The sequence below is a fragment of the Kocuria sp. NBRC 114282 genome (assembly GCF_030268385.1).
Lineage (GTDB): Bacteria > Actinomycetota > Actinomycetes > Actinomycetales > Micrococcaceae > Kocuria > Kocuria palustris.
In genome coordinates this window covers 109378-167048 of record NZ_BSQO01000001.1, presented here as the reverse complement: position 1 = coordinate 167048, position 57671 = coordinate 109378, and the positions used below count along the sequence as shown (strand labels likewise).

48 protein-coding genes and 3 tRNA genes (2 of these 51 only partly in view) are annotated in these 57671 nt (G+C 71.5%); 12 read left to right on the top strand and 39 right to left on the bottom strand.

The window, feature by feature from the left end; all coding sequences use genetic code 11:
• The 8 genes from QSJ40_RS00820 to QSJ40_RS00785 all read right to left on the bottom strand — a co-directional run.
• A protein-coding gene (locus tag QSJ40_RS00820; RefSeq protein ID WP_285728350.1) for a hypothetical protein crosses the window boundary here: on the bottom strand, positions 1-707 show its 5' portion. 4 nt of this gene lie to the left of the window's left edge; 707 of the gene's 711 nt are visible here — the first part of the coding sequence; its start codon is at positions 705-707; the stop codon falls past the left edge of the window.
• 120 nt (positions 708-827) lie between these two features.
• Positions 828-2138: a YkvI family membrane protein gene (locus tag QSJ40_RS00815; RefSeq protein ID WP_053448004.1), complete on the bottom strand. Its 1311-nt coding sequence runs from the start codon at positions 2136-2138 to the stop codon at positions 828-830.
• 155 nt (positions 2139-2293) lie between these two features.
• Positions 2294-3577 (bottom strand): YkvI family membrane protein, encoded by a 1284-nt coding sequence (locus QSJ40_RS00810; RefSeq protein ID WP_285728349.1) that lies wholly within the window; start codon positions 3575-3577, stop codon positions 2294-2296.
• A 203-nt stretch (positions 3578-3780) separates the two neighbouring features.
• Entirely contained in the window at positions 3781-4245 is a 465-nt protein-coding gene (locus QSJ40_RS00805; RefSeq protein WP_157796622.1) for a hypothetical protein, read from the bottom strand.
• A 28-nt stretch (positions 4246-4273) separates the two neighbouring features.
• Positions 4274-4645 (bottom strand): ASCH domain-containing protein, encoded by a 372-nt coding sequence (locus tag QSJ40_RS00800; protein WP_081609461.1) that lies wholly within the window; start codon positions 4643-4645, stop codon positions 4274-4276.
• Positions 4646-4817: 172 nt separating this feature from the next.
• Positions 4818-4890, bottom strand: a tRNA-Phe gene (locus QSJ40_RS00795).
• Positions 4891-4946: 56 nt separating this feature from the next.
• Positions 4947-5020 (bottom strand) — tRNA-Asp (locus tag QSJ40_RS00790).
• Positions 5021-5212: 192 nt separating this feature from the next.
• Positions 5213-5288 (bottom strand) — tRNA-Glu (locus QSJ40_RS00785).
• Positions 5289-5430: 142 nt separating this feature from the next.
• On the opposite strand from QSJ40_RS00785, the gene QSJ40_RS00780 reads away from it, so the two are divergent.
• Together QSJ40_RS00780 and QSJ40_RS00775 are read left to right on the top strand one after the other, a co-directional pair.
• Positions 5431-5778 (top strand): metallopeptidase family protein, encoded by a 348-nt coding sequence (locus tag QSJ40_RS00780; protein ID WP_006214124.1) that lies wholly within the window; start codon positions 5431-5433, stop codon positions 5776-5778.
• A gap of 86 nt (positions 5779-5864) precedes the next feature.
• On the top strand, positions 5865-7217 hold the full coding sequence (locus QSJ40_RS00775) for a D-arabinono-1,4-lactone oxidase (protein WP_271404184.1): 1353 nt from the start codon (positions 5865-5867) through the stop codon (positions 7215-7217).
• Between the two features lie 51 nt (positions 7218-7268).
• Here QSJ40_RS00775 and QSJ40_RS00770 read toward each other — a convergent pair whose 3' ends face one another.
• The 11 genes from QSJ40_RS00770 to QSJ40_RS00720 form a co-directional block, all read right to left on the bottom strand.
• Positions 7269-8681, bottom strand: coding sequence for an FAD-dependent oxidoreductase (locus tag QSJ40_RS00770; protein ID WP_285728348.1), 1413 nt, complete (start codon positions 8679-8681; stop codon positions 7269-7271).
• Between the two features lie 90 nt (positions 8682-8771).
• Positions 8772-9728 (bottom strand): ABC transporter permease, encoded by a 957-nt coding sequence (locus tag QSJ40_RS00765; protein WP_006214121.1) that lies wholly within the window; start codon positions 9726-9728, stop codon positions 8772-8774.
• A complete protein-coding gene (locus QSJ40_RS00760; protein ID WP_285728858.1) occupies positions 9718-10461 on the bottom strand; it encodes an ABC transporter ATP-binding protein in 744 nt (247 codons plus the stop codon). The genes QSJ40_RS00765 and QSJ40_RS00760 overlap by 11 nt, the downstream gene beginning before the upstream one ends.
• A gap of 20 nt (positions 10462-10481) precedes the next feature.
• The gene (locus QSJ40_RS00755; RefSeq protein ID WP_024289655.1) at positions 10482-11654 is read right to left on the bottom strand and encodes an ABC transporter substrate-binding protein; all 1173 of its coding nucleotides are present in this window, start codon (positions 11652-11654) and stop codon (positions 10482-10484) included.
• Positions 11655-13082, bottom strand: a complete 1428-nt coding sequence (locus QSJ40_RS00750; protein WP_081609460.1) for a sulfate adenylyltransferase subunit 1 — start codon at positions 13080-13082, stop codon at positions 11655-11657.
• A gap of 52 nt (positions 13083-13134) precedes the next feature.
• Positions 13135-14067 (bottom strand): sulfate adenylyltransferase subunit CysD, encoded by a 933-nt coding sequence (gene cysD / locus QSJ40_RS00745; protein WP_285728347.1) that lies wholly within the window; start codon positions 14065-14067, stop codon positions 13135-13137.
• Between the two features lie 59 nt (positions 14068-14126).
• On the bottom strand, positions 14127-14888 hold the full coding sequence (locus QSJ40_RS00740) for a phosphoadenylyl-sulfate reductase (RefSeq protein WP_006214116.1): 762 nt from the start codon (positions 14886-14888) through the stop codon (positions 14127-14129).
• Positions 14885-16591, bottom strand: coding sequence for a nitrite/sulfite reductase (locus QSJ40_RS00735; protein ID WP_423125645.1), 1707 nt, complete (start codon positions 16589-16591; stop codon positions 14885-14887). Before QSJ40_RS00735 ends, QSJ40_RS00740 begins: the two co-directional genes overlap by 4 nt.
• An 88-nt stretch (positions 16592-16679) precedes the next feature.
• On the bottom strand, positions 16680-17990 hold the full coding sequence (locus QSJ40_RS00730; protein WP_251714379.1) for a glycosyltransferase family 2 protein: 1311 nt from the start codon (positions 17988-17990) through the stop codon (positions 16680-16682).
• Positions 17987-19012 carry a glycosyltransferase family protein gene (locus QSJ40_RS00725; RefSeq protein ID WP_058871979.1) on the bottom strand — a complete coding sequence of 342 codons (1026 nt, stop codon included), beginning with the start codon at positions 19010-19012 and terminating at the stop codon, positions 17987-17989. The genes QSJ40_RS00730 and QSJ40_RS00725 overlap by 4 nt, the downstream gene beginning before the upstream one ends.
• The gene (locus QSJ40_RS00720) at positions 19009-20007 is read right to left on the bottom strand and encodes a WcbI family polysaccharide biosynthesis putative acetyltransferase (protein WP_251714378.1); all 999 of its coding nucleotides are present in this window, start codon (positions 20005-20007) and stop codon (positions 19009-19011) included. Before QSJ40_RS00720 ends, QSJ40_RS00725 begins: the two co-directional genes overlap by 4 nt.
• A 145-nt stretch (positions 20008-20152) precedes the next feature.
• Between QSJ40_RS00720 and QSJ40_RS00715 the strand changes: the two genes are divergently transcribed.
• The 4 genes from QSJ40_RS00715 to QSJ40_RS00700 are packed head-to-tail and all read left to right on the top strand — an operon-like array spanning position 20153 to position 24127.
• Complete coding sequence (locus QSJ40_RS00715; protein WP_278857884.1) at positions 20153-21151, top strand: glycosyltransferase; 999 nt, start codon at positions 20153-20155, stop codon at positions 21149-21151.
• Positions 21148-22197, top strand: coding sequence for a glycosyltransferase (locus QSJ40_RS00710; RefSeq protein WP_251714377.1), 1050 nt, complete (start codon positions 21148-21150; stop codon positions 22195-22197). Before QSJ40_RS00715 ends, QSJ40_RS00710 begins: the two co-directional genes overlap by 4 nt.
• Positions 22194-23186, top strand: coding sequence for a glycosyltransferase (locus tag QSJ40_RS00705; RefSeq protein ID WP_006214109.1), 993 nt, complete (start codon positions 22194-22196; stop codon positions 23184-23186). The genes QSJ40_RS00710 and QSJ40_RS00705 overlap by 4 nt, the downstream gene beginning before the upstream one ends.
• The gene (locus QSJ40_RS00700; protein ID WP_200860725.1) at positions 23183-24127 is read left to right on the top strand and encodes a glycosyltransferase family 2 protein; all 945 of its coding nucleotides are present in this window, start codon (positions 23183-23185) and stop codon (positions 24125-24127) included. The genes QSJ40_RS00705 and QSJ40_RS00700 overlap by 4 nt, the downstream gene beginning before the upstream one ends.
• Here QSJ40_RS00700 and QSJ40_RS00695 read toward each other — a convergent pair.
• Complete coding sequence (locus QSJ40_RS00695; RefSeq protein ID WP_006214108.1) at positions 24048-25211, bottom strand: glucose-1-phosphate adenylyltransferase family protein; 1164 nt, start codon at positions 25209-25211, stop codon at positions 24048-24050. The two genes, QSJ40_RS00700 and QSJ40_RS00695, sit on opposite strands and share 80 nt — an antisense overlap.
• Before the next feature lie 182 nt (positions 25212-25393).
• On the opposite strand from QSJ40_RS00695, the gene QSJ40_RS00690 reads away from it, so the two are divergent.
• Together QSJ40_RS00690 and QSJ40_RS00685 are read left to right on the top strand one after the other, a co-directional pair.
• Positions 25394-25828: a YchJ family protein gene (locus QSJ40_RS00690; protein ID WP_006214107.1), complete on the top strand. Its 435-nt coding sequence runs from the start codon at positions 25394-25396 to the stop codon at positions 25826-25828.
• Positions 25829-25975: 147 nt separating this feature from the next.
• A complete protein-coding gene (locus QSJ40_RS00685; protein ID WP_387761834.1) occupies positions 25976-27532 on the top strand; it encodes an NCS2 family permease in 1557 nt (518 codons plus the stop codon).
• An 80-nt stretch (positions 27533-27612) separates the two neighbouring features.
• Here the strand turns inward: QSJ40_RS00685 and QSJ40_RS00680 are convergent, their stop codons facing one another.
• The 3 genes from QSJ40_RS00680 to QSJ40_RS00670 form a co-directional block, all read right to left on the bottom strand.
• Entirely contained in the window at positions 27613-28494 is an 882-nt protein-coding gene (locus QSJ40_RS00680; protein WP_251714376.1) for a spermidine synthase, read from the bottom strand.
• 10 nt (positions 28495-28504) lie between these two features.
• Positions 28505-28894 (bottom strand): GNAT family N-acetyltransferase, encoded by a 390-nt coding sequence (locus QSJ40_RS00675; RefSeq protein WP_251714375.1) that lies wholly within the window; start codon positions 28892-28894, stop codon positions 28505-28507.
• A gap of 140 nt (positions 28895-29034) precedes the next feature.
• Positions 29035-29376: a thiamine-binding protein gene (locus QSJ40_RS00670; RefSeq protein WP_006214103.1), complete on the bottom strand. Its 342-nt coding sequence runs from the start codon at positions 29374-29376 to the stop codon at positions 29035-29037.
• Between the two features lie 217 nt (positions 29377-29593).
• Between QSJ40_RS00670 and pta the strand changes: the two genes are divergently transcribed.
• Together pta and QSJ40_RS00660 are read left to right on the top strand one after the other, a co-directional pair.
• The gene (pta, locus tag QSJ40_RS00665; RefSeq protein WP_251714374.1) at positions 29594-31687 is read left to right on the top strand and encodes a phosphate acetyltransferase; all 2094 of its coding nucleotides are present in this window, start codon (positions 29594-29596) and stop codon (positions 31685-31687) included.
• Between the two features lie 55 nt (positions 31688-31742).
• A complete protein-coding gene (locus tag QSJ40_RS00660) occupies positions 31743-32975 on the top strand; it encodes an acetate/propionate family kinase (protein ID WP_251714373.1) in 1233 nt (410 codons plus the stop codon).
• 76 nt (positions 32976-33051) lie between these two features.
• Here the strand turns inward: QSJ40_RS00660 and QSJ40_RS00655 are convergent, their stop codons facing one another.
• The 4 genes from QSJ40_RS00655 to QSJ40_RS00640 form a co-directional block, all read right to left on the bottom strand.
• Complete coding sequence (locus tag QSJ40_RS00655; RefSeq protein ID WP_058872047.1) at positions 33052-33555, bottom strand: phosphoribosyltransferase; 504 nt, start codon at positions 33553-33555, stop codon at positions 33052-33054.
• Between the two features lie 61 nt (positions 33556-33616).
• Complete coding sequence (locus QSJ40_RS00650) at positions 33617-34642, bottom strand: LLM class flavin-dependent oxidoreductase (RefSeq protein ID WP_024289636.1); 1026 nt, start codon at positions 34640-34642, stop codon at positions 33617-33619.
• A gap of 62 nt (positions 34643-34704) precedes the next feature.
• A complete protein-coding gene (locus tag QSJ40_RS00645) occupies positions 34705-35961 on the bottom strand; it encodes a lipopolysaccharide biosynthesis protein (RefSeq protein WP_053448027.1) in 1257 nt (418 codons plus the stop codon).
• Between the two features lie 176 nt (positions 35962-36137).
• On the bottom strand, positions 36138-37727 hold the full coding sequence (locus tag QSJ40_RS00640) for an O-antigen ligase family protein (RefSeq protein ID WP_285728346.1): 1590 nt from the start codon (positions 37725-37727) through the stop codon (positions 36138-36140).
• Positions 37728-38056: 329 nt separating this feature from the next.
• Here QSJ40_RS00640 and QSJ40_RS00635 point away from each other — a divergent pair, with 329 nt between their 5' ends.
• Complete coding sequence (locus tag QSJ40_RS00635) at positions 38057-38713, top strand: YveK family protein (protein ID WP_285728345.1); 657 nt, start codon at positions 38057-38059, stop codon at positions 38711-38713.
• A 35-nt stretch (positions 38714-38748) separates the two neighbouring features.
• On the opposite strand, the gene QSJ40_RS00630 is transcribed toward QSJ40_RS00635, so the two are convergent.
• Genes QSJ40_RS00630 through QSJ40_RS00615 form a run of 4 tightly spaced genes read right to left on the bottom strand, consistent with a single transcriptional unit; the run spans position 38749 to position 43151 of the window.
• Positions 38749-39513 carry a WecB/TagA/CpsF family glycosyltransferase gene (locus QSJ40_RS00630; protein ID WP_082677018.1) on the bottom strand — a complete coding sequence of 255 codons (765 nt, stop codon included), beginning with the start codon at positions 39511-39513 and terminating at the stop codon, positions 38749-38751.
• A complete protein-coding gene (locus QSJ40_RS00625) occupies positions 39479-40612 on the bottom strand; it encodes a prenyltransferase/squalene oxidase repeat-containing protein (RefSeq protein WP_251714371.1) in 1134 nt (377 codons plus the stop codon). The genes QSJ40_RS00630 and QSJ40_RS00625 overlap by 35 nt, the downstream gene beginning before the upstream one ends.
• Positions 40609-41685, bottom strand: a complete 1077-nt coding sequence (locus tag QSJ40_RS00620; RefSeq protein ID WP_285728344.1) for a glycosyltransferase family 4 protein — start codon at positions 41683-41685, stop codon at positions 40609-40611. The genes QSJ40_RS00625 and QSJ40_RS00620 overlap by 4 nt, the downstream gene beginning before the upstream one ends.
• Positions 41682-43151, bottom strand: coding sequence for a hypothetical protein (locus QSJ40_RS00615; RefSeq protein WP_251714369.1), 1470 nt, complete (start codon positions 43149-43151; stop codon positions 41682-41684). The genes QSJ40_RS00620 and QSJ40_RS00615 overlap by 4 nt, the downstream gene beginning before the upstream one ends.
• A gap of 341 nt (positions 43152-43492) precedes the next feature.
• Here QSJ40_RS00615 and QSJ40_RS00610 point away from each other — a divergent pair, with 341 nt between their 5' ends.
• Positions 43493-44158 carry a YveK family protein gene (locus QSJ40_RS00610; RefSeq protein WP_285728343.1) on the top strand — a complete coding sequence of 222 codons (666 nt, stop codon included), beginning with the start codon at positions 43493-43495 and terminating at the stop codon, positions 44156-44158.
• A 29-nt stretch (positions 44159-44187) separates the two neighbouring features.
• Here the strand turns inward: QSJ40_RS00610 and QSJ40_RS00605 are convergent, their stop codons facing one another.
• From QSJ40_RS00605 to QSJ40_RS00570, 8 genes are all read right to left on the bottom strand, one after another.
• Positions 44188-45579 (bottom strand): phenylacetate--CoA ligase family protein, encoded by a 1392-nt coding sequence (locus tag QSJ40_RS00605; protein ID WP_053448033.1) that lies wholly within the window; start codon positions 45577-45579, stop codon positions 44188-44190.
• A 114-nt stretch (positions 45580-45693) separates the two neighbouring features.
• Positions 45694-46980 carry an AMP-binding protein gene (locus QSJ40_RS00600; protein ID WP_235444533.1) on the bottom strand — a complete coding sequence of 429 codons (1287 nt, stop codon included), beginning with the start codon at positions 46978-46980 and terminating at the stop codon, positions 45694-45696.
• Between the two features lie 223 nt (positions 46981-47203).
• Positions 47204-50902 (bottom strand): proline dehydrogenase family protein, encoded by a 3699-nt coding sequence (locus tag QSJ40_RS00595; protein ID WP_006214084.1) that lies wholly within the window; start codon positions 50900-50902, stop codon positions 47204-47206.
• Between the two features lie 180 nt (positions 50903-51082).
• Entirely contained in the window at positions 51083-53572 is a 2490-nt protein-coding gene (locus QSJ40_RS00590) for a polysaccharide pyruvyl transferase family protein (protein ID WP_278857105.1), read from the bottom strand.
• A 64-nt stretch (positions 53573-53636) separates the two neighbouring features.
• Positions 53637-55733: a glycoside hydrolase family 15 protein gene (locus QSJ40_RS00585; RefSeq protein WP_278857106.1), complete on the bottom strand. Its 2097-nt coding sequence runs from the start codon at positions 55731-55733 to the stop codon at positions 53637-53639.
• Positions 55734-56099: 366 nt separating this feature from the next.
• Positions 56100-56774: a hypothetical protein gene (locus QSJ40_RS00580; RefSeq protein ID WP_058871958.1), complete on the bottom strand. Its 675-nt coding sequence runs from the start codon at positions 56772-56774 to the stop codon at positions 56100-56102.
• Positions 56775-56944: 170 nt separating this feature from the next.
• On the bottom strand, positions 56945-57355 hold the full coding sequence (locus tag QSJ40_RS00575) for a hypothetical protein (protein WP_024289621.1): 411 nt from the start codon (positions 57353-57355) through the stop codon (positions 56945-56947).
• 143 nt (positions 57356-57498) lie between these two features.
• Positions 57499-57671 carry the final stretch of a DUF308 domain-containing protein gene (locus QSJ40_RS00570; RefSeq protein WP_278857107.1) on the bottom strand. The gene runs 427 nt beyond the window's last position, so 173 of the gene's 600 nt are visible here — the last part of the coding sequence; its start codon lies beyond the right edge, outside the window; the stop codon is at positions 57499-57501.

Sequence of the window (57671 nt, the reverse complement as noted above, 5' to 3'; positions counted from 1 at the left end):
GAGGAGGGGGTGCTCGACGACGACGCGTCCTCGCCGCGCTGCTCGTCGCGCTCGCGCTGGTGCCGCTTGAGGACCTCGACGTCGATGACGCCGGTGATGGCCTCGTCATCGGCCACCGACTCCTCGGCGCAGCGCTCGAGGTGCTTCTCTTGGTTCTGGGTGTAGATGCGGCGCGGGTCCTCGCGCAGCGTCAGCAGGGCGCGGATGCGATCGCGGCAACCGGTCTCGCGCACGATCTGCACACGGCGGCGCAGCGACCACACCACGAACAGCGCGATCATGAACATGCCGATCGCGGTGTTGAAGATCATCAGGAAGATGATCACGACCATGACCGAGGCCGCCGCCGGGTGGATCGGCTCGAAGGTCTTGAGCATGGGGACGTCGGAGCCGGTGACCTCCGGGATGCGCAGGCTGAGCAGGATGGCGGCCGTCACCACGATCAGCGCGCACATCAGTCCGCCGAAGGAGCCGCCCCAGCGGGCTTCGCGGGTGTTCGGGAGGTTTCCGCCGATCACCAGGCTCATGGAGACGGCAAGCATCATGTTCATGCAGGCGTAGTTGATGCCGGAGAGCACGGCGCCCACGATGCCGATCGCGCCGAAAGAGATGAAGTACTGGAGCACCTCCTGGCCCGTGGCGAAGCCGGCTCCGACCACCAGCCCCACGAAGGCCAGAGCTGTCATCAGGACGGTGCGCATGCGCATGGAGGATCCCGGGCAAGCGTGGATCGGGCACCCGGGTCCCCAGCGGATCCCCCAGGGCGGGCGCCGCTGGGCATGCCCTACAGTGCAGGCCCGCTCACATGCTCGGGGCCCGCCGGGGCGTCAGCCCCGCTGCTGCGAGGAGCCGCCCCGGCCGCGGCCGTCGTCGCGCGTGCCGCCGCCGTCGGCGCGCTCGCACCGGGCCCGGGCCTCCTCGATGACCTCCAGGTCCAGCGCCTCGGTGAGGGTCTCGCCCTGCGCCGAAGAGTCCTGCAGGTACCCGGCCAGCTTGCGCTCGTGGCGCGCCGTGAAGCGCCGCTTGGGATCATCGCGCAGACGCAGCAGCGCGCGGATGCGATCGCGGCGCCCGGTCTCCTGGCCCACCTGGACGCGGCGGCGCACCCACCAGACGATGAAGACGACGATCATCAGCATCCCGATGTAGCCGACCAGCGGGTAGATGTAGGACATCAGCGTGGAGAAGCCCAGGAAGCTCAGGGCGTAGCCCACCAGGCACACCAGCAGGAACACGGGGCGGTAGCGGTGCGGGGCCCGCACCGTCAGGCGCCGCCCGAGGGCGTAGAACAGCCCGATCACGGTGTTGAAGATCATCAGGTAGACGATGACCACCATGACCGCTGCCGCCGCCGGGTGGATGGACTCGAAGAGGCTGAGCATGGGGACCTCGGCCTGCCCCACGTCCTGGATGTTCAAGTACAGCAGCACCACGACCATCAGCACGAGGATCATGTAGAGCAGGCCGCCGCTGAAGCCGCCCCAGACCGCCTCGCGCGTGTTGGGGGTGCTGCCGCCGATCACCAGGCACATGGACACCGCGACCATGAGGTTCATGCCCGTGTAGTTCATGGCCGAGACCCACCAGGGGCGCACCGGCGACTCGGCCTGCTGGGCCACGGCGCTGAGCTGGGAGAGGTCCTGCGGCAGATCGAACATGGTCCAGACGAAGGCCGCCAGGATCGCGATGACCACCAGCGGGGTGATCCCGGAGATGATGCTGGAGACGCGGTCGACGTCGAGCTGACCCGCCGCCAGCACGAGCAGGGTCATCAGCCCGGCCCCGATCCAGGTGGGCAGGCCGAACTGCTGCTCCAGCGTGGAGCCCGCGCCGGCGATCATCACGAAGCCGACCGAGAACAGCGTGAAGGTCACCGACCAGTCCAGGAACCGCGACAGCCACGGGTGCGCGACGTTGCCGAAGACCTTGGAGTGGCTCTCGGCCATGAAGTAGCTGCCCAGAAGCAGGGTCACCGACCCCGCCGCCGTCACCAGCAGCCCGGAGATCACCGCGCCCCAGATCCCGACGGCGCCGAAGGACGTGAAGTACTGGATCATCTCCTGGCCGGTCGCGAACCCCGCCCCCACGATCAGCCCCACGAATGCCAGGGCGACCTTCACGGCCGTCATCTTCCTCATGCGGGGCAGTCCCTCCTCGGAGATGGAGCAGGGCGGGCCGAGTCCCGCCCCGCTCCGGATCGGCTCGGTGAGCTTCCGATCCTATGCGCCCTGCGTGGTGCGCCTCACATCGCACGACGCCCGACGGACGCGCAGCGAGGCGGCTGCACAGAGGCTCAGGCCGGCGCGCGGCCGCCGTCGTGCTCCGCGGAGCCCTCGTCGTCCGAGAGCTCGAGGTCCTGCTCCGTGCGCGATTCGAGCACCTGGGTCAGGCGGTCGTCATCGGCCGGCGACTGCCGCACGGCCTCCTCGTAGCGCTTCTCGTGACCGGGGGCGTAGTCCTTGCCCGGGTCGCGGCGCAGGCGCAGCAGGGCGCGCAGACGGCCGCGGCGCGTGGTCTCCTCTGCGATCTGCGTGCGGTAGCGCGCCCAGCCGAAGACCATGACCACGATCATGACCATGCCCGTGTAGCCGATCACCGGGTAGACGTACTCCATGAGGGTGTCGAAGCCGGCGAAGCTCACGCCGTAGCCGAGCAGGCAGGCGAGCAGGAAGACCGGGCGGTACTTGTCCCGGTGCGAGGCCGTCAGCCGGCGCCCCAGTGCGTAGAACATGCCGATCGCGGTGTTGAAGATCATCGCGAAGATGATGAACACCATGATCGTGGCCAGCGCCGGGTGCATGGCCTCGAACAGCTGCAGCATGGGCACCGCGGAGTCGCCGACCTCTGCCATGTTGAAGTACAGGGCGACCGCTGCCATCAGCAGCAGCACCGTGTAGAGGATGCCCCCTATCAGGCCGCCGAGACCGGCCTCGCGCGGCTCGGCATTGTTGCCGCCGATCACCAGGCACATGGACACGCCCAGCAGCAGTGCCAGGCCGTTGTAGTTCAGGGCCGAGAGCAGCCACGGCTGGACAGGGGAGGCCTGCTCCTGGGCGACCGAGCTGAGCTGCGAGAAGTCCTGCGGCAGGTTCGCCATCGTGTAGATGAACGCGACGATCACGGCCAGGATGATCAGCGGGGTGAGCGTGGAGATGACGCTGGAGACCCTGTCCACGTCGAGCATCCCGACCAGCATCACCAGCACGGTCATCACCGCGGCACCGGCCCAGGCGGGGAAGCCCCACTGCTGCTCGAGCGTGGAGCCGGCCCCGGCCAGCATGACGAACCCGACCGCGAAGAGGGTCAGGGTCACGGCGATGTCCAGGAACCGCGAGATCACGGGGTTGGCCACGCTGCGGAAGACGCGGTTGTGCTCCTCAGCCAGGTAGAAGCTGCCCAGCTGGATGATCACGGCGCCGGCCAGCGCGAACACCACGCCTGCGACCACGGCGCCGACGAGGCCGATGGCCCCGAAGGAGAGGAAGTACTGGATGACCTCCTGGCCCGTGGCGAATCCCGCTCCCACGAGCAGCCCCACGAAGGCCAGGGCGATCTTGAAGGATCTCTTCAGAGACACTGTGGACAGGCTCCTGTTCATCGTTCGTCCGTCCCGGGGGCTCCGCCGCGGAAGGCCAGAGCGCGAAACGGCCCCCAGCCACGTGTCGTCCTGGGGGCCGCGGATCGTCCCGGTGGGCGCCGGTGCGCCGACGCTTCACTGTAAGTGAGCCTGCTGATGAACCCCAGCGCCGGGATCACATCCCGATCACGGACTTCAGCGGCTCAGCTCGCGCAGCGCCGGTCGATCCAGAGGTCGACGGGCTCCAGGCGCGTGCGCAGCGCGTCGAGCTCCTGAGGCTCCAGGCCCATGCCGTAGTCCTCGAGCAGTCCGGCGGCCTCGTCGAAGTCGTCGCGCACGGCGGCCGGTGCGTCATCTGCGGCCTCGCGCACGTCGCCGGCTGTGGCCGCAGGATCCAGCGACGGGGCGCCGTCCTCCTCGGCCAGCGGCAGCAGGGTGAGGGAGAGGTACAGCTCGGAGACGACGGCACACTGCTCGGGTGCGGCCGGATGCGGCTCAGCCTGCTCGCGCGATACGGTGCCGGCTTCCGCGCTGGCCTGGGGCCCCGACACGGCTTCCGGGCTCTCCAGGGGAGCTTCGCCGCCGGAGGCGCAGCCCGGCAGCACCGCGACGGCCGCCAGCAGGGCGGACGCGGCCATCAGACGACGCGGGGCGGGTGCTCGGCTCACGCCCACACAGTAGCGGCCGCGCGAGCCGTCACGGGCGAACGAGCTCGAAGGCCACGATGTCAACGGCGCTGCCACCGGGCATGTCCGGGTAGTGCCGGTCGAGAGCGGCCTGCAGCTGGGCGAGGGACTCGAAGCCGTCGCGCACGGCGTCCTGCTCGCTGAGCTCGTCGCGGCGCACGGTGCGCACGCCAGTCACCTCGGCGCTGATCACGACGTCCTCGCCGGAATCCTTCTCCAACACGATCTCGGCCGGACCCGGGACGAAGGGGTCCTGGTACCGCACGGTCTGGCGCTTGCTGCCATCCCGGATCAGGGTCTCGTAGCCCTCCCACATGAGGATGCGCTGCAGCGGCTGTCCGCCGGCGTCGGGGCTCTGGTGCTGGTTCGGCTCTGCGGTCATGGCGCCCACGGTAGCCGCCGCTCCGTCGCCCTCGACCGGCCGATTGCGGACTGTCCAGCCGTCGGCTGGTGGGAGGGGAATCGGCCGCTCGGACCGCGGAGGGGCTGACGCTCGACAAGCGGGCGGGCATGCAGAAGGCCCCCGCACTGGTGTGCGGGGACCTTCTGGGCGGTGGCTCCGACCGGCGTCGATCCGGTGACCTTACGATTTTCAGTCGTACGCTCTACCAACTGAGCTACAGAGCCAGGCATCCGGTGTCTCAGATGCCAAGACGGCCTCAGCTGAGCTGACGCCGTCTGTGCGACCCTGACGGGACTTGAACCCGCGACCTCCGCCGTGACAGGGCGGCGCGCTAACCAACTGCGCTACAGGGCCTTGTGGAGTGCTTACAGGCGGTCCCGCGGGACCTCCCTGCCGTTTTCCAACGAGGCAAGATATTAGCACCATGACAGCCCCTGCGCGCAAATCGGGATCCGCAGCCCCCGGAGCTCATCCGTCGGGCGCTGAATGCCCCCGGAGACGACGAAACGCCCGGCCGGCTGATGCCGACCGGGCGCTCGCCTGCGCTGGTACCCCCAACGGGATTCGAACCCGTGTCGCCGCCGTGAAAGGGCGGTGTCCTAGGCCTCTAGACGATGAGGGCGCACCGCGCGCAAGGCGCGCGGATGGAACCGGAGCCTATCAGGTCCGCCCCCTCTCCCGAGGGCCCCGACGATCCCTCGACGGCGCCCCGACGACGGCGATCAACAGCCGTTGTCAGGCCCTTGCGCGAGAATGCAGCGGTGATGGACGTCAGCGAGGCCGAGTTCGAATCCCTGGTCGATGATGCCCTCGACGGCATCCCCGAGGACATCTTCGCGATGCTCGACAACGTCGTCGTGCTGATCGAAGCACGGCCTCCGGAGGGGATGCCGGAGCTGCTGGGGCTCTACGAGGGCGTGCCGCTCACCGAGAGGGACTCGTCGTGGATGGGCTCGCTGCCCGATCACATCCGCATCTTCCGCGAACCGCTGCTGCGCATGTGCCGCGATCGGGATGAGCTGGTCCACGAGATCACCGTGACCGTCGTGCACGAGATCGCCCACCACTTCGGGATCGAGGAGCAGCGGCTGCACCGACTCGGCTGGGGATGAGGCAGCCGTACCGCGTGCTTGCAGGAGCGCGGGGCAGAATGTCCGCAGGAGACCACCGCACACCACTCGTTCGGCAGGAGACAGCGATGACCGCAGAGGATGGACTGCCCTCGGAGACGGGGCCCGCGACCTGGAGCACCTGGGACCGCTCCGGGACGGCGGAGGGCGTCCGCACGCTGCGCCCCCAGACCGTCGAGCAGCTCTCCGAGGCCATGGCGGCGGCCGCGGCGGCGGGGCTGAGCACCCGGGTCACGGGCGCGGGCCACAGCTTCAACCTGCTGGCTCAGCCGCAGGAGCTGCGCCTGGACACCTCCGAGCTTGTGGGGCTGCAGGAGGTCGACCGGCAGGGGCGTCGAGCCACGCTGCTGGGCGGCACCCCGCTGATCCAGGCCGCGCGGGAGCTCGATGCCTGCGGACTGGCCTTCTCCAACCTGCCCGACACCCTGCACCAGTCCATTGCCGGGGCGATCTCCACCGCCACGCACGGCACCGGCGCCGGCTTCCAGTCGCTGTCGGGGCAGGTCGTGGCGCTGACCCTGGTGCTGGCCTCCGGCGAGATCGTCGAGTGCTCCCTCACCCAGCGCCCGGAGCTCTTCCAGGCGACCCGGGCCGGGCTGGGCGTCGTCGGTGTGATCGCCGCCGTCACGGTGCAGTGCGAGGACTCCTTCCGCCTGCACTCCGCCGAGTTCAACGAGTCGCTCGAGCCGCTGATCGCGGGCCTGGGCGAACGCATGGCCTCGGCCGATCACTTCGAGCTGTACTGGAACCCGGGCAGCGACTCCGCCCACACCCACATCATGAGCCGCCTGCACCGGCTGCCCTCCGAATGGTCCGCCCCCGGCTCCCGGATGGCCCAGGGCGTGCGCCGCAGCGACGACGCCGTCCTGCGCCGCGCCCTGCCGGCGGCCCTGAACCGCCTGGCCGGGGCCGCCCCGCGAGCGATCCCCGGGCTGCGCCGGCTGGACTCGCTGTCGCTGAGCTCGCGGCGCTACACGGATCTGTCCTACAAGGTCTTCGCCTCCTCGAGGCCCGTGAAGTTCCTGCAGACCGAGTGGGCCGTGCCCCTCGAGCAGCTCCCGGAGACCTTCCGCGAGGTGCAGAAGGTGCTCGAGCGCGAGCAGGCCGATCTGGGCCTCCCGCTGAGCGTGCGATGCTCGGCGCCGGAGGAGACCTGGCTGTCTCCGGCGCACGCGCGCTACACCGGGTGGATCACGGTGCGGCAGTTCTGGCGGCGCTGGCGCCCGGAGACCTTCGAGGCCCTCGAAGAGGTCTTCCTGGCCCACGACGGACGCCCCCACTGGGGCGGTCGGCATGGACTGCAGGCCGAGCAGCTGCGTCCCATGTACGCGCACTGGGACGACTTCCTGGCCGTGCGCGAGCAGGCGGACCCCCGGGGCCTCCTGCTCAACGACACCGCCCGCGGCCTGCTGGGCCTCTGAGAGCAGCTGCCGGCCCCGCCCCGCGAGCGGGGCAGGACCGGCAGACGGGGCTCAGCCCTGTCGGGAGACCCGGACCATCTCCTCGCGGTCCACGACCTTCACGCGCTCGCGGGGGTTGCCCTCGGCGTCGTGGGAGGAGGCGCCGAGGGCCTGCTCATGCTCGTCGAGCTGCAGCCAGCCGTCCCAGGTGGTGTACTCGACGCCCTTGGACTCGAGGGTCTCCACGACCGCCTCGGGCTCGGGGCGCACGGCCGAGAGCTGGCCGCGGTCCTCGAGCAGGTGCGTGATGGTCTCGAGGGCATCAGACTTGGTGGCGCCGATCAGACCCACGGGTCCGCGCTTGATCCAGCCGGAGGCGTAGACGCCGTTGAGCACCGAGCCCTCGGGATCGACCACGCGCCCCTCCTGGTTCAGGATCACGCCGCGGTGGAGGTCGAACGGGATCTCCGGCAGCGGCGAGCCCAGGTAGCCGATCGCGTAGTAGACGGCGCCCATGGGGTGGTCGACGTACTCGCCGATCGGGGACACGGAGCCGTCCTCGTTGAGGCGGGTGCGCTCGGTGCGCAGCGCCACGACCTTGCCGTCCTCGCCCAGGATCCGCTCCGGGCGCTGGAAGAAGTGCAGGTGCAGGCGGCGCGAGGCCGTCTTGGGGGTCTCGTCCTCGACCCACTTGCGCAGGGTCTTGAGCATGACCTTGGCCTGGTTGGAGTCACCGGCTGCCTCGTCGGCCACGTCCTCCGGGGAGTAGTCCTCGTCGTGGACGATGACGTCGACGTCCGGGACCTTGCCGAGCTCGCGCAGCTCGAGCGGGGTGAACTTCATCTGGGCCGGGCCGCGGCGGCCGAAGACGTGGACGTCCGTGACCGGGCTGGCCTTCAGCCCCTGGTACACGTTGCCCGGGATCTCGGTGGTGAGCATGTCATCCGCGTGCTTGGCCAGCACGCGGGCCACGTCCAGGGCCACGTTGCCGTTGCCGATGACCGCGACCTGCTCCGCCTCCAGGGGCCACTCGCGCGGGTAGTCGGGGTGGCCGTCGTACCAGGCGACGAAGTCCGCCGCTCCGTGCACACCGTCGAGCTCGACGCCCTCGACCTCGAGCGGGGCGTCCTTGACGGCGCCGGTGGAGAACACGACGGCGTCGTAGAGGTCCTGCAGGTCGCCCAGGGTGAGGTCCCGGCCGTACTCGACGTTGCCGAAGAAGCGCACCGCGCCGCTGCCCAGGATCTGGCGCAGGGCCGTGATGATGCCCTTGATGCGGGGGTGATCGGGGGCCACGCCGTAGCGGATCAGGCCGAAGGGGGTGGGGTAGCGGTCGAAGATGTCGATCGAGACCTCCACCTCGCCGGACTTCACGGCCTCCGACTTGGCCAGCATGTCCGCGGTGTAGATGCCCGCGGGGCCGGCGCCGATGATCGCCACGCGCAGCGGCCGTGCGGCGCCCTGCGTCTGCGTCTGCTCCGTCATGTATCTCTCCTCCTCGGCCCCAGCCGGGGGCCGTGCGTACGTTTCTGCGGCTGATCCACTGAGGCCAGCCTAAGCAATGAGTTGGTCCGCTCAGGACCGCAGCAGGCCGCGACCTCGCAGCAGCCGCTTCTCGAGCGGGTTGAACAGCAGCAGCTCGATCACGATGCCGACCGCCAGGATGGTCAGCACGGCGGTCAGCACGACCGCCATGTCCGAGACGGTGCGGCCCTGCGCCAGCAGGGAGCCCAGCCCGAAGCCGATCGAGCCGCCGATCGCGATGAGCTCGGCACCCATCAGGGAGCGCCACGAGAACGCCCAGCCCTGCTTGAGCCCAGCCACATAGCCCGGCATCGCCGCGGGCAGCACGACCTTCAGCGCCAGCGTGGAGCCCGTGGCCCCCATGATCCGCCCGGCCTTGAGCAGCTGCGGCGGGATCTGGTCCACGCCGGCCAGCATGCCGTTGACGATCGACGGGATCGCGCCCATCAGCACCACGAAGTAGACCGTGGCATCCGACAGGCCGAACCACACGATCGCCGCCGGCACCCAGGCCACCGAGGGCAGCACCTGCATGCCGGAGATCAGCGGGCCCACCGCGTTGCGCAGCCCCTGCCACGAGGCGATCAGCAGGGCGAGAGGCGTGGCCACCAGAACCGCGATCAGGAAGCCGCTGATGCCTCGCCACAGCGACGTGCCCAGCGCCCCGGGAAGCGTGCCGTCGGCGGTGGCCGCCCCGATCTGCCGGGCGACGTCGATCGGTCCCGGCATGATGTCCGGGCGCGGATCGATCAGGGCCACGAGCAGCTGCCAGATCAGCACGGCGGCCACGAGCGCGGCCAGCGTGGGGGCGGCGCGCTGCCGGAAGACCTCCCCCGGGGAGCGTCGACGGCGGCCGTCGGACTGCAGCGCGTCCAGCCCCGCCAGGGCGCTGTCCGGGGAGTCGGGGCTGGACGCGGACGTCTCCGAGGACGACGGGCCCGACGACGGCGTGCCGCGACCCTGCGCCCAGGGCGTCTGGGCGCCGGCGGTGGTGCGATCAGCGGGCATGGCGGCCGATCTCCTCCCTGAGGCGGCGGGTGATGGTGCGGGTCAGCTCCGCCAGCGTCTCCTCGGAGGTCTGGCCGCTGGCCTCGAAGCCGTAGGAGTCCGGATCCTTCCAGGGCCCCGTGTCCCACTGCTCGACGATCCGCCCGGGCCGCGACGACAGCAGCAGCACGCGCTGGCCCAGGTGGACGGCCTCGGAGACGTTGTGGGTGATGAACACGATGGTGCGCCCGGTGACCTCCCAGATCCGCAGCAGCTCCTCCTGGAGCAGGTCCCGGGTGATGGCGTCCAGCGCCGAGAAGGGCTCGTCCATCAGCAGGACCTCGCGCTCCTGGGCGAGGCCGCGGGCCAGGCCAACGCGCTGGCGCATGCCTCCGGAGAGCTCGTGCGGGCGCTTGTCCGCGACCTGCGGCAGGCGCACGAGCTCGAGCAGCTCCTCGGCCCGCTCGCGGCGCTGGGCACGGGGCACGCCTGCCAGCTCGAGGGCCAGCTCGACGTTCTGCCCGGCGGTGAGCCACGGGAACAGGGAGGCATCCTGGAACATGAACGCGCAGCCCTCGGCAGGGGCCGTGACGCTGCCCGCGGTGGGCTCCTCGAGTCCGGCGATGATGTTCAGCAGCGTCGTCTTGCCGGAGCCCGAGGCCCCGAGCAGGGTCACGAACTCGCCGCGGCGCACCTCCAGGTCCAGGTCCGCGAGCACGGCAGGCCCTCCGAAGGACTTGGCCAGCCCGTCCATGCGGATCACGGACTGCCCGCTCACTGCTGGGCCTCCACGGGCTCCAGGCCTCGCTGCTCGCGCACGCGGTTCAGCGGCTCCACGTCGACCATGCCGTCCAGCGAGGCATCCTGCGTGACCCCGGCGGAGACGCCGTTGTCGAGCAGGGTCGAATACGTCGAGGCCATGGGATCGGCGGTCCACTGCATCTGCTCCAGGGCGCTGATCAGCGTCTGCTCGGGCAGCGCCTGGCCCTGGGCGTCGACCATCGCCTCGTTGAGCATGACGGCCTCGTCCTCCTGCGGCATCTGCTCGAGGTGCTCGACCGAGTCCTCGAGGCCGTCGAGCAGCTTCTCCACGGTCTGCGGGTGCTCCTTGAGGTAGTCGGTGCGCACGGCCAGCACCGTCGTGGGGTACTCGCCGTCGGGCCATAGATCGCCCTCGTCCACGAGCACGCGACCGCCCTCCTCGGTCATGAGGGTGACCCACGGCTGGGGGCCCCAGAAGCCGTCGATCTGGCCCTGCCGGAAGGTCTGCAGCGCCTGACCGGAGGGCATGGGCGTGATCGAGACGGAGTCCGGGGAGCCGGTGTCCACCTCGTAGCCGCGCTCCTCGAGCCACACGCGCAGCGCCACGTCCTGCGTGCCGCCCAGCGCCGGGGTCGCGAACGTGCGCCCGGCCAGGTCGTCCTCGCCGGCGACGTCGTCGGAGACGATGAACTGCGCACCGCCGGAGGTCGCCCCGCCGATGATCGTGATCGACTCGCCGCCGGACTGCACGTACGAGTTGATCGCGGGGTTCGGGCCCATGAACGCGGCATCGACCTCGCCGGAGTTCATGGCCTCGATGGTCGTGGGGCCGGTCGAGAAGACCTGGGTGCTCAGCTCGGTGCTGCCCAGCGCCTCGTCGAAGATCCCGTCGTGGACACCGGCCAGCGCCGGGCCGTGCGTCAGGTTGGCGAAGTAGCCCAGCGTGAGCTCGTCGGCATCCGAGGTCTGGATCCGCTGGTCCTCGAGCGCGTCCAGCGTCCCGTTGGCGCGCAGCGCCGTGGCCGTCACGGACAGCACGAGCAGCACGGCCAGGCCTGTGAGCACCAGGGGCCAGCCGGTGAAGCGGCGCTTGGGCCGCTGCCGCCCCTGGGACCCGCCGGGGGTGCGCGTGACGGTCTCCAGCGGTTCTGGGGCGCCGTCGCGGCCGCGGCTGCGTTCGGCCACTCAGCCCTCCCCGACCAGGCCGGCGGCCAGGGTGTTCCCGGACTGCTCGTCGATCAGCAGGAAGGCACCGGTGCGGCGCAGCTGGGCGTAGTCGTCCAGCGGCAGCGCCGACGGGGTGCGCAGCACGACCGAGCCGATGTCGTTGAGCTCGAGGGACTGGGCCTGGCCCAGCTGCATGGTCTCCAGGTCCAGGGCGCCGACGATCTCGCCCACCATGGCCTTGACCGTGGCGGTGCCGTGCTTGAGCAGCACGCGGGAGCGCGGGCGCAGAGGGGTCTCGCCGAGCCAGGCCAGGCGGGCCGCGATCTCCTTGACCGGCTCCGGCGGGGTCGGATCGGCTGCGGCGATGAGCTCGCCGCGGGCCACGTCGAGGTCATCGGCCAGGCGAAGCGTCACCGAGCGCGGGGCGGCGGCCTCCGTGAGCTGCTCGCCCGGGAAGGGACCGGCCTGCTCGGAGGCCGTGCCGGCCACGTCGATGCCCACGACCGTGCTCCGGCGCCCCGACGGCTGCACGACGACCTCATCGCCCACGGAGACGGTCCCGGAAGCGATCTGCCCGGCGTAGCCGCGGTAGTCGCGGGTGGCCTCGGGATCCACGCCCTGGGCCACGCCTCCCTGCGGGCGGATGACGTACTGCACGGGGAAGCGGAAGGGTCGGGCCTCGCCGCGGCCGGACTCGTCGACCGTGGGCAGCTCCTCGAGGATCCGCAGCAGCGGGCGGCCGTCGTAGCCGCCCCGGGAGTACCAGGACAGCCGCTCGGAGGGCTCCACGACGTTGTCGCCCTCCAGTGCGGAGACCGGCACGACCTTCAGACCCTGGAGGAGCTCCTCGGAGCCGATGCTGCGAGCGACCTCGGTGATCTCGTCGCGGATCTCGTCGAAGCGGGCCTGCGACCAGTCCACCAGGTCGATCTTGTTGACGGCCACGATCACGTGCGGGACGCGCAGCAGCGCCGTCACGGCCAGGTGGCGGCGGGTCTGCTCGAGCACGCCGTGGCGGGCGTCGACCAGCAGGACGACGGCGTCGGCGGTCGAGGCGCCGGTGACCGTGTTCTTCGTGTACTGCACGTGCCCGGGGCAGTCGGCCAGCACAAACGAGCGGCGGTCGGTCGCGAAGTAGCGGTAGGCCACATCGATCGTGATGCCCTGCTCGCGCTCGGCGCGCAGCCCGTCGGTCAGCAGGGCGAGATCCAGCTTGCCCTCGCCGCCGCCGAAGCCGCGCTCGGCGGAGGTGCGGGCCACGGCCTCGAGCTGATCGGCCAGGATCGCCTTGGCGTCGTGCAGCAGCCGGCCCACCAGGGTGGACTTGCCGTCGTCGACGGAGCCGGCGGTCGCGAAGCGGAACAGCGAGCCGGGATCGATCGTGGAGGTCACGGCGGGAGCGGAGGTCTCGGTCACGGGCACCTTCTGTGGTTCTTCGGCGCGCATCGGCGCTGGGGCGTGGACGGGGCGGAGGCAGCGGGGCTCACGGCCCGGAGGATCAGAAGTAGCCGTCCTTCTTGCGATCCTCCATGGCGGCCTCGGAGATGCGGTCATCGGCGCGGGTGGCGCCTCGCTCGGTCAGCGTGGAGACGCCCACCTCCGCGACGACGTCGGCCACGGTGGCGGCCTGGGAGACCACCGCTCCGGTGCAGGACATGTCGCCCACCGTCCGGTAGCGGACCTGCTTCGCCTCGATCTGCTCGTCCTTGCGCGGCTGGGACACGGGGGTCACCGACATCCACATGCCGTCGCGCTGGAAGACCTCGCGCTCGTGGGCGAAGTAGATCGGGGGCAGGTCGATGTGCTCGCGCTCGATGTAGCGCCAGATGTCCAGCTCGGTCCAGTTGGAGATCGGGAAGGCGCGCACGTGCTGGCCCGCCGTGTGGCGCCCGTTGTACAGGTTCCACAGCTCGGGGCGCTGGTTGCGCGGATCCCACTGCCCGAACTCGTCGCGCAGGGACAGGATGCGCTCCTTGGCCCGGGCCTTGTCCTCGTCGCGGCGCCCGCCGCCGAACACGGCGTCGAAGCGGTTGTCGGCGATCGCGTCCAGCAGCGGGGTGGTCTGCAGCGGGTTGCGGGTGCCGTCGGCGCGCTCGGTGAGGCGGCCGTCGTCGATGTATTCCTGGACGGAGGCCACGACCAGGCGAAGCCCCAGCCGCTCGACCGTGCGGTCGCGGAAGGAGAGGACCTCCGGGAAGTTGTGCCCGGTGTCCACGTGCAGCACCGGGAACGGTATCGCCGCCGGCCAGAACGCCTTGGCCGCCAGGTGGAGCATGACCACGGAGTCCTTGCCGCCGGAGAACAGCATGGCGGGGCGGTCGAACTCGGCGACGACCTCGCGGATGATGTGGATGGCCTCGGACTCGAGGGCGTCCAGGGCGGACTGCTCGCCCGTGGCGGACACGGCGGCAGACGCGGCGGTCTCTGTCATGGGGTCTCGCTCTCCTGAAGGTGCGGTGGTCTCGTGGTGCGGGCGGACCCGCGCGGGCATCAGAGGTGGATGCCGCACTCGATCTTGTCGCTGCCGGACCAGCGCCCGGCGCGGGGGTCCTCGCCCGGGGCGACCTTGCGGGTGCAGGGCGCGCAGCCGATCGAGAGGTAGCCCTCGGACAGCAGCGGGTTCACGGGCAGCCCCTCGCTGTTCGAGTGCTCCACCAGGTCGTCCAGCGACCAGCGGACCATGGGGTTGACCTTGACCAGCTTGTGGGTCTCGTCGAAGGACACGAGCGGGGCGTCGGTGCGCGTGGGCGACTCGTCGCGGCGCACGCCGGTGAACCAGACCTCGTAGTCCTGCAGGGACTCGGCCAGCGGCTCCACCTTGCGCATGGCGCAGCAGGCCGTGGGGTTCGTGCGGAACAGGTCCTTGCCGTGCTGCTCGTCCTGCTGGGCGACCGTCAGCTTGGGCATCACGTCGATCACGTTGATGTCCAGCATGGCCTTGGCGGCCTCCTTGGTGCCCTCGGTCTCCGGGAAGTGGTAGCCGGTCTCCAGGAAGAGCACGTCCACGTTCGGGATCTGCTCGGCCACCAGCGCCGGCAGGACCAGGTCGGCCATAGAGCAGGCCACGGCCACCCGTGCGTTCGGGAAGTTCTCGGCGACCCAGCGGATCGCGGCCGTGTGGTCGGCCTCGCCCTGGGCCGGGACGTGGCCGTCGGCGTCGAGCTCGGCGCCCAGCTCGCGAGCGCCCGCGGCGGCGAGCTCGCGCAGCTCGTCCTCGCTGCGCAGCGTCTTCTCAGCGGTTCCAGCGGTCATTGCAGATCCTCCTCCTCGGCGCGGGTGCTCCACGCGGCGAAACCCTCTCCGGGCTCGCGTTGTTCCGCGAAGCGGCGGGTCAGGCGCTCCACGTACTCGGGCAGCTCGTCCTGGAACACCTTGAGCCCGCGCACGGTGCGGCCCAGGTTGGCGTCGCCGCCGTGCTCCGAGCTGGTCAGCCCGCCGCCCAGGTGCACCTGGTAGCCGGGCTTGGAGCCGCCGTCCTCGGTCGGCAGCAGCTGGCCCTTGAGCCCGATGTCGGCGACCTGGATGCGCGCGCACGAGTTGGGGCAGCCGTTGATGTGCAGGGAGATCGGCACGTCCAGCTCGAGGTCCTCGAGACGGCGCTCGAGCTCGTCGATGGTGTCCGAGGCGACCTGCTTGGTCTCCACGATCGCCAGCTTGCAGAACTCGATGCCCGTGCAGGCCATGGTCGAGCGGCGGAACGGCGACGGCTTGACCTTGAGGTCGATCTCGTCGAGGGCCTCGATCGCGGCGTCGACGTCGTCATCGGCGATGTCCAGCAGGACGATCTTCTGCTGCGGGGTCAGGCGCACCCGGTCCGAGCCGAAGCGCTCCATGATCTCGGCCAGCGCGGCGAGCTTCTCCCCCGGCATGCGGCCCACGCGCGGGGCCGCGCCCAGGTAGTTCCGGCCGTCCTTCTGCCGGTGCACGCCGATGTGGTCCGAGGGGCCGGTGGGCGCGGCCGGGGCGGGGCCGTCGGCCAGGGCATAGCCCAGGTACTCGGTCTCGAGCACCTCGCGCATCCTCTGCGGCCCCCAGTCCTTCATGAGGAACTTCATGCGGGCCCGGTTGCGCAGGCGGCGGTAGCCGTAGTCGCGGAAGATCGAGGTGATCCCGCGCCAGACGTCGCGAACCTGGTCCTCCTGCACGAACACGCCCAGGCGCTGGCCGAGGTACGGCTGCACCGACAGCGCGCCGGCGACCCACAGGTCGTAGCCGGGGCCGAGCTCGGGGTGCACGACGCCCACGAACGAGCAGTCGTTGATCTCGTGGGCCACGTCCAGCGACGGGTGCCCGGTGACCGCGGTCTTGTACTTGCGCGGCAGATTGGAGAACTCGAGGGTGCGCACCTCGGCCTTCAGCGTCTCGATCGCGGGCGTGGGGTCCAGGATCTCGTCGGCGGCCGCACCGGCCACCGGGGAGCCCAGGATCACGCGGGGGACGTCGCCGCAGGCCGAGACGGTGTCCAGACCGACCTCGTCCAGGCGCCGCCAGATCTCCGGGACGTCCTCCACGCGGATCCAGTGGTACTGGATGTTCTGCCGGTCCGTGATGTCCGAGGTGCCGCGGGCGAACTCCTGCGAGATCCCGGCCAGGCAGCGCAGCTGGGCGCGGGACATGGCGCCGCCGTCCAGGCGCACGCGCATCATGAAGTACTCGTCCTCGATCTCCGCGTCCGACAGCGCGCCGGTGCGGCCGCCGTCGATCCCGGGGCGGCGCTGGGTGTACAGCCCCCACCAGCGGAAGCGCCCGTGCAGATCATCGGGATCGATCGAGGCGAAGCCCTCCTTCGAGTACTTCTGCTCGATCCGGGCGCGCACGGCGAAGCCGTCGTCGGCGGCCTTGAACTCCTCGTTGTGGTTCAGGGGCTCGCGGCCGTCGACCGCCCACTGCCCCTCGGGCTTGGGCTTGCGTGCGCGTGCAGGGCGCGAAGTGGTCTCGCTCGTCATGCCGACCATGGAACGACGACGGGGGCCGCCGCGTCACATGGGAGGTCACCCGGCGTCATCATTGACTTCTCAGGCTTGACTAAGTTAACGGCCCGGCTCATGCGTCATCCCGGAAGACGTCCTCGAGCCGCGTGCCCGCCTGGAGCAGCGGCCAGCAGCGGATCAGGCGCAGCATCTGCTCCTCCGCGCCGACGGCCTCCCCGGGATCCCGGCCGCGCAGCCCGAGGGCGGTGCGAGCCGCGACCCGGACGGGGTGGATCCGCGCGAGCACCTGGCCGCCGCCCGTGACCACCAGCGCGGGCGCATCGTGGGCCGCCGCCTGCTCGCAGGCCTCCTGCAGACCGCCCGGCGGGATGCGGCAGGCGCGCACCAGCTCGACCTCGAAGCGCGGACGGACACGGGCGGCGCCCCCCGGCCCGCCGACGGAGGGAGCGGGTCTCCCCAGCTGCACCCGCGGATCGGCCGCCAGCATCTCCTCCAGCTCCTCTGCCATGTCCCCGGGCCCGCCCGGGAGCCGCACGTGGACATCGCCGGATCCCAGCAGATCCCGCACCGCGAGTGCGGCCGTGCCCGTGCGCAGGTGCTCCTCCCTCTGCGCGGCATCGCCCCAGGTGACCACGATGTCCGCCACGGCATGCACCATCCCCGAGGGCCGGGCGATCGGGTGGGTGATCCGCGAGGCCAGGCGCAGGCTCTCGCGGTTCTTCTGCAGCACGGCCGCCGACGGATCGGCTTCCGAGCGCCCACCCCAGTCGGCCCCGCGGTGCACCGCGCGCGCCGCCGGGGCATGCAGCAGCTCGCAGCCGCCCAGCACGGCCTGCCAGCCCAGCTCCCAGTCCTCCCCGCCGTAGCCGACCATCGCGGCGTCGAACCCGCCGAGGCGCTCGAAGGTCGAGCGGCGGCAGGAGAGCACCGCGGAGATCACGTACCGGAAGTGGGAGTCGTCGTGGCGGCGCAGATGATCGGTCTGCGCCCACGCCCGGGCCAGCCACTGCGGCTCGCCCAGATCACGCGGCGGCTGCGCGGTGTCGTCCACATGGACCCTGGTCCCCACGACGAGGGCGTGGGGATGCTCGCGCAGGGCCTCCTCGACGGCGGCGAGGTAGCCCGGCTCGGGCACGGTGTCGCCATCGAGGAAGACCAGGATCCCGCCGCGGCAGTGCCCGGCCCCCAGGTTCCTCGCCGCCGCCGCTCGAAACCCGCGGTCATCCTGGCGCACCACGCGCACCCCGGCGGGGACCCGGGGCGGGCGCGCGGAGCCGTCATCGGCCACGACGATCTCCAGCGCCTGCACCGGCTCCTGCGCGCGCAGCCCCGCGAGCACAGCGTCCAGGCCCTCCTGGTCCTCGAAGTACGGGATCACCACGGAGATCCCGCCGCTGTCGGCCCCAGCGGACGCGAGCGTCATCGCAGCAGCTCCTTCCACGCATCCGCATAGGCCTCGGCGACCTGCGCCCAGCCCCACCGCGGCAGCGGGCGATCGGCCCGGGTCCGCCGCGGCTCGGCCAGCAGCTCGCCCACCGCCGTCCCCAGCTCCTCGCGCCGACGACGCAGCACGGCGCCGGGCCAGCGCTCGTCGATCTCGCGCATGTACGGGCCGTCCACCACGAGCGGCCGGCGCCCGTGGGCGATCCACGTGTTGAGCGAGCCCGAGGCGGAGACGTGCAGGTGCGGGCACACGGGGACGTCGACCGCCTCCAGCTGCCCCGCCAGCTCGGGCTCGGGGACGTAGCCCGTGAGCTCGAAGCGCACCCCGCGCGCCGCGGCGCGCTCCCGCAGCACCTGGACGTCGGCGTCGTGGCCCGCCGCACTCGCCCCGATCGCGCGCACCAGGGTCCCCCGCGGCACGGAGTCGATCACATCCTCGATGCCCTTGCCGGGATGCACGAAGCCCAGAACCCCCACGACCCCGCCATCGCCGGCGGCCGCGGGGCGCCCGACGGGCAGAGCCTCCTCGAGGGGCAGCGGCACTGCGCGCACGGCGGTGCTCGCCCCGCCGTCGGGCCCCTCGCCGGCCAGCGCGCGCAGGGCCGCAGCCTCGTGCTCGGAGTGGGCGATCACCAGATCGGCGCCGCGCACCAGGCGGGCGAAGGCCGTGCGGCGGCGAGCGAACCTCTGCGCCCCCTCCTCCGGCTGCGGCACGTCGTGGGGACCCACGCTCAGCAGGCCGCGGCCGCGCAGCCGCAGCACGGCCTCGACCGCGCCGTCCGCATCGGCGCCGAACAGGGCGTCGGTGAAGCTGACGTGCAGCAGCGCCTGAGCGGACGGCTCCGCGACGGGCAGCTCGACGGTCCGTCGCACGAGCCGGTGGTCGAACCCGCCGACCCCGGCCTCCCGCGCGGCGTGGAACAGGCCCAGCCCGTGCCGGACCACCCCGTGGCTCTCGGGGCCCACGACCAGATGGCTGATCACCGATGCCCGGCGGCTCACGGCAGCAGCCCCAGCATGGTCATGCGCTGCCCGTGTCGGGCCAGGGCGCGCTCGATCAGCCGCGGCCTGGCCCGGCAGAAGGCGAGCTGCTCCCGGGCGATCCCGGCCTCGTCGAGCTCCCGGGCGTCCCGGCCTGTGCCCAGCCGCCATCCGCTCGTGCGCGCATCGGGGCGCAGGACAGCCCCGAGCGCCCTCGCGTGCGCCGGATCCACGGGGGCCTCCACCGAGCGCAGCAGCTCGCGCCCGGGATCGGCGACGCCATCCGGGTCCGGGGCGAAGCCCAGCCCCCGGCCCAGCTCCTCCAGCACCCGCTGGGCCAGGATGCGCAGCGTCGCGTTGTCGGGGTGGTTGATGGTGTGCCAGTGCGGACGGGCCTCGAGCGCATCCGACATGACGACCGTGCCATGGGCCTGCTCGCGTGCTCGCAGCTGCCCCACGGATTCGGCATGCAGGGCCTCCAGCGCCTCGGCCTCCAGCTGCGGGGCGTTCGGCGGCAGGGCGTCGGGCCTGAAGCCCGCGCCCGCCCGCGAGGCTTGCGCGAGCGTGCGCAGATCCGAGTACGGCACCCCGGGCGGATCCAGCGAGCTGTCCTCCGGGTCCCGGACGATGACCTGGAACGGGTGCAGCCCGGCATAGCGCAGCACCGGGATGCGCAGCCGGAGGGACGACGACGGCAGCAGCGCCTCGAGCTGGCGCGTGCCGGAGGGCAGGCCGCGGTAGTCGTCGCGCACCGGCTGCATCACGAGCGCGTCGGTCCGGGCCAGGAGCCGGGCGGCCGCCTCGGCATCGCGGGTGCCCCACTCGAAGACCGGCGGGACGCGCACGGAGCGCAGGCCGGGATCGGCATCCAGCAGCACGCGCAGAGACTCCGCCTGGCAGTTGCCGATCACGACCACGAGGGGCAGATCACCCGGGGCGGCGTCGTCCTGTCCGGCGCGCTCCGAGGCCTGTCCGTAGAAGTCCGCATAGTGCTTCGCGCGCCCGGGGTTGCTCACCGTATGATGATAACGATACTTATGACAAGGGGCCCCGTGGGGTCCCTTCTGCGCGGAAGGCGGTGGAGGGCTGACAGCGGTGCATCGTGCTGTGCAGGGGAGTCAGAGGCTGCGAGCAGCGCCGATCCCCGCCCATCACCCTTATGTGGACGCCGTGGAGCCGCTGGCCGGCTGGGACGGATTCGAGCTCGTCGCACCCCCCGAGCTCGAGACAGCAGGACCGGGGACCTGGATCCCGCACCCGCTGCTCGAAGCGCAGCGCCTGGCCGAGGACGCCGATCGCGTGGATGTCCTGCACGTGCACTTCGGCTTCGAGCACCGCACCCCGCAGCAGATGCGCGAGCTCGTCGAGCAGTGCCGCGCCTCCGGGATCCGTCTGGTGCTCACCGTGCACGATCTGTCCCATCCGCATCTGCGCACCGCTCAGGAGCAGCGGGAGCACCTCGAGCGCCTGGCCGTGCTGATCGAGGCAGCCGAGACCGTCATCACCCTCACCGGCTCGGCGGCCGAGGAGATCCACCGGCGATTCGGCCGCCGGGCTGAGGTCATCGCCCACCCCTGCGTCGTCGCGCCGCAGCGAGCGCGACGACTGCAGGAGCAGGTCCGCGAGCGCGGCGGGCCCTCGCTCGGGGTCGCCGTGTTCCTCAAGGACCTGCGGGCCAGCACCGTGCGGGAGCTGTCCTGGCACCGGGATCTGGCCGAGGGGCTCCGAGGGGTCGGCGCCCGACTCACCGTCTTCCTGGACGAGCGCGCGGCCGGCACCGAGCTGGGTCGCGGCCTGAGCGGCATCCAGGGCCTGGAGCTCGTGGTGCATCGGCGGATGGACGACGAGCGCCTGTTCACGCAGGTGGCCGAGTGCGCCGTCGTCGTCCTCCCCTACCTTCGCGGGACCCACTCCGGGTGGCTGGAGATGTGCCGGGACCTGGGCGTCGTGGTCGTGGCCCCGGACTGCGGGCACTTCGCGGATCAGGCCGACCAGCCGGGCGCGGTGCTCTCCTGCCGCACGGGCGACGGCCGCGATGCCGCCCGTGCGGCCGCACAGGCTCTGGGCGTCGCACCCCTGCCATGGGCCGGCGACCGCGCCGCCCAGGCCGAGCGCATCGCGCTGCGGCACCGCGAGCTGCTTGCTGAGGCAGGATCATGAGGATCGCCGTGATCGGCCCGTCGCGCATGCCGATCGCCCCACCCTTCGGCGGAGGGCTCGAGGTCTTCGTCCAGCGCATGGTCGAGGGGCTGCGCTGTCGCGGGCTCGACGTCGACCTGTTCGCAGCCGCAGGCTCCCAGGGGCATCGCCGCGATCTGGAGTTCCCCGGCGTCGACTGGAGCGGGCACGAGCACGGCGCCCGCGACGACCGCTATCCGCCCGGTGCCCGGGAGTCCGAGACCGCCGCCTTCGCCCGCGTCTGCCGGTATCTGGAGCGTTCCGACTACGACCTGGTGCACAACAACAGCGTGCACCCCTCCATCCTGGAGCTGGGCCCCGCCCGTCGCCCGCCGATGGTCACGACCCTGCACACCCCGCCCCAGGACGACATGCAGGGCGTGCTCGGTCGGGTTGCGGGCGCCTCCGAGAGGTTCTGCGCGGTCAGCCGGTTCACGGCCCGCCAGTGGTCGCTGCCGCGCGCCGCGGAGGTGATCCACAACGGCGTGCAGACGGACCAGTGGCGCCCGGGCCCCGGCGGCGGAGGGGCGGTCTGGTTCGGGCGCCTGACCCGGGAGAAGGCCCCCCACCTTGCCATCGAGGCCTGCCGCCGGCTCGGGATGCCGCTGACCCTGATCGGGCGCTGCGCGGATCCGACCTACTTCTCCCAGCGGATCGCCGCACACTTGGGGGATCAGGTGCGCTGGCTCGGGGCCATGACTCCGGAGCAGATCATGGACGAGGTCGGGCGGGCCTCGCTGGCCCTGGCCACGCCGCAGTGGGATGAGCCGTTCGGGCTCGTGCTGATCGAGGCGCTGTCCTGCGGCACTCCCGTGGCCGCGTTCAGCCGCGGGGGCATCCCCGAGATCCTGCGCACCGTGCCCGAGCACCTGGCCCGGCCCGACGACGTCGACGACCTCGTGCGCGCGGCCCGCGCAGCCCTGCACCAGCCGCGCGCCGAGGCCCGGGCCATCGCGGTGGAGCGCTTCGACCTGAAGGTGATGATCGATCGGTACCTGTCCCTGTTCGAGGAGGTGATCGCGACGTGATCGGCCTGTACGCCCATCATCAGGGGGCCGGGCATCTCACCCGCTGCCGCGCGCTCGCCCGCGCCCTGGCCCCGCACGAGGAGGCGGTGATCCTCTCCTCCCACCCCGAGGCCGACGTGGTCCTGCCGATGGACGCCCCCGCCGACGAGCGCGGCGTCACCGCCCACGGGGCGCTGCACTGGGCGCCGCAGGGCCACGACGGATACACCGAGCGCATGGCGATGATCGCCGCGTGGGTGCGCGATCACCGTCCCTCGGTCGTCCACGTGGACCTCTCCGTCGAGGTGACGGCGCTGGTGCGCCTGCTCGGGGTGCCCACGACCGTCCAGGCCCTGCCGGGCATCCGCAACGACGCCCCGCACGAGCTCTCCTTCCGGCTGGCCGATCGGATCGTGGCGGCGTGGCCTGACTGGGTTGCGCTGCCGGCTCACCTGGCGCCGTCAGCCGAGCGGGTGCATCGGGTGGGCGGGATCAGCCGCTTCGAGGGGCGCGCCCTGTCCGCGGTGCGCGGTCGCGATGCGGCGATCCTGCTGGGCCGCGGCGGCCAGGACGGCTCGCCTGCCTACTGGCACGAGGTCGCGCGGATCGCCTCCGCTCACCTGGGCGGGCGCTGCCGGCTGCTCGGGCTCGACGAGTGGGTCGAGGACCCGTTCGAGGTCCTCTCCGAGGCGGGGGTCGTGATCACGGCGGCGGGGCAGAACTCCGTGGCCGATGCAGCCGCCGCCGGGGCCCCGATGATCGTGCTGGCCCAGCAGCGCCCCTTCGCCGAGCAGGAGACCACCGCGCGCATCCTGGCCGACGCCGGCCTGGCCGTGGTGCCCGAGGCACCCGGTCTGCCGGCGGCGGGCGAGTGGCCGCAGCTCATCGACCGCGCGCTGCTGCTGGGGTCCCCGCAGGACCGGCGCCGGGCATGGCAGGTCGACGGCGCCGCCAGCCGCGCCGCCGAGACCGTCCTCGGGGCGGCTGGACACGGGCGGGGCGGGTCATGAGCGCGCCGGCGGCGCCTTCCGTGCACGTCGTGACGGTGTGCTCGATCGGGCGGCGGGACCATGTCCTTCGCCAGCTCGAGGCCGTGCGGCGCTGGCTGCCCGCGGCCGTCCACCACACGGTGCAGATCGGCCCCGAGCCCTTCGAGGCCCCCGGGACCCGTCGGCTGGATCGCACCGGGCCCGGGCCCGTGAACCTGGCGGCCGCGCGCAACGCCGCTGGCGACACCGCCTGCGATGCCGGTGCGGACGTGATCATCTTCCTCGACGCCGACTGCCTGCCCGGTCCCGATCTCGGCGCGGCCTACACCGCTGCGGCTGCCGAGCGCCCCGGGGTGCTGTGCGGGCCCGTGACCTACCTGCGCGCGCAGGACCGCCCCTACGACCTCGACCGGCTGAGCTCGCTGCGCAGCCCCCATCCCGCTCGCCCCGATCTCCCGCGCGGACAGACCCGCTGCGCTCGCCCCGGGGAGCACGTCCTGTTCTGGTCCCTGAGCTTCGCGCTCAGCGCCGGGACGTGGCGGGGACTGCGCGAGCGCTTCGGCGGCTTCTGCGAGGAGTTCACCGGCTACGGCGGCGAGGACACGGACTTCGCCATGAACCTGTCCGCCCACGGCGTCGCGCTGCAGTGGGTGGGCGGTGCCGACGCGTATCACCAGTGGCACCCGGTGTCCTCGCCACCGGTCGAGCACCTGGACGACATCCTGCGCAACGCGGAGGTCTTCGCCCGGCGCTGGGGCTGGTGGCCCATGGAGGGCTGGTTCCGAGCCTTCGAGCAGCGCGGTCTGGTGGTCGCCGACGGACCCGGATGGCGCCGCGCGGGAGCTCCCGACGGCGCACCCGGCACCGAGCCCGTTCAGCGGGTCAGAAGCCTGAGGGCAGCGTCGCCGAGCGGTCGAAGCGCTCGGTCACGGCCACGCGGCCGTCGGCCCCGATCAGCGTGACGGCCTCGGCCGTGCCCCGCTTGGAGCCACCGGCGATCTCGGCCCCGGCATCGACGATCACGTTCTCGAGCTGCACCCCCGCGCCCACGCGAACGCCGTCGAGCAGCACGCTGTGGCGCACGACCGCGCCCTCCTCGACCACGACCCCCGGACTGAGCACCGAGTGCTCGACCGTGCCCCGGATCCGGGAGCCCGCCGAGATCAGAGACTCCGAGACCTCCGCCGAGGCCGCGATGCGGGCCGGGAGCAGCTGCGGCTGCCCGGAGACGATGGGCCACTGAGGGTCATCCAGCACGGCGCCGTCGCCGTCGAGGATCTGCAGCTGTGCCGTCCAGTAGGACTGCAGGGTGCCCAGATCCATCCAGTACCCGTCCATCCGGTGCTCCACGACCCTGCGGCGCTGCACGAACCACGGGATGAGGTCGTGGCCGTAGTCCTCCAGCCCGCCCTCGGCCTCCTGAAGGTCCTCGAGCGCCTCGATCAGCTGGGGTCCGTCGAAGAGGAACATCTCCGCGGCCACGATCTGCCCCTGGGGGTCCTCGGGCTTGTACGCGAACTGCCTCACGCGCCCCTGTCCGTCGGTGCTCACCACGGAGTAGCGGGAGGGATCCTCGTCCACTCGGGTGGTGACCAGGGTCAGGTCGGCGCGCTGGCGCTGGTGGGTGTCGATCACGTCCAGGAAGTTCAGCGTGTAGAGGTGATCTGCCGAGAGCACGAGCACCAGGTCCGGGTCGAACTCCCGGATGGTCTGCTTCTGCCGCAGCAGCGAGTCCGAGTTGCCCTGAGGGAAGCCCTCGCCCTCGGCCCCCTGGAACGGAGGCAGCACATGCAGACCGCCGTGCGTGCGGTCGAAGTCCCAGGGACGGCCGTTGCTCAGGTGCCGATTCAGGGTGTGCGGCAAGTACTGCTCGATCACCCACACGTCCGACAGGTGCGAGTGCATCAGGTTCGACATCGAGATGTCGATCAGCCGGTAGGTCCCGGCCACCGGCAGCGCGGGCTTGACCCTGTGCTCCGTCAGGGCCTCCAGCCGGGAGCCCTTTCCCCCGGCCAGGACCATCGCCATCGTCCGCGGAATGCGCATGCGGGCCCTCTCCTCGTCGTGAGCGTCCTGCCGACGATCGTAGTCGCGCGATCCCGGGATGAGGGTGACAGAGGCAGGCCCGTGCCATAGTGTCCCGACCCACGGGCCGCCCGTGCGCTCCTCCCCTGCCCGGGAGGCGGCATCGCACCGCAGACCGGCCCTCCCTCGTCCCGAACGGATCCATGACGCTCCCCGCTGACACCACCCCGGCCGCCCTCGACCCGCAGTCGCGCTGCCCCTGCGGCTCCGGCGACGTCTACGGCGGCTGCTGCCTGCCGCTGCACCAGGGCAGGCCCGCACCCACGGCAGAAGCCCTCATGCGCTCGCGCTTCAGCGCCTTCGCGGTGGGCGACGAGCAGCACCTGCTGCGCACCTGGCACCCCGACACCCGGCCCGAGACCCTCGAGCTGGACCCGGACCTGCGCTGGTACCGCCTCGACATCCACGCCACCACCGGCGGCGGCCCGTTCGAGGAGTGGGGCACGGTCGACTTCACCGCCCACTACCGGCCCATGCCCGGGACCGACGCCCCGCGCGGCAGCCAGCACGAGAACTCCCGCTTCCGCCGCGTGGACGGGCAGTGGCTCTACCTCGACGGCGCCGTCCACTCCGCCTGACGGAGGAGCCGGCGATGCGGAGGTGTGGCCGGCTCCACACCCCGCCGGCCCATATCGGCCGCGGCGGGCCCGGCGACCCGCCGTAGAATCGGCGGATCCGTCGGCGTGCCGCATGACCGACGGCGCCCTTCTCGAGAGAGCCGCACCATGTCCTCACCCTTCTCGCGCGACTCGTCGCAGCCACCCTGGCAGGCCTCCGACGCCCCGTCCGAGCACACCGCGCCCGCCTCCGCGGAGCAAGCGACCGCCACCGGCACCGACGTCGCCGCACCCCCGTCGGCGCCCAAGGGCGGCCTCGACCGCTGGTTCAAGGTGACCGAGCGCGGCTCCACCATGGGCCGCGAGGTCCGCGGCGGCGTCGCCACGTTCATCGCCATGAGCTACATCGTGGTGCTCAACCCCCTGATCCTGGGGCTGGGCGCGGACTCGACCGGCGCCACGCTGGGCGTGGACCGCGTGGCCGCCATGACCGCCCTGATCGGCGGCGTCATGACGATCCTGATGGGCGTCGTGGCCAAGACCCCGTTCGCCGTGGCCACCGGCCTGGGAGTCAACGCGTTCCTGGCCGTCACGATCGCCACCACGCCCGGGCTGACCTGGGCGCAGGCCATGGGGCTGATCATCTGGGCCGGCGTGATCATGTTCGTGCTCGTGCTCACCGGCTTCCGCACCGCGGTGTTCAACGCCGTGCCGGCCTCGCTGAAGTCGGCGATCGTCGTGGGCATCGGCCTGTTCATCGCGCTGGTCGGCCTCGTCAACGCGGGCTTCGTGCGCCGCATGCCGGATGCCGCCGGGACCACCGTGCCCGTGGACCTGGGCGTGAGCGGCGAGCTCATCGGCTGGCCGCTGCTGACCTTCGTGATCACGCTGCTGCTGACGATCACCCTCATGGTCCGCAACATCCGCGGGGCCATCCTGATCGCGGTGCTCAGCGGCACTGTCCTGGCGCACGTCCTGGAGGCCGTCGCGCCGTCCGGCTCCTCCGGCGAGAATCCGGCCGGCTGGTCGCTCGTGGTGCCCTCGACCCCCACGGGCCTGTTCTCGCTGCCCGATCTGTCCCTGGTGGGCGAGGCCGACCCGGTCGGGCTGTGGACCCAGCTGGGCGTCACGACCGTGCTGCTGCTGATCTTCACGATCCTGCTGTCCATCTTCTTCGACGCCATGGGCACCATGGTCGGGCTCTCCGAGCAGGCCGGTCTGGTCAAGGACGGGAAGATCGACAACGTCGACCGCATCCTGCTCATCGACGCCGCGGGCGCCGTGGCCGGCGGCGCGGGCTCGGTGTCCTCGAACCAGATCTTCGTGGAGTCCTCGACCGGCATCGCCGAGGGCGCGCGCACCGGCCTGGCCAACGTGGTCACGGGCCTGCTGTTCCTGGCCGCCATGTTCATCACCCCGCTGGTCGAGGTCGTGCCGTTCGAGGCCGTGGCCCCGGCCATGGTGGTCGTCGGTTTCCTGATGGCCAAGAACGTCGTGCGCATCGACTGGGACGACTGGGGCATCGCGGTGCCGTCGTTCCTGACCTTCGTGCTCATGCCGTTCACGTACTCGATCGCCGACGGCATCGGCGCCGGCTTCATCTCCTACGTGTTCATCCGCGTGGTGCAGGGCCGGATCCGCGAGATCCACCCGCTGATGTGGGTCGTGGCCGCGGCCTTCGTGGCGTACTTCGGCATCGGGGTGATCGAGGGCTGGATCCTCTGATCCCCTGACCCCACACCGCCGAGTGGATCCTCAGTTGCGCTATTCCGCCTTTCAGCGCAACTGGGGATCCACTCGGCGTTTCAGGGGGTGGGGTCGCGGCGGGGCTGCACGGTGCCGACGAATGCGCGCACCCAGCTCGCGTCCTTGTGCTGAGCGGGCACCGGGTCGATCAGCAGCTCGCGCTCCATGGCCGCGGCCTCCGGCGAGGCAGCTGCGGGCAGGGGCGCATGGGAGGCGGCCAGCACGACGTTGCCGTAGCGGCGCCCCTTGAGCATCGCCGGATCGGCGACGGCGGCCACGTGCTCGAACACCTCCCGCAGCGCCGCCGCCTCCGCGCGGGCTCCCTGCAGATCGCGGGTGTCACCGACGTTGAGCAGGTACAGCCCGCCCGGGGCCAGCACACGATCGACCTGACGGGCGAACTCCACGGTGGTCAGCGGCTCGGGCGTCACAGAGCCGGCGAAGACGTCGCGGATCACGACCTCGCGCGTGGACTCGGTCAGCGACTCGGTGACCTCCCGAGCCTCCCCGGCGCGCACGCGCAGCAGCGGGGCCCGCGGCAGGTCGAACCAGCCGCGCACGAGCTCGACGAGCCGCGCGTCCAGCTCCACGACCACCTGCCGGGCCTGCGGCCACTGCCAGTGGACCCAGCGGGCCATGGAGCAGGCGCCGCCGCCCAGATGAAGCACGCGCAGGCTCGTCGGGTCCAGGTGCGCGGCCACGTGCGTCCGCAGCAGCGCGGCCATCCAGCGCATGTACTCGAAGTCGAGCAGCTCAGGCCGGGAAGGGTCCACGTGCGAGGACGGGACGCCGTTGACGAGCACCGTCCAAGCGCCGGGGCTCAGGTCATCCGGACGCAGCTCGACCTCTCCCGTGGAGATCGGCCACGTCCCGGGCTGCAGCGCATCCGGATCCTCGGAGGCCTGTGCATCGTCCCTGCGGTTCCTGCGCTGTCGGCCCATGCGCGCCAGTCTAGGAGCGGCGCATCCGGAAGGTGTCCTGCCCGGACCAGGGGCCGTCGGCCTGGTAGGCCGGGCCGATGCGCTCGAACCCGTTCTTGGCGTAGAAGGCCTCCGCCCGCGCATTGCCCGCCATGATCCAGAGGTAGACCGGGTCGTGGCCCTCGACGGCCTCGTCCAGCAGCTGCCGACCCAGTCCGGAGCCGTGCAGGCGCTCCAGGACGTAGAGCTTCACGAGCTCGCGCTCGGGCTGAAGGCCGGGCTCGAACTGCAGCTCCCAGCGCTGGGGGCCGTCGCACACCGTGGCGAATCCCGCAGGCTCGCCCGTGCCGTCGAGCCCCAGCACCACGCGGCCGGCGGGATCGGAGAGGAACTCGCGGTCCTCGGCGGCGATGTCCGCCACCGAATCCTCCGAGAGCAGGGCCTCAGCGAAGTCCTGGCCGTACAGCGGCTGGTAGGTCTCGCGCAGGCAGGCGACGTGCAGCCGGGTCAGGACGTCGGCGTCGTCGGGACCGGCGACGCGCGTGGACCAGGCGACGGAGCTCAGGACTCGTCCTGGGCTGCGTGCCCGCTCTCGAGCTGCTGGCGCTGGATCGCGGCCTCGAGACGTTCGACCTTGCCGTCGAGCTCTCCGGAGTGGCCGGGGCGGATGTCCGCCTTGAGCACGAGCGAGACGCGCGGGCCATAGCGCCCGACGGCCTCGGTGGCCTCCTTCACGACGGCCATCACCTCGTCCCACTCCCCCTCGATGCTCGTGAACATCGAGTCGGTGCGGTACGGAAGCCCGGAGTCGCGGACGACCTGGACAGCGGCTGCCACGGCGTCGTGGACGGAGCCGGCGGGGTTGTCCCCGCCCATGGGCGATACGGAGAAGGCGACGATCATGCCCCCAGCGTAAGCCTGCTCACCGGCACTCGGACAGGGCCCCCGTCGACGACCGCCATGTGAAACCCCGGGGAAGCCCGGGCAACCCCGGGTCCGGCGGCAGGCCCACCGCCTAGGCTGGACAGCAGACTGGTCTGTGCCCGTCGGCGTGCTCGGGGAAGCCCCGGGGACCACGCAGGGGCGGGGCACGGAGACGACCTCGACGAGGAGCATCCCCATGACCCAAGGCATCTACCTCAGCGCCATGACGCCGGCCGCCGGCAAGTCCCTGATCGCGCTGGGGCTGACGGACACCCTGTTCAAGAACTCCGACCGTGTGGGCTTCCTCCGTCCGGTGCACCTGGGCGAGACCCCGGAGCAGGACCCCATGCTCGCGCTCATGGCCCAGACCTTCGAGCTGCCGCCGGAGCGCTGCCGCGGCGCTGTCACCCTGGACCGGTGCCGGGAGCTCCTGGCCTCGGGCGATCACGACGCCCTGGACTCGGCGGCCGTGGACGTCTACGCGCAGATGGCCGAGCACTGCGACGTCATCGTGGTCGACGGCACCGACCTGCTGGCGCACAACGCCGCCACCGCGGAGTTCGACCTCAACGCGCGCCTGGCCAACAACATGGGATGCTCCGTGCTGGCGGTCATCGGCGGTCAGCAGGCGGAGCACCCGGAGGACCTGCTCAACGCCGTGGAGGTCACCCGCACGGAGCTTCGCGACTCCAAGTGCGACATCTTCGCGATCATGGTCAACCGCTGCCCCGCCGAGTGGGTCGAGGAGGTCGCCCAGAAGGCCGAGCGCGGGCTGCACAACCTCCCTGTGTACGTCCTGCCCGAGGTCCCCGAGGTCATCAGCCCCACCGTGGAGGAGCTCGTGGAGTCGGCGGGCCTGCGCTCGGATCTCACCGACGTCACCCTGGACCGCGACATCAAGGGCGTGAAGATCGCGGCCATGAACGTCGAGCACTTCCTGGAGCTGCTCGTCGACGGCGATCTGGTGATCACCCCCGGGGACCGCTCGGACGTGCTCATGGCCACCCTGGCCGCAGCGCTCACCCCCGATCAGGCCACCCCCGCAGGGGTGCTGCTCACGGGCGGGTTCGTGCCCGAGGGCCTGGTGCGCTCGTTCGTGGCCAGCGCCCCCTTCCCCGTGCTGAGCACCGAGGAGGACACCTACACGGCCGCCAAGCGCGTCGGCTCCACCCGGGGACGGATCGTCAAGGGCGGGGCCCGCAAGGCGGCGGCCGCGCTGGGCGCCTGGGCGAATCAGGTCGACGGCGAGGAGCTGGCCTCCCGCCTGCGCCTGGAGCGCCCCGAGCGGCGCACTCCCCTGCGCTTCCTGCACGAGCTCGTGGAGCAGGCCCGACGAGACCGCAAGACCGTCGTGCTGCCCGAGGGCGACGACGCCCGCATCCTGCGCGCCGCCGAGATGATCCATCGCCGCGGCTTCTGCGACCTGGTCATCCTGGGCGAGCCGGACGAGGTGGCCCGCCTGTGCGATGCCGAGGGCATCGACCTGGACTTCGAGGCCGACGGGCTCGAGCTGATCGACTTCCGCCACGACGCCGAGCGCCGCGAGCGCTACGCCGAGGCCTACGTGGAGTACCGCAAGCACAAGGGCGTGGACAAGGACACCGCCCTGGAGCGCATGCTCGACGGCTCGTACTTCGGCACCATGATGGTCCAGCTCGGCGATGTGGACGGCATGGTCTCGGGCGCGGCCCACACCACCGCCAACACGATCCGCCCCGCGCTCGAGTTCGTGAAGACCAAGGAGGGCGTCGGCGTCGTCTCCTCGGTGTTCTTCATGCTCCTGGAGGACCGCGTGCTGGTCTACGGCGACTGCGCCGTGAACCCCAACCCGAACGCCGAGCAGCTCGCGGACATCGCCAAGGCCTCCGCCCAGACCGCCCGGGCCTTCGGCGTGGACCCGCGCGTGGCCATGCTGTCCTACTCGACCGGCTCCTCCGGCTCCGGCGAGGACGTCGAGCGGGTCACCGAGGCCACCCGACTGGTCCAGGCCGAGGAGCCGGACTTCCCCGTCGAGGGCCCCATCCAGTACGACGCCGCCGTGGACGCCTCGATCGCCCAGAAGAAGCTGCCCGGCTCCGAGGTGGCCGGGCACGCGACCGTGTTCGTGTTCCCGGACCTGAACACCGGCAACAACACGTACAAGGCCGTCCAGCAGTCCGCCGGTGCCGTCGCCGTGGGCCCGGTCCTGCAGGGCCTGCGCAAGCCGGTCAACGACCTCTCCCGCGGCACCACGGTCGAGGACATCGTCAACACCGTGGCGATCACCGCGATCCAGGCCCAGAACGGCTGAGCGTCCGCCGCAGCGGCACCTCAGCACACCGAATCCCACCATCCGAAGGAGCGCCATGCTCGTCCTCGTCGTCAACTCCGGCTCGTCCTCGCTGAAGTACCAGGTCCGGGAGGTCACCACCCAGGAGGGCGGGGAGCCCTCCGCCTACACCTCCTCCATGCCGCGCGTGGACGAACTCGTGAACATGGACGAGGCCACCCAGGGGGCCGAGAGCGGCGAGGTCATCACCGAGGGCCTGATCCAGAACATCGGCACCTCGGAGATCGAGGATCACACGCAGGCCCTGGAGCTGCTGGCCCAGCGCCTCGAGGAAGAGCTCGGCGACCGCACGATCGACGCCGCCGGGCACCGCGTGGTCCACGGCGGCGAGCGGTTCTCCGCCCCGGTGCTGGTCAGCAACGAGATCATCCGCGCGATCGAGCGCCTGGCCCCGCTGGCCCCGCTGCACAACCCGGCCAGCGCCCTGGGCCTGCGAGCCATCCAGAAGAAGTGGCCGCACATGCCCCAGGTCTGCGTGTTCGACACCGCGTTCCACCGCTCCATGCCGGAGCACGTGTGGCGCTACGCGCTGCCCGAGGAGATGTACTCCGAGTACGGCGTGCGCCGCTACGGATTCCACGGCACCTCGCACGACTACGTCACCGGCGAGGCCGCACGCTTCCTGGGTGTGGAGCGCGACAGCTTCGACGCGGTCGTCGCCCACCTCGGCAACGGGGCCTCGGCCACCGCGATCAGGGACGGAGCGTCCTACGACACGTCCATGGGCTACACGCCGCTGGCCGGGCTGATCATGGGCACCCGCACCGGCGATCTGGACCCGTCGATCGTCACGGCCCTGCTCGAGCGCTACCCGGATCTCGATGCTCAGCGCCTGGACCAGATCATGAACAAGGAGTCCGGGCTCAAGGCCCTCGCCGGCCACTCGGACATGCGCACGGTCGACGAGCGCGCACAGGCCGGCGACCAGCGCGCCGAGCTCGCCCTGGAGATGACCGCCTACCGCCTGGCCAAGTACATCGGCGGCTACCACGTGGCCGTCGGAGGGGCTCAGGCACTGATCTTCACCGCGGGGATCGGGGAGAACTCCGCGGGCTTCCGCCAGCGCGTGGTCGACAAGCTCGGGGCGCTGGGCGCAGAGCTCGACCCCGAGGCCAATGCCGTGCGCGGGGACGAGGTCCGCCGCATCTCCACGCCGGAGTCGCGCCTGGAGATCCTGGTGGTCCCCACCGACGAGGAGCGCGCGATCGCCGAGGCCACCGCTGCGCTGGTGAGCCGTCGGGCGAGCTGAGCCGCTGCGCGCAGGCCGGATCGCAGAAGCCCCCGATGCCGCTGCGGCATCGGGGGCTTCTCTGGAACTGGACGACTCAGGCGGACGGGGTGACCGGGGGCTCGTCCGACCAGGGGAAGACGATCCACTCATCGGTGGCCTTCCACACGAAGTCCGGGTCCACCAGGGAGCGCGGCTTGGAGTAGATGACGGCCGAGCGGGTGTCCGACTGGTAGCCCTTGAGCAGCTCGAGCACCAGGGCCAGGGTGCGCCCGGAGTCGGCGACGTCGTCGACGACCAGGACCTTCTTGGAGCTGATCGACTCGACATCGAGCATGGGGGCCAGCAGAACGGGGTCCGGCAGGGTCTCGTGGACGTCGGTGTAGAACTCGACGTTCACCGCGTCCAGCAGCTTGGCGCCCAGCGCGTAGGACAGCGCGCCTGCCGGGACGAGCCCGCCGCGGGCCACGCCGATGATGATGTCCGGCACGAAGCCGCTGTCAGCGATATCCTGCGCGAGCTCCCGGGTGGCGGCGCCGAAGCCCTCCCACGTGAGGATCTCCTTGCCGTCAACGTCTGCCGCGTCTGCGTGATAAGCCATGCACACACCCTAGTCCCCGCCCGCGCGCGAGGGCAGGGACGAGGACGACGACCGCGCAGGATCAGTCGGCGAGCATGTCCTGGACCAAGCGGCGGACCTCGGTGCCGTAGAGCTCGATCGAGCGCATCATGGCGCTGTGCGACAGGGTTCCGACCGCGTACTTGAGGTCGAAGCGGGCAGCGCCGAGAGCCTTCTGATGGCGCACGATCTTGCGCGCCACGGTCTCCGGGGAGCCGACGTAATAGGCGCCGTCGGGCCCGGCCATCTGCTCGAACGCCTCGCGGGACAGCGGCGGCCAGCCGCGCTCGCGCCCGATCACCGCGTGATTGTGGGCCTGGGCGGGGAAGAACTCCTCGCGCGCCTGCTCGTCCGTCTCGGCCACGTGGCCCGGCGAGTGCCAGGCGATGGGCAGCTCCGGCTTGCCGAAGTGCTCCAGAGCCCGGCGATAGTGCTGCGCGAAGGCCGCGAAGGCGGTGGGGCTGCCGCCGATGATCGCGAAGATCACGGGCATCTCGTAGTGCGCGGCACGCACGACCGACTGCGGGGAGCCGCCCACCGCGATCCAGGCCGGCAGGCGCCCGGACTCCGTCTTGGGATGCACCTCGAGTCCGTCGATCGCCGGGCGCAGACCTCCCTCCCAGGTGATGGGCCCCTCCGACTGCAGACGGGAGAACAGCTCGAGCTTCTCCTCGAACAGCCGCTCGTAGTCCTGCAGGTCGAAGCCGAACAGGGGGAAGGACTCCGTGAAGGAGCCGCGGCCCAGCACGACCTCGGCCCGGCCGGAGGACAGGGCGTCGACGGTCGCGAAGCGCTGGTACAGGCGCACCGGGTCGTCCGAGGAGAGCACGGAGACGGCGGTGCCCAGACGGATGGTCTCGGTGGCGGTGGCCAGTCCCGCCAGGACCGTGTCCGGCGCCGAGATCGCGAAATCGCTGCGGTGATGCTCGCCGACCCCGAAAAAGTCCAGGCCCACACGGTCGGCCTGGATGCCCTCGGCCAGGACGTCGCGGATGACCTGGGCATCCGAGAGGGGCTGACCGTCCGGGCCGGGGTGGACGTCGCCGAAGGTGTTGAGTCCGAGCTGCATGGCATCTCCTGTGATCGCGGGACGCCCCGAATCATAGTTGATACATCACGTAGATGCGAGGGTCAGTCGGCTCGATGCCTGGGCTGCAGTCCCCGAAGGTGCACCAGGAACCCGGTGACCATGGAGCACGAGCGCAGCAGCTCGCCGATCAGCATCCACCAGGCCATGCCCACCGCAGTGTCGGTCCCCAGCAGCCAGGCCCCGCCCACCACCAGGACCAGCTGAGCCCCGCTGATGACCATGAAGAGCCGCTCGCGCCCGCCGAACATGAGCACGTTGCTCGTGGCCGAGGTCAGGGCGTTGATCAGCGTGGCCACCACCAGGATGACGGAAGCGCCCCACGTGCCCTGGTACTCCGGGCCGAGCAGATCGACGATCCTCTGCTCGCCCAGCACCAGCAGGAAGCCGAGCAGCAGCGTGGGAAGCACTGCCGAGACCGCGGCCGCCTCCAGCACGAGGGCGACCAGTCTGCCGCGCCGGGTCACGGACATCGCGATCCGCGGCATGAAGACGGTGGCCACGGCGGTGGTGCCCATGGCCCCTGCGGACTGGATGCGCTGGGCCACCTCGTAGGTGCCGGTGGCCGCCAGGGAGCGCGCGCCCAGCAGGAACATCAGCCCGCGCACGCTCAGCGCGGTCAGCGCGGACCCCGCCGCCAGGATCAGCGACTGACCCCACGGCACCGGCGGGACCGTCACGCTCGGCGGCGGCGGCCCTGCCGAGGGCGACAGCCGCCAGAAGGCGATGCTGATGATCACGAAGGCGGCCACCTGTCCCGGGATCAGCAGCTGCGGGGCGAGCAGCGCGGAGGCGATCGCGATCAGCAGCGCGAGCCCCGGCAGGGCCACGGACTCCAGGAACTGCCCCGCCAGCGGCGCCTGCCGCGCCACCCGCTGGACCATGAACAGGCGCCCCAGGGCCGAGGAGACGGCTACGCCGTAGAGGACGAGCACGAGCCCGCCGGTCCCCGCGGTGAGCTGGACGATCAGGGACGCCGCCAGGGCGAGGACGGTGAGCACCGCCCAGATGCGCAGCAGGGCCCGGGCGTCGCGGCGGGCGATGGCGCGGGCCTCGTCGTGCCTGCCCTCGGCCCACAGCGGCGACTGCGAGCGCATGCCGGAGGTGTCGAGCCCGAAGGTGCCGGCGGCGCGCGCCACCAGGGCCACGGCCCACATGACGCCGTTGAGCCCCACCATCTCGACGGGGAAGCGCAGGGCCACGACGGCCACCAGCAGCATCTGCAGGGCGGCTCCGCCGATGCGGATGGACATGACCAGTGCGGACTGCAGGGCGGCAGCGCGCTGTCTCTCAGCAGCCATGTCCCACCCGTCCTCCGCTCATGCCGTGCGATCCCCGTACCGCGGCGCCGGACCTCCCGGTCCCCGCACCGCCCCCGCGGCGCGCAGGCGCCTGCCGGCGGGCCTGTCTTGCGGCGCCACAGTCTACGTCCCGCCTCCGGCGCAGCACCCGGGTCGGGCACCCCCACTTGTGCGGCTCAGGCACGTCGACCCGGGTCGCTCTCGGGCGGGTCCGAGCCGTCCGGCCGCCCCGGCTGCGGGCCGACGGGCTCGGGCCCGCCCTGTGCCCAGGGGACCGTCACTGCGGCGCTCGCCCAGGGAGCGATGGCCGCTCCCGACGCGGAGACGGGCTCGGAGGCGGAGCCGGGTCCGGACGCGGATGCGGGGCCGGCCGCGGTCACGGGCTCGGGCGCACCGACGGATGCCGCGGCGGTCGTCGGCTCCGCGGTCAGGGCGAGCACCACGCCGGAGAGCAGGAAGGGCAGCCCGTACATCGGCGGGGCCACGAACACCGGTGCTGCGACCGATTCGATGGCCATGGCCGCGAGCCACCCGGCGCCCACGCAGCCGATCCAGCGCAGGTGCGGATCCTGGCTGCGGCGCATCATCCGCCAGGCGGGCAGCCCGAGCATGACCAGACCGCCGATGTAGCACAGCAGGCCCAGGACGCCGGTCTCCGCCAGGGGCGCGGGCCAGAAGGTGTCCGAGAGGAAGTCGACCTCGTCGTGGCCCGTCATCCCCCAGATGCGCGTGTAGCCGAGCTCCTGGTAGTAGGGGCTGTAGTTCTCCGCGGCCGTGAACGAGGCGAACCGCCCGAAGCCCACGCCGAGCGGGAAGGCCCCCAGCGCCAGCGGGATGCTGTCCAGGGTCAGGCGGATGCGAGCGGTCTGGCTGACGTCGGAGAGGTACTCGGTCAGCGTGGCGTCCACGACGCGCGTGAGCGTGTCCCAGCCCAGGATCAGCGCCACCGGCGTGAGGATCGCCAGGCTCGTGAGGTACATGGCCTTCTTGCCCGGCAGCGACGCTCGGATCCCCAGGGAGACCACGAGGGCCGAGGCGATCGACTTGCGGCGGAAGGCCAGCAGGCAGGCGAGCCCGGAGCCGATGAGCAGCGCCAGGCTGATCCGGGAGCGGCGGATCGTGGAGCGGTAGGCCAGGATCGCGATGAACGCCAGGGACATCGTGGTCCCCAGTCCCACCGGGTGGTTGAACGGCCCGGAGAGGCTGGCGATCCCGGCGCGCTTGCTGAGCTCGACCGTGCCCGCGCTGATGAAGTCGTTCCACGCCGCGGGTGCGGCCGCGTTGGCCGCGGTGAACAGCAGGATCACGACGACGGCGACGGCGCCGCCGCGGATCAGCCCGGGGATGTCCTCGCGGCGCCAGTCCAGCTGCGCCAGGGCGAAGGCGAGCATGGGGCCCTTGAGGAACAGGAAGGCTCCGGTGACGGTGATGCCCAGCGGCACCGAGTGCACGAGACCGCTCAGGACCCCGAGCAGGCCGAAGGCCAGGAAGAGCCACAGCGCGGCGAAGCAGCGGACCGATCCGTGATCGCGCAGCCTGCGCAGGGTGAACAGCACGACGGCCAGCAGCACGCACAGCTCGTCCATGTACCCCACAGCGCTGCTGCCGGTGACCGTCTGCGCCGTCTGGGAAATCACGGTCGACACGGCGACGACGCCGGCGAACGCCTTGGGCGCGCGGAAGGCCGCGCGCAGCAGCCACAGCACGGCAGCGCCACCGAGGGCGCAGACCGCCGCGAGCACCAGCGCCTCGGCAGGACCCGTCACCTCTCCCCCTCCCCCTGCGACGCTCCCCCGAGCGCCGTCCGCCCGCGCGCACCCGACGGGCGACGCGCGGTCTCCGGGCCCATGCTCGCACGCTCGGAAGCTCCTCTGACAAGGGGCGTCCGGTTGTCCCCACATCTGACGTCGCGCAGCAGTTCATGCGCCGCGCTCTCGACGCGCCGCCGCCGCGCCTGCCTATCATGAACGCGCCGGGGCTGAGCCCCGAGCAGCGGCATGGCCGACGGCTTCCGGGGGGGGACCGTCGCGCCCGAGGCGCCGCTGGGATGACATGGCGCGCCCAGGGCGCGCGGGGGACCGACGAAGGGCAGGCCATGCACCAGAGCTCGGCAGGAGAGCAGACCGTGGCTCCGGCAGTGCGCGACATCAGCGGCGCGGAGCTGGGCTCGGCGCTGCGCCGCGGATGGTGGAAGGCGCTGCTGGGGCTGATCCTGGGGCTCGGGCTGGCCGCGGCCTTCGTCGTCACGCGGGCCCCCACCTACACCTCCGTGACCATGGCGCTCGTGCGCCCCTCCACCGACGACGCGACCTCGGTCGAGAGCCTGGCCGCCGAGGACCTGGCGCAGGCTCGCGCGGCCACCTACGAGTCGCTGGGCAACTCCGTGGTGGTGGCCGACGAGGTGCGCCGCGACCTGGGGCTGAAGACCTCTCCGGAGGACCTGCTGGAGCAGGTCACCGTGGTGTCCACGCCCGAGACCACCGGCCTGGAGATCACCGCCACGGCGGATTCGGCCGACGGCGCCGCCGAGCTGGCCGGGGCCTGGCGCGATGCGCTCAGCGATGCCGCCGACGCCGACGGATCCGGCGGGGCCGGGGACCGCGTGAGCATCGAGCCGGCCGGGGAGCCGACCGTGCCCGCGACGACGTCGGGTCTGTCCGATCCGGCCGTCCTGGTGGTCGGCGGGGCGGTGGGGCTGCTCGTCGGCATCCTGGTGGCGGTGGGCACCGCCCGGCCGGCGCGCAGGGCCTGAGACCCCGCGTCCGCCGTCGGACGCGGGGGCCGCCGTCAGCCGCGGCGCAGCAGCTCCCTGACCAGGTACCAGAGGAACTTCGAGTTGCCGACCGCGTAGCGCTTGAACATCCGCCGCGGCTCCAGCACCAGGCGGAAGAGCCATTCGAGGCCGAGGCGCTGGATGATCGCGGGAGCCCGCCGGGTGCGGCCGGCCACGACGTCGAACGAGCCGCCCACCCCCACGCTGAGGCCGACGTTCATGGCCTCGCGGAAGCCGTAGATGAAATCCTCCTTCATGGGCGAGGGCAAAGCCACGAAGAGGATGTCGACGTCGAGCAGGCGGATGGTCTGGGCCATCTCGGCATCCGTCATGTACCGGCGCCAGTAGCCGTCGCGGTGTCCCACCACGTTGGCGCCGCGGGCGGTGAACTCGCGGCGCACTCGCCCGACGACGTCCTCACGAGCACCGAGCAGGAAGATCCGCTGCCCCTCCTGGGCGGAGAGATCGACCAGGCGGTTCATGACGTCGATCCCCGCCACACGCTGCGGAAGCGGGCGGCCCAGGAGGCGGGCGGCCCACACGACGGCCTGGCCGTCGGCGCTCACGAGCGTCCCCTGGTTGAACTCCTCGAGCTTGGTCGGGTCCTCGATAGCCGCCACGAGCTTGGCGGCGTTGACGGACAGGTGGTTCTGCCCCTTGCCTGTGGCGATCATCTCCCGCAGCCGGTCGATGGTCTGATCCATCGTGAGGGCATCGACGCCCACACCCATCACGTCCGTGCGCTCAGGCGCGATCACTCGCTGCATCTGATCCGTCATCGGTTCTCCCCCCAGAGTCCCAATCGGCCCGCCGTCCTGACGATGCCCATGAGGCCAGCGCGACAGCCGCGTGGCCCTGATTCCACCGCATGTGCGGAAGCCCCCTGCCTCCGCTGCGGAATCCGCCGTCGCCGCCCTGCAGTCCCAGCAGATGCCGAATCGCGGCCTCCGGGTCCGGGACCGGCCAGCCGCGCTGCGCTGCGCGGGCCAGATACCCGACCGTGGTGGCCACGTTGTGCACATCCGTAGAGACCTGCCGGTCATCCGCCATGTAGAGCGGAAGACCTTCAGGGCTGAGACAGCGGTCCTTCCAGAACTGCGCGCCGCGAGCTGCCGAATCCCCCGATTCGAAGCCCATCTGCTGCAGCGCCCACAGCGAGTCCAGGTTGTAGATCGTGTGGAAGCTGTCGATCCACTCGAGTCCCGGACCCTCACCGTACGGCCAGGAGCCGTCCTCCGCCTGCGCGCGGACCGCCCGGTCCACCGCAGTGCGGATCAGTTCCCTGTCTCCGTCCAGCATCGCCAGCGACTCCGCCGCAAGCAAGGACCCATTGTGCACCAGTCGGTCCGAGGTGGTCGTGTACCGGAAGTAGCCCGATGTGTGGAACTGCCCCTCCAGCCAATCACGGACGTCAGCGCTGACCCGGTCCAGCATCCCCGCCGCGGACAGGGCGCGCAGTGCGAAGGTCACCGCGATGACGTTGGGGCTGCCTGCCGGATAGAAGGCCCAGCGCGTCTGGACGTCGAACTCGTAGCCCCACGGACCCGTCCCGCGCTCCTGGAGGATCCGCTGCGCGAGCTGCCTGGCCGTCTGCTCGTCGCCGGACAGCGATGCAGCCGTCGAGAACAGCGCCATCCCCTTGGTCATGCGCACCGGGGGAACGCGCGTGGCGGCGCGCAGGCCACGGCCCAGGCGCTTGTGCCCCTGCACCCAGACTTGGCGAGGAACGCGTCCGCGCAGCACGCCCGCGTACGGCGAGAGCAGCCCGTCGTACGGGTCCGTCCCGGCGTAGTCGCGCTCACGGGCGAAGTCCATGGCGCGGCCGAGGGCCCCGTCGACCTCGGCCTGCAGCTGCGGTTCGAGTCCCTGCGACGTCATGGCTTCTCCTCCGTGGTCTGCGCTGCGGCCCCGACGGCCGCCTCGATGATGTCGTCGAAGCGCTGGCGGTAGCCGTCCATGCTGTAGCCCCGCTCCCAGGTGGTGCGGGCGGCGGCGGCGATCCGCTGCCGCCGGGCGTCGTCGTCGATCAGCTCGGCCAGGCCCCGAGCGAGCGCCGTCACCTCCCCCACCGGCACCAGGACGCCGTTCTCACCGTCAAGGATGACCTCCGGGACCGCCCCGACGGGCGTGACGACGGGCGCCTGCCCCCAGGCCATGCCCTCGAGCAGCGACAGCGGGAGATTCTCCGCCCTACTGGGCAGCACCAGGATCTGGGCACGGCGCAGCTGGTCCTGCAGGGCGTCGGCGTCCAGCCATCCCGTGAGCTCGACCCGCTGCGCGCGGTCCACGGCGGCCCGGATGGAGCCATCCGGGTCATCGAGATCGCCTGCCAGGACCAGGACGGCATCGCGCCCGGCGCTGATCCGGGACCATGCCTGGAGCAGCTCGGGGGCCCCCTTGCGGGCACCCACGCGGCCCGCGAAGAGCACGCGCATCGGATGGGTCACGTGCTGCGGGACCTCTTGAGGACCAGGGACCGCGTTCGGCAGCACGGACACGGCAACATCCGACACCCCGAGCTTTTCCTGGACGAACTGCGCCCAGCTCTCCCCCAGGACGATGACCTGGTGAGCCGCCTGGAACATGTTCTTCACCAGGGCCTGCTCCAGGCGCCCACGAGATCGGAAGTAGTCGTCATAGCCGCCCCCGTGAAGGTGCAGTGCGTATGGACGGCGGCGAAGGCGCACCAGTGCGCTCAGCGTCAGCTTGCGCCATGTGCTGCCGCGGGAGGCCACGGCGAACACCCGCAGGTGCGCTGACGAAGGCCCGAGGCAGTCAGCGGCCGCCCTCACGAAATGCGCCAGCCTCTGCAGAGCCGGTCCGGGAGCACCGCCGGAATCCAGGAAGACCAGTGACGTGCGCTCGGAGCTCGTGCCGAGCAGATGACCGGCCATGATGCCGATTCCGCCCGAGGACCCGGGGGCAGGTCCGATGATGGTCGCCTTGATCATGAGACTCCTTCCTGCTGCTGGGCACCGAGCTCCCAAGGAGCGCGTCCGGGCTTGGCTATCGATGCATCCTGGTCGGCGGCCTGCGACGGCCTCACCCCCAGCGCTCGTCGCCCGCTGCGAGGCTCTGCTCCGAGCGCCAGGCACAGTCCGGCCACTGCGAACGGCAGCCCGTACATCGGCGGCGACAGGAAGACCGGCGCGACGACCGACTCGATCAGCAGCTGGGCGAACCAGGCCACAGTCACCGCCCCGATCCACTTGCTGTGCCCATCCGAGGCCGAGCGCATCATCCGCCAGCCGGGGACGATGAACATGATCAGCGCTCCCAGATAGCACAGGGCGCCCAGGATCCCGGTCTCGGCCAGCGGGGCCGGCCAGAAGGTGTCCGAGAGGAAGCCGCCCATGTCGCCCTGCCCCAGACCCCAGATCCGCTCGTAGCCCAGATCCGTGTAGATCGGGCTGTAGTTCTCGGAGGCCGTGAAGGAGCCGAAGCGGCCCAGACCCACTCCGAGGGGGAACGCACCGACAGCCAGCAGGAAGCCGTCGATCGTCATCCGGATGCGAGCGACCCGATCCCAGTCGGTCAGGTACTCGGTGAGGGTCCCGTCGACGACGGCCGTCAGGGGCTCCCGCAGGAGAACGAGGCCCACGGGAAGGAGGATCACCGCACTCGTGACGAACAGAGCCCGTGGAAGGGGCAGGACAGCGCGAACGCCCAGGGCCACGGCGATCCCCGCCACGATCGACTTGCGGCGGAAGGCCGCCAGGCAGGCCAGACCGGTGGCGATCAGCAGGACGAACGTGAAGGGCGTCCGGCGCACCAGCAGGCGGTAGAGGTAGATGGCCAGGAAGGCCAGGGCCATGGTGGTGCCCAGCCCGACCGGGTGGTCGAAGGGCCCGGTCAGGCTCGTGAAGCCTCCGCGCTCGCTGGCCACCTCCGTCCTGCTCACCAGGTCGTTCCACGGGCCCGGAGCCGCGGCGTTGAGCGCACAGGTGAACAGGATCACCACGATCACCGCAGCGCCGGCTCTGGCGATGCGAGGCAGATCTGCACGACGCCAGTCCAGCTGAGCCACCGCGAAGCCCAGCGCCGGCCCCTTGAGGTACAGCAGGGTCCCCATGAGCGTGATGGACGAGGGCACGGCATGCACCACGCTGCTGATCAGGCCGAAGAGGATGAAGGCGAGCAGGAACCACACCGCGGCAAAGAAGCGCAGCGCATGATGATCGATCAGACGCCGAGCGCAGGCCACGCCCACGGCCAGCACGACGGCGAGCTCGTCGCCGTAGTTGAGGATCGAGATGCCGCCCACCGTGCCGACGGTCTGGGAGATCATCGAGTAGACAACGGCGGCCCCGATGGTGGCCTTGGGATGCGTCAGGCAGAGCTTGATCACCCACGCGGCGCCGACCAGCAGGACCGCGCCGAGGGCACCCCACGACAGGGCTGAGACTGCAGTCTGCATGTGTGCTCCTCCCCGGGACGGTCCCCGTGCCGTCGAATGCAGGGCGTCGACGCTCCGGATCCCCCGACCCGGCGCCGAGCACCTGCCGCTGCGCCCGACCGCTCCCCAGCGGCGGCACGCATCACGACATGATGGCACGACGTCACGTGCCTCCGGGCAGATGTTCGTTCATGAAGGCTGTTTGTCCACTCAACTGCACGGTTCATGGCCGTATACAGCATGTGCGTCAGATCGGTGACACTACTCTGGGAGACCGGACGGGAGCCTTCGCAGCACTGCAGCGCCGTCCACCTCGCTCTGGGGAGAGCGAACGATTCGAATTCAGGGGGAGCAGCAGAATCATGCAGACCAGCAGGCGCACCGAGACCCGGTCCCGCAATCAGGGCGGCGATCCCATGGTCAGAGACGTGTCCGCCGAGCATCTCGGGACGGCGCTGCGGCGGCGCTGGTGGGCCCCGCTCGTGGGCCTGATCCTGGGTCTCGGCATCGCGCTCGGGCTCGCGGCCTCGGAGGCTCCGCAGTACGAGTCGGTCACGACCATGATGGTCCACGCCGGGGCGGACGATGACACCGCCGCCGAGCGCCTGGCCGCCGAGGAGCTGGCGATCTCCCGCACCACGACCTACGAGGCCCTGGGAGAGTCCCTAGTGGTCGCCGAGGAGGCCAAGAGCGATCTCGACACCGACAAGTCGGCCTCGGAGCTGCTCGACGGCATCACTGTGACGGCCACACCGGCCACCACGGGCGTGGAGATCACGGCCGTGGGCGAGTCGCCGGAGGAGGCGAGCGCCCTGGCGGAGGCCTGGCGCGACGCCCTCACCTCGGTGGTGGCGACCAGCGCCGAGGACGCGCAGGTCAGCATCGAACCGGCGGGCAGCCCCACGACTCCCGAGGATCCCTCTGGCCTGAGCATGACCATGATCGGAGTCATGGGTGCTGCCGTCGGCCTCCTGCTCGGCATCATCGCCGCAGTCGCGACCACGCGCCCGCGCACCGAGCTGCGCTGACCGACGGCAGGTCGGGCCTGCCGTCGGGCTCAGGCCCAGGTCCCGCTGACTCCGGCGATGTTCTGGTCGACGATCCGATCCTTGCCGTTCGGCGGGATCTCCAGGTGCTCCACCAGCTCGAAGCCCAGCTCCACCTGACCGGCCGTGCGTCGGCACATCGCCTGGTAGAACTCCTCGAGCTCCTCCGGGGCGGCATCAGCCGTGGGCTCGACCCGCAGCGTGACGCGGCCGGGCACGTCCTGCCGGAAGCGGAAGCGGCGGATGCACAGGAACTGATGCCCGTGCACGTTCAGTGACGTGGTGGGGAACAGCGAGCCGTCTGCGCGTACCAGGCCCTCTCGGCCGCGCCGTGAGGAGATCGCTCGGAACGTGGGCTGACCCCAGGCATCCGTGCCCACGCGCTCGGCGGAATCTCCCGTGTCATAGCGCAGGAACGGCTGGCCCTTGATCATGAGGCTGGTGGTCACGAGCCGGCCGCGCTGCCCCACCTCCACGGGCAGGCCGTCCTCTCCGAGCAGCTCCGTGATGCCGTACAGGGGTTCGGCATGGAAGGTTCCGTCCGGATCCATCGAGGCGAAGCAGGTCCGCTCGCTCAGACCGTAGAAGTTGGAGATCCCCGCATTCGGGAACACCCGCTCGAAGGTCTGCTGCTGGCCGGGCGTGAACTCCTCCGAGACGGCCAGGACGCCGCGGATCTGATGACGCCATTCGTCGTCGGGCAGCTGCTCCTCGACCAGCTTGGCCATGTAGCTCAGGGCCGACGGATAGCCGTGCAGGTAGCGGATCCCGCGATCGCGCACCCAGCCCCACTGCTCCTGGATGCGTTCGGGGGCCAGCGCCTGGACCCGCAGCACCAGCTCGCCGGTCGCGCGCTGCAGGTAGTGATCCGCCCCACCGGGCAGATCGGCCGCCCCTCGCAGGAACAGCCGCCAGTCGTCGAGCTCATAGCCCGTGGCCCGGTGCCAGGCATCGAAGACGTAGGCCCACTCAGCGGCCCCGCGCTGCCGGTCCAGGTGGAACAGGATGGGATCGCCCGAGGTGCCGGAGGTGGCGGTCATCTGGACGCCGCTCTCCGGGACCGTGAGCATGCGCAGGGAGTGCTTGGACAGCTGCTCGCGGGTCAGGATCGGCAAGCGGGAAAGTCGTTCGAAGGCGCCGACGCCGCGCTCGCGCAGTGCCTCGTATCCGGGCTCGGAACCGTAATAATCGGTCTCGGCTGCTTGATCGAGCAGCTGCTCGAGCCGTCGTCCGCGCTCCTGGGCCGCCCAGGACGGCACCGTGCGAGCCTTGCGCAGCTCCCTCAGCGTCCGCTGGAACACCGGTCCATAGCGCAGCGACGGCGGAATGGCTCGGACGAGGGGGCCCACTCTCTCCCGCTGGTCCGCCGGAAGGTGGGCGACCTTCTCACGAAACGATCTCAAGCTCTCCCCTTCGGATGTGGTCGCGCCGGGGGTCATCGGATCAGCTGCCCAGAGGCGCGCACCTCTGATGCGAGGTTACGTGTTCGTCCGCAAATTCTCCATGCGATTGCAGGATCATGACCAGGTGGTCGCCGCCCCCGGAATCTGCTGATCCACCAGACGCTCCTTGCCGTTGGCCGGGACCTCCAGACGGTCCACCACCTCCAGCTCGAGGTGGATGCGATCCCCGATGACCGCCGCCATCGCTCTGTAGAGCTCCTGGATCTGCGCATCGGTGGCACCGGTGACCGGCTCCACGAGGAACGTGGCCTTGCCCGGTTCGTGCTGTCGGAACCCGAACTTCCGAGCTGCGAGCACCTCCATGGTGTGCATTCCGAAGATCGCGGCGGGCAGGAAGCTGCCGTCATTGCGGATCAGCCCCTCCCGCCTGCGTCGAGAGCGGATCTCGCGGAAGATCGGCTGACCCCAGGGATCCGTTCCCGTACGCAGCGCCGAGTCACCCGTGTCATAGCGCAGGAAGGGCTGTCCTGTGAGCCGCAGACCGGTGGTGATGATCCTGCCGCGAGCGCCGACCTCGACGGCTCGGCCCTGCTCATCGACCAGCTCGACGGCCCCGTAGAGGGGCTCGGGGTGGAAATCGCCGTCGTCGTCCATGACGGCGAAGGCCGTGCGCTCGCTCAGCCCGTAGAAGTTGGCCACGCGCGCCTGCGGGAAGACGCGGTGCAGGATCTCCAGGTGGGCCTCTGTGAGCTCCTCCGAGACGGCGAGGATCCCCCGGATCCTGTGCCGCCAGTCATCGTCCGGCAGCTCGGTCTCCACCAGGCGCGCCAGGTACGCGATGGCCGATGGCAAGCCGTGCAGGTACTGGATCCCTCGCTGAGAGGCCAGCTGCCAGTGCTCCCTGATGAGCTCGGGACGCAGCGCCTGGACGCGCAGCACGACCTCCCCCGTGGAGCCCTGGACGAACCAGTCCGCACCACCGGGAAGCTCGGCTCCGCGCAGCCGCAGACGCCAGTCGTCGGCCTGATAGCCGGTCCTCCGCTCCCAGGCGCTCAGGACGTAGGCCCATTCGCTGGCGCCCCGGCTGCGGTCGAGCCAGAACACGATGGGCTCCCCGGAGGTCCCGGAAGTCGCGACCCGCTCGAGCTGGGCCTCGGGCACCGTGAGCATCCTGCTGCTGTGCTCCGTCACCGCCTCCCGCGTGAGGATGGGCAGGCGGCTCAGCCGCTCCATCGGCGGCATCGTCGTCTCGACCAGCGCCTCGTACCCCGCAGCTGAGCCGTAGTAGTCCGTTCCAGCCGCGGCATCCAGCAGCGACTGCAGCCGTCGATCTCGCTCTTCACGCCCCCATGACGGGACCGTCCACGCCTTCCGGATCTCCCGCTGGGTCTGTCGGAACACGGGCCCGAACCTGATCCCTGCAGGCACATGCCGGGCGAATCCGGCGATCCGCTCCCGCTGCTCGGGCGGAAGGTGGGCGATGGTCTCGCGCAATGACATAGCTGCTCCCCTCTGCAATGACCGATCGGGGCGCCGCTGGGCAGCGGCGCCCCGATCGGCCCGTCATCTCATCGTCGGCATTCGATTATCCATGCCTCGAGCAGGCATCCGCCGATCGCGCTCCTCAGCCCATCAGCTCGTCCCGCAGCCGGTGCATGTCGGCGAACCGGTTGCCGAAGCGGTGCAGCGTGATGGACACGGCCTGCTCGTGGAGCATCTCCTGGATCTCCACGCGGGAGGCGCCGACGATCGGGTGCATCATGACCGCCACATCCGGGGTGGCGCCCAGATCGACCACCAGGTCCGCATCGGTGCCGACGACCTTGATGCGCGCGCCCACACCGAGCTCGAGCACCTCGGGATCGGAGTCCTCCGAGGCCCGGCCGCCGAAGGGCAGGCGATCGCGCAGCTTCTGCACTGCGGAGCGCTGCTCCTCCGGCTCGGACATCGCGCGGTAGGCGGTGCGGGCGCCGAGCAGGCGCCGGGCCTTGGCCTGGACGCGGAACCGCTCGTCGTCGACGGCGGGCAGCACCTGGGTGAACAGGGCGCGGGCCGCTCGCGGCAGGGCCTCCATGACGGCAGGCGCGGCCGAGAGCGTGACCTCCGAGCCGGAGCGAGCGGCGGCCAGACCCACGCGGATCACGTCGGTGACCGGGGCATCCTCCGCAGCGCGCACCACGATGTCGCGGGCGCGGTAGCGGAAGATGTTGGCCTCGCTGACCAGGCCCGTGGGGTCCTTGGCCACGCCGAACTCGGACTCCCAGGCCCGCTGGTCGGCAGCGGCGCAGGCTCGCAGCCAGGCCAGATCCTCCGCGGGCAGCGCCTCGATCACGTCGGCGTCGCCCAGGACGTCGCGCACCGCGGGCAGCAGCCCCGGCTGGACCTCCACGGAGTTGCCTGCGCGGAAGGCGCCCTTGGTCCAGTGGCCCATCTGCGTGAGGTAGTTCGGACCGCCGGCCTTGGCACCCAGGCCCACCGACGACTTCTTCCAGCCGCCGAAGGGCTGGCGCTGCACGATCGCGCCGGTGATGCCGCGGTTGACGTAGAGGTTGCCGGCCTCCACGCGCTCCAGCCAGGAGCCGACCTCCTGCACGTCCAGGGAGTGGATGCCGGCGGTCAGACCGTACTCCACGGCGTTCTGCCACTCGATCGCCTGGTCCAGGTCCTTGGCGTGCATCAGCCCGAGCACGGGGCCGAAGACCTCGGTCTCGTGGAAGAAGGAGCCGGGCTTCACACCCGTCTTGATGCCCGGGCGCCACAGGCGTCCGGAGTCGTCGAGCTGCTTGGGCTGGAGCAGCCACTCCTCGCCCTCGTCCAGCTGGGTGAGAGCGCGCTTGAGCTTGTCGCCCGGCTGCTCGACCGTGGGGCCCACGATGGCCTGCAGGTTCTCCGGCCAGTCCACGACCATGGACGACGCCGCGTCCAGCAGCTGCTTCTCGTAGCGCTGCGAGGTGGCCACCGAGCCGACCATGATGCCCAGCGAGGCCGCCGAGCACTTCTGCCCGGCGTGGCCGAACGCGCTGGTGACCAGATCCCACACGGCCTGATCGCGGTCCGCTGCCGGAGTGATGATCAAGGCGTTCTTGCCCGACGTCTCGCCGATCACCGGACGGCCGCTGCGCCAGCCGCCGAACAGCTCGGCGGTTTCGTAGGCGCCCGTCAGCACGATGCGGTCCACGCCCGGGTGGCTCACCAGCGCCTTGCCGGTGTCGCCCTCGACGGCGTCCACGAGCTGCAGGACGTCGCGCGGGACGCCCGCCTCCCACAGCGCCTCCATCAGCGCGGCGGAGCAGCGCACGGTCTGCGGTGACGGCTTGTGGATGACGGCGGCGCCGGCGGCCAGGGGCGCGACGGTCGAGCCGGTGGGGATGGCCAGCGGGAAGTTCCACGGCGGGGTGACCAGGTCCAGGACATCGGGCTCGAACTCGGCGCCGTCGACCTGCTCCAGCTCCTCGGCATGGCGGGCGTACCAGCGGCAGAAGTCGATGGCCTCGGAGACCTCGGCGTCCGACTGGGTGAAGGCCTTGCCGGTCTCGGCAGCGGCCACTGCCATGAGGTGCCCGCGGCGCTCGGCCAGCTTGTCGGCGGCGCGGTTGAGAATCTCCGCGCGCTCCCGGGCCCCGCGCTCGCGCCAGCCCTTGGCAGCATTGCGACCGGTCTCCACGATCTCGGCGACGTCGTCGAGCTCGAGCGAGTCCGGGGTGGCCAGACCCTGGTACCAGGACCGGTCCGTGATCAGATCCCGCAGCTCGAGCGCCCACTTCTGGTTCGCCGGGATCGAGATGTCGGTGTCCGGCTCGTTGCGGAAGGGCTCGTCGAGCGGCTGATGGCCCTGGTAGCCGCTCTGGCGCCCGGCGGCCTCCTGCGTGCGGTCCTGCACGCGGTGCGGGCCCGGGGCGCGCTCGCCGTCCAGGACCATGCCCTCCTCGAGCAGCTGCTCGACGGCGGCGCGGAAGCGGCCCTCCTCGCGGCGGAAGATCTGGTTGCCGGGCTCGATCTCGAAGATCCCGGACATGAAGTTCTCGGACTCGGCGTTCTCCTCGAGGCGGCGCACCAGGTAGGCCACGGCGACGTCGAACTCCTCCGGGGCCACGGCGGGGACGTAGTAGAGCACTCCCCCGACGTCCTCGGACACGGCGATCGACTGCTCGGCGGCCATGCCCTGCAGCATCTCGAACTCGATGCGCTCGGAGACCCCGCGCTGCTCGGCGAGCAGCTTGGCGAAGGCGATGTCGAAGATGTTGTGCCCCGCCACGCCCATGCGCATCCCGTGCAGGTGCTCGGGGTCCATGGCCCAGGCCAGGACCCGCTTGTAGTTGGCGTCCGTGGCCTGCTTGGTCGGCATGACGGCCAGCGGCCAGTCGTGCATCTCGGCGTCCACGCGCTCCATGGGCAGGTTGGCGCCCTTGACCAGGCGGACCTTGATCTGCGCGCCGCCCTCGGCCACGCGCCGCTCGCCCCACTCGGACAGGTGCTGCACCGCGCCCAGGGCATCGGGCAGGTAGGCCTGCACGACGATGCCCGCCTCCAGGCTCTTCAGCTCGGGGCGCGAGAGCAGCGTCGTGAAGACCTGGGTGGTCAGGTGCAGGTCCGAGTAGACCTCCATGTCCAGGTTGATGAACTTGGTCCCGGCCGGGGCATCGGCGGCCTTGCGGTACAGCGGCAGCAGGCGCTCGACCACGCGCTCGACGGTCTCGTCGAAGCCCCAGTGCGAGAGCTGCGGGACCACGGAGGAGACCTTGATCGACGCGTAGTCGACGTCGTCGCGGGCCAGGATGCGGTCGACCTCGTCCAGGTGCTTATCGGCCTCGGCGAGGCCCAGGACCTCCTCGCCGAGCGGGTTGATGTTCAGCGAGTCGCCGCGCTGCGTGATGTGCTCGACGGCCTTGCCGAACGGGCCCGGTCGGGAGTCGACCACCAGGTGACCGACCATCTGGCGAAGGCGGCCGCGGGCGATCGGGATGACGACGGCCGGAGCCAGGTGGCTCATGTAGCTGCCGGAGACGATCTGCGAGCGATCCAGCGCGGACAGGGACTTGGGGGCGATGCTCGCGATGCGCTGCAGCGCCCGTGCGGCGGCGACGCTGTCCTCGGTGCGGATGACGCGATCGACGAAGCCGACGGTGAAGTCCAGGCCGCGGGGGTCCTGCAGGATGGCGGAGAGGCGGTCGGCGGCGTCCGAGTCCGCGACTCCCTCTTCGGAGAGCTGCTGGGCCCTGCGGATCCAGGTGGTGGCCTGCTCGACGGCAGGATCGACCAGAGCGGGAAGATCGGCCAGCTCAGCGGGGCCGACCGGGGTGTTGTCGGTGAGGGGGGTGACCATGAGGCGATTCGCTTTCAGGCACGTACTGCGGTGATGACCGTGGCACTCCCACGGTCATCGGCCTCGAGTCAGGGTTCGCACGTGGGGATCTTCGCTGCTGGGCCGATTCGGCCATCCTAGGAGACGCACCCCACACTGCGCACACATGCGTCTGCTGATGAATCTGCCCCGCCAGACGCCTCAGCGGCCCCGGAAGGCCCAGGGTGCGATCCGGCGCAGCACGCGACCGACCCGGCTGCTCAGGGAGTGCTCCTTGATCCGCTGCTCGGCCTCCTGGGTCAGCTCCCGCTGCGCCTGCACGGCCTCCAGGAGCTGACGGTTCTGCTCGAGCATCTGCTGCTGGCCCTCCTGCATCTGCTCGAGCCGCTCGCGCAGATCCTGGATCTCCCGCGCCATCCACAGCGGCAGGCCGATCCCGTTCTGATCGGTCCATTCGCGCAGGTGCCGCTCGCGCACCGCAAGATCGTGCTTCTCGTGCAGGGCCTTGCCCGCGAACATCGAGTTGCCGTCCGCGCCGAGCGCGCTGGGGCGCTGATGCCAGAACGCCAGGGGCCGGCCCGGCAGGAAGCCGATCGTCGCGCTCGAGGCGACGCGCAGATTGAACTCCCAGTCCCCGGCGGCCGGCAGGGACTCGTCGAAGCCCCCCACGAGCCCGTGCAGGCTGCGACGGTAGAGGAAGCAGATCGGCACGCCCCGGTTGATGCTCAGCAGCTCGCTGAGGGTGATCGCGCTCTGCTCGGCCCAGAACAGGGCGCGCCCGGTCTCGCGCACGCTCTTCTGGCCGTCGTGGTCGTCGATCTGCTCGTAGACGATCTCCGTGCGGGCCATGACCCCGGCATCTGTGCACGACGGCCGCTCCAGGAAGGCGACGGTGCGCTGGAGGAACTGGGGGTCCCAGGTGTCGTCGTCGTCGTGGATCACCACGAACTCACTGTCCGAGGCGGCCACCCCGCGGTTGGAGGCGGCCTCCATGCCGACGCTGCGGCGGTGCGAGAGGATCCGGCAGCGTCCGCGGAAGCGCTGCTCCCGGGCGTCGACGAGGCGCTGCACGGGCTCGGGATCGCCGCCGTCGTTGACGATGACCAGCCGCCAGTCGGCCAGGGTCTGGGCCAGGACGTCGTCCAGGGCGCGCTCGAGCAGCAGCGGGCGGTCCTTGGTGCGCATGATGATCGCCACGGAGGCCGCCGAGCCCTCTGCGACCGGCGCCTGCGGATCCGTCCAGTCGCGGCGCAGTGCGCGGGAGAACTCGGTGCCGGCCCCTGCCGCCGGGACCTCCGGCACCTCCGCCGGGCCGGGCAGCGCCCCGGACAGCCCCACCAGGACCCCGTCCCACCAGGCCGCGGCCGTCTCGCGCACAGCGGCCCGACGCGCCAGCAGATCGCTCCAGAACTCCCGGTGGCCCTCCACGGCCTCCTGCGTCCAGCGCTGCGCGGCCTGATGCGTGTCCCATGCGGCCTCGCGCGGGGTGATCAGCGCAGCCAGCGGGACGACCTGCCCGGAGATGCCCCAGGTGCGCAGGGCGCCCTCCATGCGCACCTGGGAGTAGCGGTCCACGGCGATCGGCAGGACGGTCGCACCTCCGGCCAGGCCGAAGACCAGCGGGTGATAGCGCGAGCTCACCACGTAGTCGGCGCTCAGGGTGCGCCGCAGGCTGTCCTCGGCGTCCTCGATCGGACGGTGGGCGGCCGCATGGCGCATCCGGGCGGCCACGAGCCGGTGGAAGGCCTCGTCGCCGTCGTGCTCGCCCGGACGGGCCAGGTGCGGCACGAGCTCCACGGCCCCGCCGGTGCGCTCGACCAGCGCGTCCAGCACGACCGCGTAGACCTCAGCGGCCTCATGCTCCTCGAACGGGCCGGCGCCGGGGGCGAAGGTCGCCACGATCCGCGGGGCGGTGGGATCGGACAGCGCCTGGGCCTCGACGTCCTCCGCAGCAGCGCCCGCGGCCGGGCTGCCCGAAGGGGAGGCCTCAGCTGATGGCGCCTCCGCGAGTGGCTGCGCCGCGGCCGTGGAGCCGCCGGGCGCCGCAGCCTCGCTCTGCGGGGTGTTCCAGGGCGCGGAGAGCACCTCGAGCGCCCAGCCCACCGAGTCGTCGGGGCACGCGCGCAACCCCGGATGCCCGGGGCACAGCTGCTGCGCCAGCGCCAGGGAGTCCGGGTCGCGCAGGCCCACGAGCACCGCGGTCTCGAGCATCTTGGCCAGCACGGGGCGGTCCTGCTCGCTGAGCTCGGGGCCCAGGGTCTGCCCGCTGATGACCACGGGAAGCCCCAGGCTGCGAGCGATCTCGACCACGGCGGCGCGCTCGCTGAGCAGCCAGCCGTAGCGGGAGTTCATGTTGCCGCCGCCGCCGATCAGCAGCGCGTCCACGCCGCGCAGGGCCTCGATCAGCGCGAAGACCTGATCCTCCGGCGGAAGGGCGTCGGTGCGGCCGTCGAGCACCTCGCGGATCTCCCCGAGGTAGCGCGCGCGATCCTCCGGGGGCCAGGGGAAGCGCGGGGTGGGCACCGGCACGACCGACTCGAACCGAGCCGCGGTGTGCTGCGGATCCCGGGTGAGCATCACGGGCTCCTGGATCCCGCGAGCGCGCAGGGCAGCGACGGCGGCGTGGCCCATGGCCTCGTCGCCCACGTGGTAGTCGATCTGTCCGACGTCGACGAGGAGGGCTGCCTGCATGGCAATGATCCTCCCACAGCCGCCTCGGTAGCTGCCGGGCGGCAGCGGCGAGCGCCCGGAGGGCTCAGCCTCCCCGCGTGAGGTCCTGGCCGTCGGCGGTCTCGGGATCCTCCTCGGGGTCGTCATGCAGCACGGGCGCGGGGCGTCGGCCCTCCGCCTCGTCGAGTGCGGCCAGCGCCTCGATGAGGCTGAGGTGGGAGCTCACGTGCGGCATGTTGCCGAGCATCCGGCCCCCGTGGTCGGGATCGCCGTCGTAGGCGGTCGAGAGCAGCCCCAGATCGGTCGCCCGGCGCAGGACGCCGGCGAGCGTGCGTCGGGCCTCGTCGAGCTGGGAGCTGCGCGCCTGGTAGGCCGCCAGCCACAGCGTCACGCCGAAATGCGGGCTGTCCGGGCCCTCGAAGCCGTCCTGGCCGATCTGCGACTCGAAGTCGGCGGGATCGGAGCCCGGCGGCACGGACACGTTCTGGTAGCGGCGCAGCAGCCCGGACTCGGTGCCGAGCTCCTCGACGATGCGCTGGGCGGTGCGCACCATCCGCTCGTCCTCCCAGTCCACGAAGCCCAGGGAGGGCAGCTGCAGCAGCGAGGCGTCGACGCTCTGGGCGCCGTAGCGCTGCACGAACGTCCCCACGGCGGGGTCGTAGCCCGAGGTCCAGATCTCGAGCGCGAGCTGATCGCGGTGGGTCTCCCAGAGCTGCAGGTCGCCGTCGAGCCCGTGCGTGCGCACGGCCTCCACACCGGCCTGCAGCGCCGCCCACATCATGACCCGCGAGTGCGTGTGGAACTCCCGGTCCCCGCGCATCTCCCAGATGCCCTGGTCCGGCTCCTCGTACGACGCCACGACGTGACCCAGCAGCGCCTTCTGGATCGGCCAGGACAGCTGATCCTCCTCCAGCCCGCGGCGGCGCAGCCGCTCGAAGGCCACGAGCAGGTAGCCCGCGGTGTCCGACTGCAGCTTCCCGGAGCTCGAGTTGCCCACGCGCACCGGGCGCGAGCGCTCGTAGCCCGGCAGGTCCACCGTGTGCTCGGAGGTCTCCCGCTCGCTGCCCACGCCGTACACGCTCTGGATGTCCTCGGCCGGCCCGGCCACGGAGCGCAGCATCCAGTTGCGCAGCTGCAGGGCCTCGCGGTCGTGGCCGTGCTCGAGCATGACCTGCAGCGCCTGGGCGGCATCGCGCAGCCACGAGTAGCGGGCATCCCAGTTGCGCTCGCCGCCGATCTGCTCCGGCAGCGACATCGACGGCGCCGCCACCAGACCGCCGCTGCGCTGGTGCATGAGCGAGCGCACGACCAGCAGGGACCGGCGCACGGCCTCCTCGCGCTCCTCGAGGCTCAGCAGGGGATCGGGGCCGTCCTCCTCGGCGGCGGCTCCGCCGTAGGTGGGCGCGCCGTCGCCGACGTCGCTCAGCTCGACCTTCCCCTCTGTCCGCTGCGTGTTCTCCCACTGCTCGTCCCATTCGCGCCAGGTGTCCAGGGCGGTGCGCAGCTCGTCGCCGGCATCGACGGGCGGCGGCGGGGTGCGGTGCGACTCGAAGTGCGTCAGCACCAGGTCCCGGGTCTGACCGGCCGAGACGGTGAAGCGCGAGACGTGGCGCGGGCCGTTGTCGTCATCGATGCGCTCGGCGGGGACCTCGCTGCGCAGGACCATGGCATCGGCACCGGCCAGGGCGATCAGCTCCTCGTCGCCGATCTCCCCGGTCTCGGGGTCCTCCAGGCCGGCGAAGTGCGAGATCCAGGGGGTGATGCGCCCGTAGTCGAACCGCAGGCGCAGGTCCTGGACCATCTCCACGTCCCCGGTCAGGCCCTCGATCCGCCGGACGACGTTCAGCTGGGTGTCCAGCGGCATGAAGTCGGTGACGCGCACCGAGCCGGTGTCCGTGATCCACACGGTGTGCAGCACGAAGGTGTGCTCGGCGTAGAAGCGATCGCCCACGCGGCACTGATCGCGCCACTGCTCCTCGGGCAGATCACGGCCGTCGTCGTCCACGGTGGCGGACGGCGCCAGCAGCCAGCGGCCGTGGTCGGCATCGCCCAGGATCGCTCCGAAGACCGACGGGGAGTCGTAGCGGGGCACGCACATCCAGTCGATCGAGCCGCGCCGCGAGATCAGCGGCCCGGTCTGCATGTCGGAGAGCAGCGCGTAGTCCTCGAGGGGGGAAGCCATGGCACCAATCTGACATATCCGAGCCCACTTCGAGCACTCGGCCCGGGTGGAAGGCGCGCGGGGCGGCGGGCTCGACGATCTCCCGGTCATCGAGCAGCCGCCCCGCGGCCCCGCCCGCCCGTCAGGACGCGCGGGCACTCTCCCCGCCCGCGGGCCTCGGTCTCCCGGCCTCGGCCCGCGGCCCGGCCGCCCTTGCCCGGGGCGACCGCTCTCCGCCCGGCGGATGCGGGCGGAGAGCCTCTGCGCCGCGGCCCCCGCAGGGACCGACGACGAGTCATGCACCGAGCCTGCGGCGCGCACGGCGTCGCAGCTCGGAAGTCTGTGCGCTGAGCGCGGCCAGGTGGCCGCGACCCGACGCGGTGCGGGTCAGTCCCGCTGCTGGGCGGAGGATCTGCGCAGCAGCGCGAGTCCGCCCACGAAGGACCCGGTGGCCAGCAGCGCCAGCACGAGCCGCTGAGCGTCGCGCTCGGAGGACAGCTGCGGTGCCGAGCCGGCGGCGGACAGCCCGCTCTCCGAGGCCGGCACCTGCTGGGAGGCAGGCACGACGGCGGGGCCTGCCGCGACCGTCTCCGCCTCCGGCACCTGCTGCCGGGCCACGGAGATGTCGATGCCGTCCATCGACCCGACTGCGCGCAGCGCCTCGGCGCCGGCGAGATCCGGGCTGTCGCCGTACCAGGTGCTCAGGGCCTCGTCCTCATGGCCCGACTCCCAGACGGTGGCCTCGAGCAGCACGGGCGCTCCGGGCTGGACGGCTCCCTGCAGCAGGTAGTGCCCCTCGGAGTCGACCTGCACCGACCCGAGCGACTCGCGCTGGCCGTCGATGCCCAGGGCGAAGGCCTCGACCTGCGCCGTCTCCCGATCGCTGAGTCCGTCGACGATCCCGGAGATCTCCAGCGGGACGGACAGGCCCTCCTGCGCCGCGGCCGTCTCGACGGCGGCCGGAGGCGCCTGATCGAGGGCCAGGGCGGGAGCCGCAGCGCCGACCAGCAGCAGCGGGACGGCGGCGGTGATGATCTGGGCGGAGCGTCGAACGGACATCATGTCCTCCTCGGTTCGTGTGCTAATGCAATCGTTGCATATGTACATCACGAATGCAAACATTTGCGGAGGGTTCGTCACGCCAGAATGCGTCGAGGCCGCACTCGCGCCTCCCATCAGTCCTGATGGGGAGCGCAGGTGCGGCCTCGACTTCGGGGCTGCTGCGGGTCAGCTCACTGCTCGGGGTGGACGCGCTGGCCGAACTGCGGGCCGCCGTCCTCATCCCCCGGCTTCTTGCGGGAGTCCTCGGAATCCTTCTGGGCCTCCCTGGCCGCCTTCTGCTCGCGGGTGGCCCGGCGCTGGGCGTAGAGCTTGGCGGAGGAGCGGTTGACGCCGGTTCCCTCGCCCAGGGAGGGGTCGTTGGGCTTCTCGATCATCATGAGGGTCGCGCACACCACCACGGAGGCGATGAATGCGATCCCGCCGATGATCAGCCCGAGGTCCAGCCGCAGGCCCCCCTCAGTCCCGCCCGCGCCCACGACCGAGGCGATGCCGAACGCCACGAGCCCCAGGACCGCGGACACCGCCAGGGGTGCCTTCACGTCCGGGGTGCGGCGCTTGGACCGTCGGTTGTCTCCAGCCACGGGGCTGTCCTCCTGAAGTCGTCGTCATGCGGGCTCGACGCCGGCTGCTGGGCCTCGCGCGGAAGGCGAGCCGTCGAGCGGGTGGGGCTCCCGCGCGAGCGTCGATCGGACGCTCGGGCACGCAGGAGGCACACCGTTCCAGTCTACTCCGCGCCGCGCGGGTCCGGATCGGCGGGGACCCCGCAGGAGCGGGACTCATGGCGCAGGGTGAGACCGGCGAGCAGCAGCAGGACCCCCGAGATGATCGCAGCGCCTCCCACGACACCCAGGATCGCGTGCGGCCCCAGCCCGGCCACGAGCAGCACGCCGATCGCGG

Bases quoted from the DNA above. Each gene is read 5' to 3' on its own strand.
- QSJ40_RS00815 (WP_053448004.1), bottom strand. From the start codon at position 2,138: ATGAGGAAGATGACGGCCGTGAAGGTCGCCCTGGCATTCGTGGGGCTG.
- QSJ40_RS00800 (WP_081609461.1), bottom strand. From the start codon at position 4,645: ATGACCGCAGAGCCGAACCAGCACCAGAGCCCCGACGCCGGCGGACAG.
- QSJ40_RS00780 (WP_006214124.1), top strand. From the start codon at position 5,431: ATGGACGTCAGCGAGGCCGAGTTCGAATCCCTGGTCGATGATGCCCTC.
- QSJ40_RS00775 (WP_271404184.1), top strand. From the start codon at position 5,865: ATGACCGCAGAGGATGGACTGCCCTCGGAGACGGGGCCCGCGACCTGG.
- QSJ40_RS00770 (WP_285728348.1), bottom strand. From the start codon at position 8,681: ATGACGGAGCAGACGCAGACGCAGGGCGCCGCACGGCCGCTGCGCGTG.
- QSJ40_RS00765 (WP_006214121.1), bottom strand. From the start codon at position 9,728: ATGCCCGCTGATCGCACCACCGCCGGCGCCCAGACGCCCTGGGCGCAG.
- QSJ40_RS00760 (WP_285728858.1), bottom strand. From the start codon at position 10,461: ATGGACGGGCTGGCCAAGTCCTTCGGAGGGCCTGCCGTGCTCGCGGAC.
- QSJ40_RS00750 (WP_081609460.1), bottom strand. From the start codon at position 13,082: ATGCGCGCCGAAGAACCACAGAAGGTGCCCGTGACCGAGACCTCCGCT.
- cysD (WP_285728347.1), bottom strand. From the start codon at position 14,067: ATGACAGAGACCGCCGCGTCTGCCGCCGTGTCCGCCACGGGCGAGCAG.
- QSJ40_RS00740 (WP_006214116.1), bottom strand. From the start codon at position 14,888: ATGACCGCTGGAACCGCTGAGAAGACGCTGCGCAGCGAGGACGAGCTG.
- QSJ40_RS00735 (WP_423125645.1), bottom strand. From the start codon at position 16,591: ATGGTCGGCATGACGAGCGAGACCACTTCGCGCCCTGCACGCGCACGC.
- QSJ40_RS00730 (WP_251714379.1), bottom strand. From the start codon at position 17,990: ATGACGCTCGCGTCCGCTGGGGCCGACAGCGGCGGGATCTCCGTGGTG.
- QSJ40_RS00710 (WP_251714377.1), top strand. From the start codon at position 21,148: ATGAGGATCGCCGTGATCGGCCCGTCGCGCATGCCGATCGCCCCACCC.
- QSJ40_RS00700 (WP_200860725.1), top strand. From the start codon at position 23,183: ATGAGCGCGCCGGCGGCGCCTTCCGTGCACGTCGTGACGGTGTGCTCG.
- QSJ40_RS00695 (WP_006214108.1), bottom strand. From the start codon at position 25,211: ATGCGCATTCCGCGGACGATGGCGATGGTCCTGGCCGGGGGAAAGGGC.
- QSJ40_RS00690 (WP_006214107.1), top strand. From the start codon at position 25,394: ATGACGCTCCCCGCTGACACCACCCCGGCCGCCCTCGACCCGCAGTCG.
- QSJ40_RS00685 (WP_387761834.1), top strand. From the start codon at position 25,976: ATGTCCTCACCCTTCTCGCGCGACTCGTCGCAGCCACCCTGGCAGGCC.
- QSJ40_RS00680 (WP_251714376.1), bottom strand. From the start codon at position 28,494: ATGGGCCGACAGCGCAGGAACCGCAGGGACGATGCACAGGCCTCCGAG.
- QSJ40_RS00670 (WP_006214103.1), bottom strand. From the start codon at position 29,376: ATGATCGTCGCCTTCTCCGTATCGCCCATGGGCGGGGACAACCCCGCC.
- pta (WP_251714374.1), top strand. From the start codon at position 29,594: ATGACCCAAGGCATCTACCTCAGCGCCATGACGCCGGCCGCCGGCAAG.
- QSJ40_RS00660 (WP_251714373.1), top strand. From the start codon at position 31,743: ATGCTCGTCCTCGTCGTCAACTCCGGCTCGTCCTCGCTGAAGTACCAG.
- QSJ40_RS00655 (WP_058872047.1), bottom strand. From the start codon at position 33,555: ATGGCTTATCACGCAGACGCGGCAGACGTTGACGGCAAGGAGATCCTC.
- QSJ40_RS00650 (WP_024289636.1), bottom strand. From the start codon at position 34,642: ATGCAGCTCGGACTCAACACCTTCGGCGACGTCCACCCCGGCCCGGAC.
- QSJ40_RS00645 (WP_053448027.1), bottom strand. From the start codon at position 35,961: ATGGCTGCTGAGAGACAGCGCGCTGCCGCCCTGCAGTCCGCACTGGTC.
- QSJ40_RS00635 (WP_285728345.1), top strand. From the start codon at position 38,057: ATGCACCAGAGCTCGGCAGGAGAGCAGACCGTGGCTCCGGCAGTGCGC.
- QSJ40_RS00630 (WP_082677018.1), bottom strand. From the start codon at position 39,513: ATGACGGATCAGATGCAGCGAGTGATCGCGCCTGAGCGCACGGACGTG.
- QSJ40_RS00625 (WP_251714371.1), bottom strand. From the start codon at position 40,612: ATGACGTCGCAGGGACTCGAACCGCAGCTGCAGGCCGAGGTCGACGGG.
- QSJ40_RS00620 (WP_285728344.1), bottom strand. From the start codon at position 41,685: ATGATCAAGGCGACCATCATCGGACCTGCCCCCGGGTCCTCGGGCGGA.
- QSJ40_RS00615 (WP_251714369.1), bottom strand. From the start codon at position 43,151: ATGCAGACTGCAGTCTCAGCCCTGTCGTGGGGTGCCCTCGGCGCGGTC.
- QSJ40_RS00610 (WP_285728343.1), top strand. From the start codon at position 43,493: ATGCAGACCAGCAGGCGCACCGAGACCCGGTCCCGCAATCAGGGCGGC.
- QSJ40_RS00595 (WP_006214084.1), bottom strand. From the start codon at position 50,902: ATGGTCACCCCCCTCACCGACAACACCCCGGTCGGCCCCGCTGAGCTG.
- QSJ40_RS00590 (WP_278857105.1), bottom strand. From the start codon at position 53,572: ATGCAGGCAGCCCTCCTCGTCGACGTCGGACAGATCGACTACCACGTG.
- QSJ40_RS00585 (WP_278857106.1), bottom strand. From the start codon at position 55,733: ATGGCTTCCCCCCTCGAGGACTACGCGCTGCTCTCCGACATGCAGACC.
- QSJ40_RS00580 (WP_058871958.1), bottom strand. From the start codon at position 56,774: ATGATGTCCGTTCGACGCTCCGCCCAGATCATCACCGCCGCCGTCCCG.